Below are 56,754 nucleotides of genomic sequence, written 5' to 3'. Positions count from 1 at the left end.
CGAGCAGCCCGGGCGTGGCGAGTTCCCGCAGGGCGTCCCTGGTGCAGATGTCGACGACCTTGCCGTACTCCGGTTTCTCGGTGTAGTCCATGATCCCGGGACGCTCCCGGAACTGCCGCCGCACCTCGTGGACCACCGCGCCCGCCGACCGCGACACGGCGTTGATCGCCAGCCCCGAGAAGAGGAAGACGACCGCCGCGCCCGCGATGAGGCCGACCAGGTTGTTGGGCTGTGAGATGTCCATCATCAGGGTCATCGGCGCGCCCTCGCCGCTCAGTTTCTCACCCACGTCCGCGGCGCCGGTGGTGATGGCGTCGCGGTACGACCCGAACAGGGCCGCCGCCGCGAGGACGGCGGTGGCGATGGCGATGCCCTTGGTGATGGCCTTGGTCGTGTTGCCGACCGCGTCCAGGTCGGTGAGCACCTGGGCGCCGGCGCCCTCGACGTCGCCGGACATCTCGGCGATGCCCTGCGCGTTGTCGGAGACGGGCCCGAAGGTGTCCATGGCGACGATCACACCGACCGTGGTGAGCAGGCCGGTGCCGGCCAGCGCCACCGCGAACAGCGCGAGCATGATCGACGTACCGCCGAGCAGGAAGGCCCCGTAGACGCCGAGGCCGATCAACAGGGCGGTGTAGACGGCGGATTCGAGGCCGAGCGAGATACCGGCGAGGACGACGGTCGCGGGGCCCGTGAGCGAGGACTTGCCGATGTCCTTGACGGGGCGTCGGGTGGTCTCGGTGAAGTAGCCGGTGAGCTGCTGGATCAGGGCGGCGAGCACGATGCCGATCGCCACCGCGACGAGCGCGAGGATCCGCGGGTCGCCGTCCCGGCCGGCGATCGCCGCGTCGGTGACACCGTCCAGCTCGGAGTACTTCCCGGGCAGGTAGACGAAGACGGCCACCGCCACCAGCACCAGGGAGATCGCCGCGGAGATGAAGAAGCCCCGGTTGATCGCGCTCATGCCGCTGCGGTCGGACCGCCTGGGCGCCACCGCGAAGATGCCGATCATGGCCGTGATCACGCCGATCGCCGGTACCAGCAGCGGGAACGCCAGCCCGGAGTCCCCGAAGGCCACCTTGCCGAGGATCAGCGCGGCCACCAGGGTCACGGCGTACGACTCGAAGAGGTCGGCCGCCATGCCCGCGCAGTCGCCGACGTTGTCGCCCACGTTGTCGGCGATGGTCGCGGCATTGCGCGGATCGTCCTCCGGAATGCCCTTCTCGACCTTGCCGACCAGGTCGGCGCCGACGTCGGCGGCCTTGGTGAAGATGCCGCCGCCGACCCGCATGAACATCGCGATCAGTGCGGCACCGAGGCCGAAACCCTCCAGGACCTTCGGCGCGTCGGCGGCGTACACCAGCACCACGCAGCAGGCACCCAGCAGGCCGAGCCCCACCGTGAACATGCCGACCACGCCGCCCGTGCGGAATGCGATCTTCGTGGCTTTGTGCGAGACGAGGGTGAGATCCTTTTCGGGTTCGCCCGGAGCCGGTGTCGCTTCCCGCGCCGCCGCGGCGACGCGCACATTGCTGCGTACGGCGAGCCACATGCCGATATAGCCGGTGGCCGCCGAGAAAGCCGCGCCGATCAGGAAGAAGATCGACCGTCCGGCCCGCTGATTCCAGTCGTCGGCGGGCAGCAGCATGAGCAGGAAGAACACGACGACGGCGAATACGCCAAGCGTGCGAAGCTGCCTGGCCAGATAGGCGTTGGCGCCTTCCTGGACGGCCGCCGCGATCTCCTTCATGCTGTCGGTTCCCTCGCCCGCCGCGAGCACCTGGCGTACCAGGATGCCCGCGAGCACCAGCGCGGCCAGCGCGACGACCGCGATGACCGCGACCAGGACGCGGTTCGAATCGGTCAGCACGGCGGCTGCGACAGTCGAGGTGTCGCCCAACTGATGAGGGGTGGAAAGCTCCGCCATTCGTCCTCCTTGACGCTTGGGCTGAGCTCAAGATGTGGACGGGATTGTAGGTACCGGAACCTGATCAAAACAGTGCACGACAAAAGGAATTACCCTGTCAACCCAAAGGACCCAGAAGTAGTAATGGCCTTCCGGCATTAACGGCGATCACACGGTGTTCGCATTGTCGTGATCCATTTCTCGCGCGAATCCGCTCGTGAATTAATTCACCTGGCGCTCGCACGGCACCACTGTATGCGCGGACCGCGGACCTCGCCTTCCGCACATGACGAAGGGCCCTACGAGGTAGGGCCCTTCGGGTGACTCGCGTGTGACTTTCGTGGTCCGCCCGAGGCGTCGGACGACCGGGGTGGGTGTCAGACCGGCGGCAGCACCGCCGGCGCGGTCGGCCAGGTCATGCGGATCAGTCCGCCGCCCTCGCCGGCCGTGACCTCCACGTCGTCGACGAGTCCGCTGATGACAGCGAGACCCATCTCGTCCTCCTCGGCCTCCACGTCGTCGACGGCGCCCGGGTTTCCGGCCCCGGGTACCGCGTGCGGCGCCTCGTCGCCGACCTCGATGGAGAACTGCTTCTCCTCCTCGATCAGCGACACCTTGACCGGCGCCGTGATGCCGACGTGCTGATGCAGACCCACAGCCCGCGTGCAGGCCTCGCCGACGGCGAGCCTGACCTCGTCGAGGACGGCCTCGTCCACTCCGGCCCTGCGTGCCACCGCCGCCGCCACCAGACGGGCGGTGCGGACATGCTCGGGCAGCGCGCTGAAGCGGAGTTCGACGGTGGCCATGCATCCCCCTCGGAACTACGGGCGTGCTTTCGAGAGTCCGGGCCGCCGACAGCCCGGACCTCGCTTGTTCTTGTGGTCCCGGGCCCGAGAGCCCGGGACCGGTCGTCAGTCGGTGGCCGCCACCGCTTCCTCGACCGAGGTGTGAATGGGAAACACCTTGGTGAGGCCGGTGATACGGAAGATCTTGAGAATGCGCTCCTGGTTGCAGACCAGGCGCAGCGAGCCCTCATGGGCACGCACCCGCTTCAGTCCGCCGACCAGCACGCCGAGCCCGGTGGAGTCGAGGAAGTCCACGCCCTCCATGTCTACGACGAGGTGGAAACTCCCGTCGTTCACGAGCTCGACCAGCTGCTCTCGCAGCTTGGGCGCGGTGTATACGTCAATTTCGCCACCGACCTCGACGACCGTACGATCGCCGACGGTACGGGTCGACAGGGACAGGTCCACGGATCCTCCAGCACCTTGCTATCGAGCGGGTCGCCCTTCGGGACACCTCGGCTTGAAGCCCCCAGGACGGTTCGCCAGCCGCGATGGCATTCAATCACTTACCGGCAGGCGTGCACGACGCCTTGGTCCCATTGTCCGTCACGCCAGTGACAGACTCGGTGCCGATGGCCAAGAATCACCGATCCGATCGACCCCCGGCGGAGCCCGGCTCCCGGCCGGGTCCGGGCATGGTCCTGGACCGGCTCGCCGGGGGCCCGAACCGGGCTACGCGCATCACTCATACGGAGCACTTGCCCCCGCGTGCGGGCCGTCATGCCGTCTGGCCGGACCGGATTCGGCCGGAGGTCGTCGCGGCGGTGCGGGCCGCGGGCATCGAACACCCCTGGGCCCACCAGGCACGCGTGGCCGAGCACGCCCTGGACGGCGACTCGGTGGTCGTCGCCACCGGCACCGCGTCCGGCAAGTCCCTGGCCTACCTGGTGCCGGTGCTGTCGACACTGCTGGACGGCTCCGAGGCCCCCAACGGACGGGGCGCCACCGCCCTCTACCTGGCCCCGACCAAGGCGCTCGCCGCCGACCAGTGCCGATCCGTGAAGGAACTTTCACAACCCCTGGGCACATCAGTGCGGACCGCGGTGTATGACGGCGACACTCCGTTCGAGGAACGCGAGTGGATCCGCCAGTACGGCACCTACGTGCTGACCAACCCGGACATGCTGCACCGCGGCATCCTGCCGTCCCACCCCCGCTGGTCCTCCTTCCTGAAGTCGCTGAAGTACGTCGTCGTCGACGAGTGCCACACCTACCGCGGCGTCTTCGGCTCCCATGTCGCCCAGGTACTTCGAAGATTGCGCCGACTGTGTGCGCGCTACGGCGCGTCGCCCGTGTTCCTGCTCGCCTCCGCCACCTCCGCCGAGCCCTCGGTCGCGGCCGGCCGGCTCACCGGCCTGCCGGTGGTCGAGGTCGCCGACGACGCCTCACCGCGTGGTGAACTGGTGTTCGCCCTGTGGGAACCGCCGCTGACCGAGATGGAGGGCGAGAAGGGCGCGCCGGTCCGCCGCACGGCCACCGCCGAGGCCGCCGACCTGCTCACCGACCTCACCGTGCAGGGGATGCGCTCGATCACCTTCGTACGCTCCCGGCGCGGCGCCGAGCTGATCTCGGTGATCGCCAAGGAACGTCTGGCCGAGGTCGACCGCTCCCTGCCCCGGCGCGTGGCGGCGTACCGTGGCGGCTACCTCCCCGAGGAGCGCCGCGCCCTGGAACGCGCCCTGCACTCGGGTGAACTCCTCGGCCTCGCGGCGACGAACGCCCTCGAGCTCGGCCTCGACATCTCCGGCCTGGACGCCGTGGTGATCGCCGGCTACCCGGGCACCCGGGCATCACTGTGGCAGCAGGCGGGCCGGGCCGGGCGCTCCGGGCAGGGGGCCCTCGCGGTGCTGGTCGCCCGGGACGATCCGCTGGACACCTTCCTCGTCCACCACCCCGAGGCCCTGTTCGACCAACCGGTGGAATCGACGGTCCTCGACCCCGACAACCCCTACGTCCTCGCTCCCCACCTGTGCGCGGCGGCGGCCGAGCTGCCCCTGACCGAGGAGGACCTGCCCCTCTTCGGCCCGGCCTGCGAGGAGCTGCTCCCCCAGCTCGAGGAGGCCAGACTGCTGCGCCGCCGGACCCGCGCCTGGCACTGGACGCGCCGGGAACGGGCCGCCGACCTGACCGACATCCGTGGAGAGGGCGGACGGCCGGTCCAGGTCGTCGAGACCGGGACGGGCCGGCTGCTGGGCACGGTCGACGCCGGCGCCTCCCACACGACGGTCCACGAGGGCGCCGTGCACCTGCACCAGGGCCGCACGTACCTCGTCCGCTCCCTGGACCTGGAGGACTCCGTCGCGCTGGTCGAGCAGGCCACCCCGTCGTACTCCACGGTCGCCCGCGACACGACGGCCATCTCGGTCCTCGAGACCGACACCGAGGTCCCCTGGGGTGACGGACGCCTGTGCTACGGCTCCGTCGAGGTCACCAACCAAGTGGTCTCCTTCCTGCGCCGGCGGCTCATCACCGGTGAGGTCCTGGGCGAGACGAAACTCGACCTCCCTCCCCGGACACTGCGCACGCGCGCGGTGTGGTGGACGGTCACCGAGGACCAACTGGACGCGGCCCGGATCAACCCGGAGATCCTCGGCGGGGCCCTGCACGCCGCCGAGCACGCCTCGATCGGCATGCTGCCCCTGTTCGCGACGTGCGACCGCTGGGACATCGGCGGCGTGTCGGTCCCCCTGCACCCGGACACACTGCTGCCGACGGTTTTCGTGTACGACGGCCACCCGGGAGGCGCGGGCTTCGCAGAGCGCGCCTTCCACACCGCCGTCGACTGGCTCACGGCCACCCGGGAGGCCATCGCCTCCTGCGAGTGCGACGCCGGCTGCCCGTCCTGCATCCAGTCCCCCAAGTGCGGCAACGGCAACGAGCCACTGCACAAGCGGGGGGCCGTACGGCTGCTCACGGTGCTGTTGCGCGGGGCGGCGGGGGCGGGGGCGGACCGGGGCCCGGCGGTAGGTCCGTAGTCCGGGTCGGCGAGACCTGGTCCGGTGGTACGCCCGTGGCCGGGCCCGCTCTCGCCCGCGCCTCCGCAGCGAACGGCCCCCGGCCCGAGGCCGCCGTCACGTCCGAGACCTGGCCGGTGAGCACGCACCGCACCAGCCGCGTCCCCTGGGCCCGCGCGATCCGGTCCGCCCGGGCACACGCCGCCGTGCCGCCCCGTGCCCAGTGGTCCGCCGCCGCGAGCGCCGCCAGATCGGCACCACCCGCCGCACGATGCCGGGCCACGACGGCCTGCCCCAGGGCCAGCACGATGCCGAACACCACGCACAGAACGGCGATGGCACCGACACTCCACACCGTGGCGGACCCTTGGTCGGATCTGGGGCCGGGATCGGGATCGAGGCCGGGATCGAGGCCGGGATTGGGATCGGGGCCGGGATCGAGGCCGGGATTGGGATCGGGGCCGGGATCGAGGCCGGGATTGGGATCGGGGCCGGGACCAGGACCGAGACCAGGACCAAGACCGAGACCGAGACCAGGATCGGGATCGAGCCCGAGACCAGGATCGGGCCCGAGGCTCCGGTCGGTCACCGCCCCGGGCCGGACGCCGCCCCTCATGGCCCCACCCCCACCGTCTGCTCCACCGAAGCCACGGCCTCCTCCCGTACTTCGAAGGGCAACCCGTGCAACGCCGGTGGCTCGGCCACCACGATCACACGGACCCGGCCCTCCTCCCGGCTTACCGTGACCCGCGCCCCGCGCGGTGCCGCCTCTCTGGCGATCTCGACGACCGCGTCGGCCGGATCCTGCCGGGCCGCCGCCCGGGCGCCCGCCCGGGCGGCGTCCACGCACTGGATCTGAGCGGCCACCACGAGCAGCCCGCACACCAGCGCCATCGCGAACACCACCAGCACCGGCAGCACCACGGCCGCCTCCGCCGTCACGAACCCGCTGTCGGAGCCACTGCCGTTACGATCGCCTGGACGGCCGCCGGAGCCGCTGTCATGGTGGATGCCGGAGTCTCCGCGGACCCGATTCCCGGCTCCCCGCTCACATCCGCGCATCGAGCGCCTGCTTCACGATGCCCTGCAGTTCCGCGCTGACCGCGCCGCTCGTCACCACCTTGTAGAGGACCACGGCGAACGCCACCGCGGCGACGATCCCCATCGCGTATCCGAAGGGTGCCAACTCACCCACCCTTGGGAGTGGCCCCCGTGGTAGCAAAACCGCAGGTCAGCGCGCTCGCTTCACCCGCTCACTCGCTGTACGGCATGAACCCCACCACACCCCTGCGCGGCCTCAGCGTGCTTCGCCTCAGCGTCCTCACCGACGAGACGACTAGTCCGGAGCGACAGCGCGGCGCGAACGAGGATGCCGCCCGCGCACTCGGCATCGACCTTGCCGACCGTGAGGCCGTGGACCTCGGAGTCAGCGCGAGCAAGACAACCCCCTTTGAGCGTCCGGAACTTGGCTCATGGCTGGAGCGTCCGGACGACTGGGACGCCCTTGTGTGCTGGCGCTTTGATCGACTCGTGCGCAGCATGGCCGACGTATTCGCGCTGGCCGAATGGGCAAAGGCACATCGGAAAATGATCGTCTTTGCCGAGGGTCCGGGCGGCCGTCTCGTACTGGACTTCCGCAACCCGCTGGACCCGATCACGCACCTACTCGTGATGGTGTTCGCGTTCGCCGCTGAAATGGAAGCGCAAGCAATCCGCGAGCGGGTCAACGGCGCACAGGCTGCAATGCGCACGATGGAACTCCGCTGGCGTGGCGCGCGTCCGCCGTACGGCTACATGCCCAAAGAACTGGAAAGCGGCGGGTGGACCCTGGTCCAGGACCCGAAAGCAGTGAAGGTAATTGAGCGGATCATGCGTGATCTGTTCTCCGGTAAGACGGCTAGCGCTGTTTCAACCGACCTGAACACAGAAGGTGTCCCGAGTCCGCGCGATCACTGGAGCATCCGGCAGGGTCGGAAGACCGGCGGAAAGACGGGCGCGACCAAGGGCAAGAACGTGAGCCGCGAAAAGTTCTCATGGCGACCGGCCATGCTTTCTCGGCTCATGCGCTCCCACGCGCTGTTGGGCTGGAAGACGCACGACGGAAACCCGGTACGAGACAGCAACGGCGCACCGGTCATGTCCACCACTGAGCCGATCCTCACCCGCGAGGAATACGACGCTATCGGCGCGCTGTTGGACTCCCGGAAAACCAAGCAGACTCCGCGCAAGGACAGTAAGGCTCTGCTGTTGGGCATCATCTTTTGCACGTCGTGCGGCGGTCGCGTCTACGCCGACTTGCAAAAGGGCACGTACAAGTGTGGCTACTCGTCGCGCGGCCAGCAGTGCGAACGGCCGGTGAACGTCCGTATCGGCTGGGCAGAAAACCGCGTCGAAAGCAAGTTCCTTGCCGCTGTCGGTGGACTCCACGTGACCGAGGTGAAGGAAATCGCGGGATACGACCCGGCCCCCGAAATCGCCGCAACGCTGGCCGAATTCGAAGAACACCAAAAGCAGGAGGGACGGCAGCGGAGTAGCGCAGCGCGGGAGGCATGGCAGCGACGCGCGGACGGCCTTGACGCACGGCTGGCCGAATTGGAATCCCGCGAAAAGGTGGAACCGACGCGGGAAGTCGTGGTCACGAACCGCACCTACGCTGACGTTTGGGCCACCGCTGATGTGACCGCGCGGCGGGAAATGCTGACTGAAGCGGGAGCGCGGTTCATGGTCAATCGTCTTCAGCCGAAGAAGCCGGAGCACCGTTCGCGGTTCACGATCAGCGAGACGTTCCACGCGGACGCTGCCGACTTCCTGAATGCCGCAAAGGAGGATGCCGCATGAGCGCCGTACTGCGGGCCGAGGTAGACCGGCTGTCGGCCGAATTGGCCAACCTCACCCCCAAGGGACCTCGGGCCTACCGCTCTTGGCTGTTCCTCTCGACAGCGGAGCGGGCCGCCGAGGTGCGCGAGTCGGCCGAACGGAACCGCGTTGAACGGGAGTTGCGAGGGGCCGAGGACCGGCTAGCCGAGTACGAGCGCATGCGGGCACTACTGGCACCCGGCGCGTTCCTCACGTGGACGCGGGCACGGTACGGCTGTAAAGCCGCGTAAGCGTCGCTGAGAGCCTTTCAGGGGCCCGGTGGGGAAACTCCCGCCGGGCCCTTTTGCGTGCCGCAGGACAGCGCACAGAGCCTTTGCCGACCGGCCAGCGCCGAGGCACGAACCCCGGTTGCCGACAACGGGCCCAAGGGAGGGCACAGACGGCCGCCTGCGCTGCTCTCGAGGGCTCACTGGCCATGGGTGCCGGTCCTCCCCGGATAGGCCGTTAGGGAGCCTCCCGCAGAGCTGTAACCAATTAATCACTCACCGTAATAATCGGGATTCGCCGGCGGTTCTGATAACGGATTGGTAACGGCCTTGTCGGCAATGCCCGTTCCGCCGCCAATGCGGTTTACCAACTCGCTCTCTGTATCCCGAGGGCAGCGAGTGCGCTAACTCAATCGACGTCCACTGAGTTAACCGCGCTCGCTGTTCCTCCCATGGAGTCTTTACCGACTCACTCACTTCACAGTGAAGGCACCCGCCGAGGGTGCCTCTTCTTTGGCTCGAATTCCGATCGATCGGAGGAACCGACATGCATGACAAGTGCAAGTGCGGAATCCCGCTCAAGCCCTACTGCGGAACCGGCACGCGCCCCAAGTGGTGCAGCCGCTCATGCCGAGACCGCGATTACTACCAGCGGAAGACATACGGCATCACCCGCTAACCACACCTCAACGTTGAAGTGTGCTACCCGAGGAGAACCCGAAATGACCGAAGCAGAAAAGCAGCGCGCCCGAGTAGACGCACTAATCGTCTGGGTTGAGGAACGGTTGGAAACCCTCAACGACTACGGCCCCGGTGCGCTGCCGAATGACCAACTGATTTTCCCCGATCCGCACCGGACGGCCGACGCTCCCGAAAGCAAGCCACGCCGTAACCGCACCGACCGCAACACCGCCGCCGCCCTCGCATTCCTGGAGAATGACAAGTGACCACTTTCGATGACGCTTACTGGACCCGCCAGCGCGAGCTACTAGCCATTGACCCCGAGGTTCGGCACGTGAACTACGCGCGGTTCATTGCCGACCAGTGCGGCCATGAGCTACGCCACGTGCAGCACGTTGGTTGGTACCGCTGGAATGGCCGTATCTGGGAAGCAACCGGCGACGACGGCGCAGCCATGCAGGCCGTGACGGACGGCGCAAAGCAACTCATGCGGCGCGGGGTCGAGAACTCCGCCGATATGGGTTGGTGCTCCGCAGCGTCTAGCAAGATGCTTGTTAACTTCCAGCGGCGCGCAATGGTCGCCGAAATGGCCGTCCTCCCGCAGCTTCACGCGACCGTTGACGAACTCGACGCACAACGGCACCTAATGACATTCCGGAACGGCACCGTGGATCTCCGCACCGGGGAACTCCGCGCGCATGATCCGGCCGACATGCTGACGCAGTGCGCCAATGTCGATTACATGCCGGACGCCGAGTGCCCGCGCTGGCTGCGATTCGTTGAGGAAGTGTTCCCCGGCGACCCGGATATGCAGCGCTACTACCAGACGTTCCTAGGCATGGCGATTACCGGTGAAGTCCGCGAGCACGCGCTAGGCGTTTGGTACGGCGAGCACGGCCGGAACGGCAAGGGCACCACGATTCGCACCATGCAAAAGGTGTTCGGTCACGATGTGGTCCATGAGGTGCCGTTCACCATCTTTGAGAACGTGCGCGGGCAGGCAGTGCACACGGAGCAGATTGCAGCGCTGCGGGGAAAGCGGCTAGTCGTCGCGCAGGAAGGAAACCAGGGTGTGCCGATGAATACGGCACTACTCAAGAACCTATCCGGCGGGGACCGAATCAGCACGCGCCACCTGCACGGAAAGGTGTTCTCTTTCGACCCCACGTTTACCATCGTGCTGGCCACGAACTACCTACCGGAATTCGGTTCCGGCGGTGCTGCACTGTGGGCCCGGACAAAGGCAATGCTGTTCGGTGTCTCGTTTGCCGACCGGCGCGACCCGGACCTAGAGCCCACCATTCAGGGACCCGAGCGTGAGGGCGTGGCCGCATGGGTTGTCCGTGGCGCTGTGAGCTACTACAGCGACGGCCTACGCGACCCGCTGAGCGTCGTTGCAGCGACCGAGCACCACAAGGATGAGGTGGACCCGCTCAAGCCTCTTGTGGGCGAGGTGTTCGAGTACGACGACGACAGCGAGGTACGCCGTTCCGACTTTAACCGCGAGTTGAAGGAATGGCGCGAAGACAACGGCGATAAGTCGGCCAAGTATTCTCCGAGCAACGTCAAGAACCACCTAAAGACGAACGGCGTTACCGAGGTGCAGCGCAAGGGCAAGGGTTGGATGTACCAGGGAATTTACCTGCTGTCCGACGTACCCGCGCATGTCGCTAAGGCCGAGGCGAACGGCCCCGGTATTTTCGACCAGACGCACGGCTGACAGCGGGAAAGGCCGCTTTAGCGGGAGGGGGTAACAGAAAAGTTGTTACCTGTACCTAGCTCCTATATACGTATGGGAAGAAGGTACAGGTAACAAGAAATCTGTTACCCCCCTCACGCTTTCGCGGCATTCCCGCTGTCCCCCAGCCGGCTGGTATCGATCGGGTAACACAATGCCGGTCGGCATGCGTTATTCCGGGGAATCCCGCGTTTCCGCTTTACGAACTCTCTCTCTGTAACGTGAACGGTGGTAGTTCGGCGTTACCGGGGTCTGTGTCTCCTCATGTCGGCGCGTGGTCGGTTGTCTTCTCCAACAACCGGCCCGCCCGTCGGCATCACACTTCAACGTTGAGGTGTGACCCCCCGAACTCCACCCCTGCGGATGCAGCCGCAACCCCCCTTAATCTTCGGTGAGTTGAAGTCTCGCGCGCATAAAGCGGCGGACTCCTTACCGGTGGGCCCCCTCGCCCGCTGTGGTCTCTGCATAGACCCGGCGCGTGAGGGGGCCTTTTTTCGTACCCGAAAGGACACCCCATGACTGCCCCGATCATTTCCCTTATTGCGTTCACCGACAGCCTTGGTGCCGTAGAAAAGCGTCACCTGCCATCCGAGGTATTCGGGCACGTCTACCCGGTCCGGCCGGGATTCCAGCTGTACTTTTCGAATGAGACGTACCTAGACCCCGAGGACCGGCAGCTAGTGATTGACGCTGCCGACGACCTAATGGCAGCCATCACCATTGCGATGAATACGGCGGCCATTGCCGCTGATGAGGCGGCCGACCGTGGCTGAAGCGCACGACATGACGCAGGGCGGCCAGGGTTCGACCTCCCGCTTTAACACGGCGGGCAATCAGGACCCCACCGAATCCGCGTCACGCAACCTCGCTGCCCGTAGGCGAGAGCAGATCGCCGGAATGCTGACCCCCAGTCATAACGACATGATGGCCGAGCATTACGAGGAGCGCGCCGCACGCAAGGAAGCAGACCAGCGAGAGCTAGAGGCATACCGCGCCCAGCAAAAGGAAGATGCCGAATGGCGAAAGCGCGAGGAGTGGCGCGACCGCTGGATGGCGTCGGACGAAGCGCGGGACCTAACCGTCAGTCCATATTCCGACCCTGGCGAGGAACTAGACGCAGCGCGTAAGCGCCACGCCGATTTCATGCAGCGCGCCGAGGGTGACGAACTAGCCGCCCAAATCATCACCCGCGCATACCACTACTGAGGAAACCCAATGACCGAGATCAAGACCCCGGAAGACCTACTAACCCCGAACATCGAATTCATGATGCGCAACCAGCGTCATGGAGTTCTAGCGCCAAAGGTGGCCGAGGACCGTTGGCAGGCCGTACAGGCTGTTGTAAGCGAAATGGACCGGCTAACCGAGCTGTTCTATGAGCGCACCGAGGCGGCCGAGGACGCGCGCCTAGCAGCCGTTGCCGCACATGCCCGCGCTGCGAATTCCGGTAAGGCCGTCCCCGCTGGAATGGGTGCCAAGGTCCAGGACGCCAAGCTAGCCGTAGACGGCACCCTTACCGCATTCCGCGCCAACCTTCCGCGCCTGTCGGCCGCACGGCGTGCCTATGACGCGCTGTTCGATGACCGCAAGTTCATCACGGAATACCGCAAGGCTGTATCGGCTGAATTCCTCAAGCGGCGTGACGCTGCGGTGAAGGCATTCAAGGAACTAGATGCGCAGATTCCCGCGCTGGCCGAGCTATACACGCTGCTTGGCGATTTCACGCTAAACGGCCTGCTCGGTGATGTGGTCGCAGATATCGAGTTCAACGGCGAACCAGCGAGCGGGAACCTGTTCACCGAGAACCACGACAGTTGGGCCGCGCCAAAGCTGAGTGAGGCACTGAGCGCCGTTCGCCGGTACGTGCTCAGCGATGACCCGGTAAAGGGTGGCACGCTGCTAACGGAGGATCTAGGCACCATTACTGACGCCCTCCCCGAGCTAGCCGACCAGCGTTACGAGGAATGGCAGGACAATCTAGCGGCCGGTCGTATGGCAATGCGCAAGGCAAGCCCATACGGAAGTTACAGCCACTAGGGCGTTTGATTTGCGGGGTCGGTCCTCGGACAACCGGCCCCGCTCGCTGTCGAGAAAGGGCGTAGCCATATGGCATGGGAGACAAGCAACCGGCGCGAGCGGCTACCGGCCAATTGGGAGCGTCTACGTGCTCGCGCAATTCGACGCGCGGGGGGTCGCTGTGAGGGGGCCCTACTCGATACCGGCCAGCGCTGCGAGGCAAAGGGCACGGACGTTGACCACATCACCCCCGGCGATAACCACGACCTAAGCAATCTGCAATTGCTGTGCCGCTGGCATCACACACAGAAGACACAGCAAGAGGCAGCAGCAGCGCGAGCAATCAAGAGGGCGGCCGTTCCAAAGCAGGACCCCACCGGGACGCGATATGAACCCATGCCTGATCCCTGGTGACCCTCGATGCGCGCTGCGATTCACTCCGAATTCGCCTTGGATATCACGCTAGGTGAGGGGGCTTAGCGTCACGCTGAGTGGCTAAAGGGGTGGGGCCCCCCTCCCTTTAGGCCCCTTTCCGGATCGCTAGCGTATAGCAGCTCTCTCCCTGTACGGGTTACAGGGTCGCCGAACGCCTCCGCCGTTACAGCGTGTGATACCGCCTCGGCTCTCGCTGATCACAGAACGCATTCACCACACCTCAACGTTGAAGTGTGCCCACAAGCCACCGGCGATTAGCTCCCGCCGGTTAGGGGGTTGCCGCTCCCGAGGGTTTCTCTCCTTTCCCCTCGGTTGCAGCGGCACCCCCGCATTTCGAAAGGAACCCACAATGAGACTTCCCCTGTATGCACGAATTGCAGCGACGGGCGGCCGACCGGTTGTCCTGCTCGCTGCGCTGGCCATGTCCGCACCGGGCGAATACCGACTAGCCACGCTGGCCGGTTGGTCCCCGTACGTGGCCGTCCTTATGCCGCTGGTGCTGTCCGCCTATGCGGCCGTCGCTTCGGTCATGGCCGCTACGTGTCCGGACAGCCGGTCGGCAAAGGCCGGTGCCGGAATGGCGCTTGCACTCGCTCTGACAGCGCAGGTAATCGCGCACCTGATCATGTCCGGCTACGTGTCGGTTGGGCCGGTCCTGGTGGCCGCTGTGTCCGCTGTTCCGCCGCTTGTGGCCGGTCACCTAATGCACCTTGCAACGGTCGGTCGTAAGAGCGCTGAGCGGCCATCTGAGAGCGTCCCGGACAACGGGCCGACCGAGGGGCCGTGCGTGCCGCAGATGGCCGTACAGAGGCACGTAAGCGCGCCGGACAGTTGGCCACCCGCCGACCTATGGGCCGACTTTGAGGACAGCGCGCCGGACACGGCCGGACAGCCGGACACTCCGCCGAGTCCCGAGGTGATCCGTACCGCTGTGGCCACGCTGTCCGCCAATGGCCGCAAGGTAACCGGCCCCATGCTGGCCGACCATTTCGGCGTGTCCGACCGAACCGGCCGCCGCTATCTCGCAATGGCCGCTAACCGAATGGAGAACGTGAATGCCTGATTACCGCGCATGTCGCCGCCCCGGTTGTTCGCGGGGGTGTCCGGCGCAAAAGAACCGAGGACGTAAGCCGTACTGCAATGTGTTCTGCGCGCGCTGGCACCGGGCATTTCTTGCGTTCAACGAAAACGGAGCGGCCCCCGGACGGGACAGCGCAACGGATGCAGTGCTATTCGCTGGCTTGCTTTCGCTAGGGCTCGATGACAGAACCGCACCAGTGCTGTTCGAGTTGGCCGAAAGCTACGGGCGGGCAGCATGAACCGCGAATGTCAGCGGCCCGGCTGTAGCGGTGTCTGCTCTCCGGAGTGTGCAAGGTGGCATCAGGCATGCACGATTCTTGCCGGTGCGACGATTGATCAGAATGCGGCGCGAGTGCTGTTCCGCTGGCTACTGGTGGACCACCCGCAATGTTCGTCCAAGTAGAGAACAACCCCGCTCCTCGGCGCTGTCGAGAATGCGGCCGAATGCTCAGCGTGCGCCGTTTCCGTATCGACTATGACGACCCGGGATTCCGCGCTGCCCGCTGTCTCGATTGCGAGAACCCTGCCCCGTTCACGTTGCCAAGCATTTGGTAGGCCACACCTCAACGTTGAAGTGTGCTTGACCCCCGATGACCGTTCGCGGCCGTCGGGGGTTTCTTGCGTTTCGGGAGTGCCTTCGATTGAAAGGTGAGATTTTCGCCGGCTGCGGGCGCCTGGATTGCCCTTGGCCAGTGTTCCCAAGGGTTTTCGCCGCCATCGATTCTTAGGCCGCAGCGTCGAGAACGGCCCGCACCTCGGGTACGTCGGCGTACTCAGCGAGCCGTGCCAGCACCACCCGGACCCGTTCCGCTGTCCGCTCGCTGGCCACGTCCGCCGACAGCGAGATAACCCGTTCCGCCGTAGCTGCCGCTTCCTCGGGTTCGTTCGCGTCGGCGTAAGCCACGGCCAACCACGAGAGATATAGCGCTAGTTCGCGCGTGTGCGTCGCGTCGTATTTCCCGAGGACTTCCCGCAGCAGTGGCACAGCGCGGAGCGGTCGGCGTAGCTCGGTATAGACGCGCGACTCCATGACTTGCAATTCACCGGCATCTACCCAATACAGGTATGCCGGTTCCTCGGTTTCCTCGCTGTCTTCGCTGAGTGCTTGGCTTGCCTCCCCGAGGGCGCGCATTGCGTGTTGGGCATTCTCGGTTCCCCCCGCTTTCGTGGCAGCCCACGCCACCCGATCGAGGTACAGCGCGCGAGCCTTTGCCGGTGCGTCCGGTCCGGCCCCGTCGAGTGCGGCGCGAGCTAGGTCTAGGCCCTCCAACTGCCGTCCGGTGTTGGTGAGTTGATAGGCCAGCGAACCGGCGAGATTCCCGGCTAGCGTCCGGTCCTCTGCCTGCGTCGCCGCGCTGAGACCTAGCCGGTAGATGCGCTCAGCTTCCGCATGCTGGCCAGCGTCCGACGCGATCCATCCGGCGATCTGCGCCAACTCGCCTATCTGCACCAGGAGTTGACGGCCGGTCGTTTCGGTGTACGAGTGTTCACGGAAAATTCGAACAGCCTTGCGAAGCTCCCGCAGTGCGGGCCGCATGAGATCCCCACCGGCCAGCACGTCATCAGCGAGCCGCAAGCCGTGCACCCGCTGTTGCAAGTCGGCCACCTGGACCATGCCGACACGGCCCCCTGTACGGCCACTCAGCGGCGCTAGCGGGTCCTCGGCGGGCAGGAAGTCGGCCAGCGTGGGGAGCGGCGGTTCAGCGGGCACCTGTGGCGCTGTGAGGGCATCCACGGGGACGGCCAGCGCCGCAGCGAGGAACGGCAGCCATTCGCGCGGCGTGCGCTTCCCGGTTTCCCACCGGCTGACTTCCTGTCGGCCGACCGGATCACCGACCACACCGGCCGCCCGGCAAACCTCCCGCGCTAGCCGTGCCTGACTCCACCCGAGGCGGTCACGCTCGCGCCGGATGTTGGCCCCGATTCCGCTGCTCATGACTCCAGTCTGGCCGACAGTTGGCCTACACGTGGCCGCTAGTCAGAGATCCATTACGGCCGGACGCTGGACGCCGAATTGCCGACAGACGGAACGGCGGACCGATGGCCACTCAGGAGAGCACCGCGACAGTCACCACCCCCGAGCCGGTACCGGGGTGCGCGCACTGCGACAAGGTGGCGCAGGACCGAGACCGAGCAAAGGCGAACGGCGACGGAAGTGCGGTGAGTGACTGCAATGTGCGGTTGCGCCGACACCTCGGGGACACGCACGCGTGAAGCCACAGAAACGCCGTACGCGCGTTCTCCCGGACCCCGAGCTAGTCAGCCTCATAGACAGCGCGGGAAGTCCTTACGCGGACTCTCCAGACGGTTGGTGGACGGAACGCGGCGGCGCGCTGGATACCCGCTCGGGAGTGGTCTACTTCCCGCCGGGCAGTAATCCGCCGCCGTGCCCGTTCCCGTGTGACTCGTGCAAGCGCAAGGGGAGACAGTGAGGGACGTTGATAGGTGGTTGCGTGAACCCCGGCGCGGACCGGTGGACCCGGAACGGTGCATCGTGTGCGCGTCGCTGCGCGGGCAGGTGATCGCGGCCAATCGCACCAATGACGCAATGCTGGGATTGGTGACGCTGTCTGCCATGCGCACCCATCGGACTTTCGGTCATCAGGATTGGGTGAAAGAACCGGCCCGGTCCGCGTAATCCTCCGGCCCTTCCGTGACCGACGCCGACCAGCGCGGGAGGGACGGTTCCCCGGCCCCGTTCGTGTGCTTCCCCCGTGGCGCGCGAACGGGGCTTCTCCTGCGCCTAGTTGCTGGTCAGCGGTACTGTGGGGAAGTCATCACCCTTTGGATACTCGGAAGTGACCATCCCCGCGTCCCGCCGCGCCGTACGCACTGCTCCGCCCACCCAGGCACTCAGCCGCGCCCATACTGCCTTATCCGTCTTATCCGTCTTATCCGTCTTGTGCATCACAACCCCCGTAAGGTCCGTTCCCATTGCTCGCTTGCTCGTCCGTCTGTCACTCGGCGGTCACCCGCCCATGGGCTCGGCGCCCGCCCGCTCCGGTCCGTCAGCCACCTCCTCCGTCCCCCAACACCCCACCCGCGAGGCCGATCAGCACCGGCAACACGCCCACCGCGATGAACGCGGGCAGGAAGCACAGCCCCACCGGTGCGGTGACCATGACGGCCGCCCGGCGGGCCCGTGCCGTCGTGGTCCGGGCCCAGTCGGCACGGGCCTGAGCCGCGAGCCGGGCGACCGGACCGGCCGCGGGCAGGCCGGACACGTCGGCCCGTTCCAGCAGCCGCGCCAGCGGCCCGGCGCCCGGGATCGCGGCCAATGAGCGCCAGCAGCCGCCCGGTTCACCACCGAGCCGGACCTCCGCCGCGCCGCGCACCAACGCGTGCCCGACAGGGCCGCCGAGGGCGTCGCCCACCGCCTGGGCCGCGGCCACCGGCCCGGCGCCCGCCGCGATACAGGCCGCCAGCAGGTCGGCGGCCAGCGGCAGTTGGCGAGCGGCCTGGGCGGCCACGGCCTGCGCCGCCTCCGTACCGACGGCCGACCGTCGGGAGCGCCGGTGCCACAGCCCTGCCGCGCCCACCAGCCCCACCACGACGCCGGTAACACCCCCGACCAGGGCCCACCCCGCACCCACCGTGCCCACCAGCGGCAGCCATCCGCGGACGGCGGCCAGCACCTCGGCTCGCCGGGGAGCGGCACGCGCCGGTTCCGGGGCCAGCAGCCCGGTGAGCCGCCTGCGTACCGCCCGCTCCCGCCGCACGGCTCCGAACCCGCGCGCCAGCCATCCGGCGACCAGGACCGCCGCCACCACTGTCCACACCACGGCTCCCAGCCTGTGGACGACATCCCCGTTCACGACACCGCCTCCGCTCCCCGCACGATCCGCGACACCCACCACACGCCCACGCCCTCCAGCACCCCGCCGGCCAGCAGACAGCCCAGCCCGGCCCCGGTGTGCAGCAGCACGCGCAACGGGTCGGCGCCGAGGGCGCCACCGAGCAGAAGGCCCAGGACCGGCAGGCCGGCGAGCATCACCGCCGTGGCGCGAGCGCCCGCCAACTGGGCTCGCAGGTCGGAGCGCTGGTCCCGTTCGGCGCGTAGCGCGCCCTCCAGCCGGTCGAGCCCGGCCGCGAGTCCGGCGCCCTGGTCGACGGCGACCCGCCAGCACGCCGCGAGCCCTCGCAGCCCCTCGGCACCCGGTTGCCTTGCCGCCGCCGCTAGCGTCCCCGGGACGTCGCCGCCGAAGCGGGCCGCCGCCAGCACCGCCGCCTGCCCGTCACCGAGTCCTCCGGAGTCGTGAGCGGCGTACAGCAGCGCCTCGCCCGGCTGCCGCCCCGCCCGCACCTCCCCGGCGAGCGCGCCGCACAGCGCGATCACCGCGTCCTGCCCGCGCTCGCGGTTCCGCCGCGCACGGCCCGCCAGCCGCGTTCGCCGCAGCATGGGCACCCCGGCCGCTCCCGCGACGACCGGCAGCACCGAACCGCCCAGCACCGCCAGCACCAGCCCGGCCACCAACGACCACCACTCGGGCCTCAGCCGGCCACGGACGCGCCTCAGCCCGTCCGTCATCCGGCGCACCGTTGGCGGCCCCGTCCCGGCCGCCCCGCCGGCCAGCACCAGTCGCGCCCGCCGCGCCCCGGAGTGCCAGCCGCTCCCGGCCAGCCACGCCGCCGCCGACAGACACGCCAGGGCCACACCCGTCGACAGCCAACCCGTCCCCGTCACCTGTGCGCCTCCAGTCCACCGGCACGCGTTTCGAGCGCGTCACCGCGCAGCAGCTCCCGCAGACGCTCCCAGCCTCGCTCGGCCACGAAGGCCTCCGCGCCCCACCGCAGCGCCGGCACCGTCCGCACCAGCCCCGACGGGTCGCGCTCCAGTACGTGCACCTCGGCGATGCGGCGTCGTCCAGTTCTGTCCCGTACCAGGTGCAGGACCACGGAAAGGGCCGCCGCGAGCTGGCTGTGCAGAGCCGCCCGGTCGAGTCCCGCGGCCGTGCCGAGTGCCTCCAGCCGGGCCGGTACGTCGGCGGCGGCATTGGCGTGCACCGTCCCGCAGCCGCTGTGACCGGTGTTCAAGGCCGCCAGCAGGTGCACCACTTCGGCGCCGCGCACCTCGCCGACGACGAGCATGTCCGGTCGCATGCGCAGCGCCTGCCGCACCAGGTCCTCCAAAGTGACCAGGCCAGCTGCCTCCTGGTTGGCGGGTCTGGTCTCCAGGCGGACGACGTGCGGATGGTCCGGCCGCAGTTCCGCCGAGTCCTCGGCGAGCACGATGCGCTCGTCCGGTCCGACGAGTCCCAGCAGCGCGCTCAGCAGCGTCGTCTTACCGCTGCCGGTGCCGCCGCTGACGAGGAAGGACAGCCGTGCTCCCAGCAGCGCGCGCAGGACTCGGTCACCGCCGGGCGGCACGGTGCCCGCCGCCGCCAGTTCGTCGAGCGTGAACGCGCGGGGCCGGACCACCCGTAGCGACAGACAGGTGCAACCGACGGCGACCGGGGGCAGTACGGCGTGCAGCCGGGTGCCGTCGGGCAGCCGGGCGTCCACCCACGGCCGGGCGTCGTCGAGCCGGCGTCCGGCGACTGTGGCAAGGCGCTGCGCAAGCCGCCGTACGGCGCCGGCGTCCGGGAAGGTAACCGTCGTCAGTTCCAGGCCGCCGCCCCGGTCCACCCAGACCCGGTCCGGGGCGGACACCAGCACGTCGGTCACCGACGGGTCGGCGAGCAGCGGTTCCAGCGGCCCGCTGCCGACGAGCTCCGACCTCAGCTGCTCGGCGGCACCGAGGATCTCGGCGTCCCCGAGCACCCGCCCCTGCTCCCGCAGGGCCTGCGCCACTCGGGCGGGCGTCGGCTCGGCCCCGCTCTCGGCAAGCCGGCGCCGGACGCCGTCGAGCATGCCGGGGGCGGGCCCCGGGCCTCTCCGGGTGGCCTCTGCCCGAGGCCACCCGGACATCGGCCCCGTGGACGGCCCATGGGACGCACTCGCCGATGCGGAGATCCCCCCGGAGACCGGTCTCGGGAGGATTCCTGACGCAGGTTCCGAGGACCACCCGGAGCCCGCTCCCGAGCAATCCAGAAAGGGCGCTCCAGGAGACTCCGGGGAAGCCGCCCCCGGACACTCAGGGGAAGCCGCTCCCGAGGACATCCTGGAAGCCCAGCCCGGGACCACCCGCCCGGTCAGCTCTACGTTCGTCTCTACGTTCGTCCTGGTGGCCCGGCGGCCCGGCACCCCGATCGCGGTCCGCCCTCCAGGCATCCCGGGCATCCCGGGAGCCGCGCCCGGCGCCCGGTCATCGGCCGGACCCGGTACCCGCTCCTCGGCGGGGCCCGCTGTCGCCCCGGAGTCGGTCCCTCCGGACACCCGAGGGGCCGGCGCCACCGCGGACTCGCCGACAGCCGGCTCCGGCCACCTGCCTCCTGCTCCCCCGGCCGCCACACCACCAGCACGCGTGCCGTCACCCGCCCTCTCCGGGCTCACCGACGCCTTCACGCCACTCCTCCCGTCTCGACCAGCGCCCGCTCCCAGAACCCCCGGCAGAAGCGCGCCAGCGGCCCGCGTGCGGACGCACCCGGAGGACGCTTGCTCTCGGTGGCGCGCAGGAGCCCGGACTCGACGGGCACCTCACCGGCCAGGGGCAGTCCGAGCAGCCGGGCCACCTCCCGGTCGTCGAGACCGGAGGCGTACGGCCCGCGCACCGCGACGCGGAGGTCGCGCAGGACCATGCCGACGGCCGTGGCCACCCGGTCGGCCGCCGCGACGGCCCGCAGTTCGGCCGGTACGACGAGGAGCCCGACGTCGAGCTGGGCGAGCACCTCGGCGACTCCGTCGTCGATCCGGCGCGGCAGGTCGACGACGACCGTGCCGCCCCTGCGCCGCGCCGCCGCGAGCACCGCCCGTACGGCCTGGGGCGGCACCGTGACTCGGTCGCCCCGGTCCCAGCTGAGCACCCGCAGCGAGTGCAGCTCGGGCAGCGACTCCTCCAGGGCGCCACCGCCGACCCTCCCGCGCGAGGCCGCGAACGCGGGCCACCTCAGCCCCTCGGCCGTCTCGCCGCCGAGGAGGACGTCGAGGCCCCCGCCCAGCGGATCGGCGTCCACGAGGAGGCTGCGCAGCCCCTCTCTCGCGGAGGTGACAGCGAGTGCGCAGGCCAGGGTGGACGCTCCGGCGCCGCCCCGGCCGCCGATCACGCCGACGGTGAGAGCGGGTCGTCCGACGCCCTCGGCGACGTCGGCGATGCGGTCGACCAGCCACTGCTCGCCGTCGGGCAGCATCAGGACGTGGTCTGCGCCGATCTCGACGGCCCGCTGCCAGACCCCCGAGTCGTCCTGGTCTCGGCCCACGAGGACCACTCCTCGTCTCCGCGCGGCACCGCGCACGCGCCGTGCCGCGTCGTCGCCGACGAGGACCAGCGGTGCGGCCTCCCAGCTGCCCCGCTGTCCGGAGGAAGCGGGCGCCGCGGGCACCGAGTGGTGCACCTCCGGCGTGGCGCCGGCCGCCGCGCACAGGCGCAGCAGGTCGTCGAGGAGCTCGGTGTCCTCGGTGACGATCAATGGTCCGCTCTGCCGCCCTCCGGCGGCGGACGGTGGGTCGTGGGTGATGGTTCCGGTCATGACCTGTGTCCCCCTTCGTCGCGACTCCCGCGGTCGCGCCCGACATCTGTGATCTCGCACAGCCCTTGCGGCCCCGCGATTCCTCACCGTGTGGAGAACCGGCAACCGGTCCCCACACGAACGGCCGGCGTGAACGCCCGAGGTGAACCCGACTTGTACGTCGGCTTGGACTTCGGTCGATCCCGGCCGTACGCGCCCTGCAAACAGAACCGGCCGTAGAACTCGGCGCGGCCAGGACGCATGGGAATCACGATGCGGCGATCCGAGAAATCGTGTGGATCTTGGTCAAAAACTGTGGGCCACTCGATGGTTGTGAATATCGCCTTCACTCGAACCGGTGAGTCCCCGTCACCCCTTGCACCCTGCGGAAGGGCTCCCGCAGCGCAGCGTTTCAACTACTCTCCGCATTCAGTCATGCCCATGACAACGCTGCTCGGACGCCATCACGGCGAGCAGCCTGGAGCGGGATGAAAAGAGGAAAAACCCACCCGGACATGCGACGACCCCCGCCGGGGGGGAGAGCGGGGGTCGTCTTCCACGGCCGACTCGGGGGGGGAGGAGTCGGACCGGGTTAGCACGGTCGCGAACGATCCGTGACTTCCATGGTGTACCCGAGAGCCATCTCAGGCAAACCCACACGCCCCACCTTACGCCGAATGGGCTGCGCCTATGCTCGGGGTCGTGGAAAACCACTCCTTGCCCCACTCCATGCCCCGCGCGGCGGCCTTCTTTGACCTGGACAAGACGGTCATTGCGAAGTCGAGCACGCTCACCTTCAGCAAGTCGTTCTACCAAGGCGGGCTGATCAACCGCAGGGCTGTCTTGCGTACCGCATATGCCCAGTTCGTCTTCCTCGCGGGCGGGGCCGACCACGACCAGATGGAGCGGATGCGCGAGTACCTCTCCGCGCTCTGCCGCGGCTGGAACGTCCAACTGGTCAAGGAGCTCGTCGCCGAGACCCTGCACGACCTGATCGACCCGATCATCTACGACGAGGCCGCCTCCCTGATCGAGGAGCACCACACCGCCGGCCGCGACGTCGTGATCGTCTCCACGTCGGGCGCCGAGGTCGTCGAGCCGATCGGTGAACTCCTCGGCGCGGACCGGGTGGTGGCGACGCGCATGGTCGTCGGCGACGACGGCTGCTTCACGGGAGAGGTGGAGTACTACGCGTACGGTCCGACCAAGGCGGAGGCGATCCGGGAGCTGGCCGAGTCCGAGGGGTACGACCTGACCCGCTGCTACGCCTACAGCGACTCGGCGACCGACCTGCCGATGCTGGAGTCCGTCGGCCATCCCCACGCGGTGAACCCGGACCGGGCTCTACGCCGAGAGGCTCTCGCGCGCGAGTGGCCGATTCTCGATTTCCATCGCCCGGTACGGCTCAAGCAGCGGATCCGGGGCTTTTCCGTACCGCCCCGCCCGGCTCTCGTCGCCGCCGCCGCGGTGGGCGCGGCAGCGGCCACCGCGGGCCTCGTCTGGTACGCGAGCCGACGACGGTCCTCGGCGGCCTGACCGGCCCGGCATGACACAGCCCGACCCGGGTCGGCGGACCGGTCCACGGTGGCCTGCTCCAGCGGGCCCGTTCCACCTTTCACCCGCGTATGAGCGCGAAAGTAAAGAAGTGCGGCCCGCACTTCCACTTGCCCCGGGGCAGGAGTACAAAGGACTCAACGGCCCGCGAGACCAAGGACATCCGAAAGGATCACCTTAAAACCGCATTTGGCCCCACGGACCGCGCATGAACACAGGGCACCCACGCGACGTCGACCCGTCGATTACGGGCCAGCCGCACCAGGTGACGGGCGAAGCTCCCGACCTGATGGGCAACATATCGAGGACGCCTGGTAACCCGGTGGTCATGCCAGCGGCGGTACGAGCACTCGTACCGCCGCATTTCTGTCGCGCCTCTCATCTCGCTCGTGTCTTACGCCGCCCCGCGCTGGAGCGCCTCGCACACCGCCGTCGACTCGCGCGCGCCCAGCTCGACCGCCCTGCCGCAGTGCGCGATCCACGCGGCCATGCCCTCCGGGGTGCCGGAGGCGTAGCCGTCGAGCGCCGCCAGGTAGGACGCGCGCCCCAGTTCGGCATGGCCGACCTCGGCCGGGCAGACCGATTTCGGGTCCAGCCCGCTGTTGATCAGGACGATGCGCTCGGCCGCGCGCGCGACCAGACCGTTGTACGAGGTGAAGGGACGCAGCGCCAGCAGCTCACCGTGCACGACGGCGGCCGTCACCAGCGCCGGCGCGGTACCGCCCCCCATGACCAGCCCGGCCAGGCCGTCCAGACGGCCGTGTGCCTCCTCGGCGTTCGGCAGCGGCAGCTCGACGAGCGGCTCGTCCACCGGCTCGCCCTCCTGCCGGGGCCGTCCCACCTGATCCGCCTTGTCCGCGGCCGCCACCAGGTGCAGCCGGGCCAGCACCCGCAGCGGGGACTGCCGCCAGATGAACAGCAGCTGCCCCGCCTCGGCGGTCAGCCGCAGCGCCGCGCCCACCGCGCGCGCCTCGTCGTCGCCGCTGAAGTCGGTCCGCCTTCGCACCTCCTCCAGTGCCCAGTCCGCCCCGGACAGCGCTGCCGAACCCCGCGCGCCGCGCAGCGCGGCCTCGGAGGTGATCTCGTTACTGCGGCGCCGCATGATCCGGTGGCCGTAGACCCGGTCCACGGCCTTGCGTACGGACTCCACGGACTCGGCCACGCCGGGCAGTGCGCCCAGGGCCGCGAGCGGATCGGCGGTCGCGCCTGTCGTACTCATGGGTACGACCCTACGCATCCCGGCGCCACACCCCACGAATGAGTGGTCTTCTTCACGTACGCCCAGACCCTCGCACCACTCATGGCTATGTCGCGACTACCCTTGGTGAACATGAAAATTGCTTTCGTCGGGAAGGGCGGCAGCGGAAAGACCACCCTGTCCTCCCTGTTCATCCGCCATCTCGCCGCCACCGGTGCACCCGTCGTCGCGGTCGACGCCGACATCAACCAGCACCTGGGGGCCGCGCTGGGCCTCGACGAGGCGGAGGCGGCCGGGCTGCCCGCGATGGGCGAGCACCTCTCGCTGATCAAGGAACATCTGCGCGGCACCAACCCGCGCATCACCTCCACCCAGAAGATGATCAAGACGACTCCGCCCGGTGAGGGCTCGCGTCTGCTGCGGGTACGCGAGGACAACCCCGTCTACGACAGCTGCGCCCGGCCGGTGGAACTCGACGGCGGGGCCGTCCGTTTGATGGTGACCGGGCCCTTCACGGACGCCGATCTGGGAGTCGCCTGCTACCACTCCAAGACGGGAGCGGTGGAGCTGTGCCTGAACCACCTGGTCGACGGCCGTGACGAATACGTCGTGGTCGACATGACCGCGGGCTCGGACTCGTTCGCCTCCGGCATGTTCACCCGCTTCGACATCACGTTCCTCGTCGCCGAGCCGACCCGGAAGGGGGTCTCCGTCTACCGCCAGTACAAGGAGTACGCCCGCGACTTCGGCGTCACCCTGAAGGTCGTCGGCAACAAGGTGCAGGGACAGGATGATCTCGACTTCCTCCGCGAACAGGTCGGGGACGACCTGTTGGTGACCGTCGGGCACTCGGACTGGGTGCGCGCCATGGAGAAGGGCCGGCCGCCCCGGTTCGACCTCCTCGAGGACGCCAACCGCCGTGCGCTGGGCACCCTGCACACGGCCGCCGACGGGACGTACGAGCTGCGGGACTGGGAGCGCTACACGCGCCAGATGGTCCACTTCCACCTGAAGAACGCCCACAGCTGGGGCAATGAGCGCACCGGGGACGACCTGGCGGCGCAGGTCGACCCCGGGTTCGTCCTCGGCGAGGGCGTCGTCGCACCGGCGTGACGACAGCCTCGCCGCCGGCGCCACTTGCACCGCTGACGCCGCTCTGTCCCTTCCGGCGCATGGACTGCTGATGCCCTTTCTGCCCCTTCCGCCACGTGCATTGCTGACGCCGCTTCTGTCCCTTCCGCCACTGCCGCTGCTTCCGCCACTTCCGCCGGTCTCCCCGGACCGCCGGTCTCGCCGGTCCCCGCCGGGACGGGTGGCTACCGCTCGGCGGCCGGCGCTCCGGGCACGCCCTTCGGTGCCGGTGCCGGCTCGGCTGAGAGGAAGGACGCCCAGCCCTTCTTCGGGGCCTCACCGACGTCCAGCGTGCGCAGCTTCTTCAGGACCTTCGGGTCCTGGGCGTCCAGCCAGTCCGCGAGCTGCCGGAAGGAGACACAGCGCACCTCGTCCTTGGTGCACACCTCCTCGATGACCTCCTCGATGGCACGCATGTACGTGCCGCCGTTCCAGGACTCGAAGTGGTTGCCGATGATCAGGGGCGCGCGGTTGCCGTCGTAGGCCCGCTGGAAGCCCTGAAGCAGGCCGTCGCGCATCTGGTCGCCCCAGAACTCGTGCTTGGCGGGGTCGCCCTGGGTAGTGGTGCCGGACTGGTTGACCATGAAGTTGTAGTCCATGGTGAGCTGCTCGAAGGTGTGCCCGGGGAACGGCACGAGCTGCATCGACAGATCCCACAGCTCCTGCTTCTTCTTCGGCCAGACCTGGTTGTTCACACCGCTGCTGTCGTAGCGGAAGCCCATCTCACCGGCTGCCCGCGTGAAGTTCTCCTGGCCCTCCAGGCACGGGGTGCGGGCGCCGATCAGCTCCTTGTCGTAGTCGAAGGGGAGAGGGGCCGCGTTCCTCATCCCCGTGTTGGTCTTCCATGTCTTGACGAACTGCTTGGCCTGGCGGATCTCCTCCTTCCACTCCTCGACGGACCACTCCCCGACGCCGCCGCCGCTGCCGCAGAAGTGGCCGTTGAAGTGGGTGCCGATCTCGTTGCCCTCCAGCCACGCCAGCCGCAGCTGCTTGACGGTGTCGGCGATGCCCCGCTCGTCGTTGAAGCCGATGTCGGAGCGGCCCGGGGAGTGCTGTGGCGGCCGGTACAGATCCCGCTTCTCCTTCGGCAGCATGTACACGCCGCTGAGGAAGTAGGTCATCGTCGCGTCGTTCTCCTTGGCCACTTCACGGAAGTGGGAGAACAGTCTCTGGCTGTCCTCGCCCGCGCCGTCCCAGGAGAAGACCACGAACTGCGGGGGTTTCTGGCCGGGCTTGAGGCGTTCGGCCCGGGGCAGGTGCGGCTGGGCACCGGTGTACGCGGTGGAGCCGTCGCCGATCAGCCGGACCGCGTTCTTGGGCGCGGGCGCCGCTTTCCCCTTCTCCTTCTCCTTCTGCGGACCGTTCGTCCCTTCACCGGAACCGTTACCGCTGCCGATCGCGCAACCGGCGAGCGACGCGGCGCAGACCGCGGCGGCGATCGCGGTACGCGCGGCGATCCTGTGGGTGGCGGCCATGTTCCGCCCACCTTCTTCCTTCTCTCGGGCTCACGCCGACGAGGCGTTGTCGGGCGCTGAGCCGGGATGTGCCGTCAGCGCCGTCAAGGTGGCACGTATGCGAGAAGGAATTAGTACGACAAGCCGATGAAATACCCCATTCACTCGCTTGAGCGATTCATTGCTCCATTTGATCGAAAAGTCTATGCCTCCTCTTTACTCTGGATTACGATCCATTTACTGAGTGCGACCACCAGTCGCCCGGACATCCCGCTGCTGAACGCCGTGACCCACGGCCGCGAATCGTCCCCGCCCAGCGCGGGACCCCCCATGACCGCGACCGCGCAGCCCCGGAGGAGACGGGAAACATGTCAGCCTGCGTCCCTGCCCGCGCCGATTCGGCCCGAACCAAGCACGTCCATCCACCCCACAGCCCGCCGCCCGGCGGCCCTCGGCGCTTCCGTGTCGCGGGCGCCGATCTGTCGGCCTCGATCGCGGTCTTCCTGATCGCGCTGCCGCTGTCCCTCGGTATCGCCCTCGCCACCGGCGCTCCCCTCCAGGCCGGCCTGGTCGCGGCCGCGGTGGGCGGCATCGTCGTCGGATGGCTCGGCGGCTGTCCGCTCCAGGTCAGCGGCCCCGCCGCCGGCCTCACGGTGGTCACCGCCGACATCATCGTGCGCTACGGATGGCGTACGACCTGCGCCATCACCGTGCTCGCCGGGCTCGCCCAGCTGGGCCTCGGCTGTCTGCGCGTGGCACGCTCCGCGCTCGCCGTCAGCCCCGCCATCGTGCACGGCATGCTCGCCGGCATCGGCGTCACCATCGCCGTCGCCCAGTTGCACATCGTCCTCGGCGGCACTCCCCAGAGCTCCGTGCCCGACAATCTGCGCGCCCTGCCCGCCCAGCTGGCGAGCCCCAGACCGGCCGACCTCGCGGTGAGTGTGCTGACCCTGACCCTGCTGCTGCTCTGGCCGCGTGTCCCCGGCCGGACCGGGCAGCTTCTGGGCAAGGTCCCCGCCGCCCTGGTCGCCGTCGCCGGCGCGACCGTCGTCGCGGCCCTCGCCGGGCTCCGCCTGCCCAAGGTCGACCTGCCGTCCTGGAGCAGCCATGCCCTGGCCACGCTGCCCGACGGCCCCGTGCTCGGCCTCGTCGCCGCCGTCCTCACCACCACGCTGGTGTGCAGTGTGCAGTCCCTGCTCGGCGCGGTCGCCGTGGACAAGCTGGTCGCCGCCCGGCCCGGCCTGACCGGGCGCGTGAAACGCTCCAACCTCGACCGCGAGCTACTCGGGCAGGGCGCCGCCAACATCGTCTCCGGGTCGCTCGGCGGACTGCCCATCGCCGGTGTGGCCGTGCGCAGTTCCGCGAACGTGGGGGCGGGCGCCGTCAGCCGGAACTCCACGATGCTGCACGGCGTTCTCGTAGTGATCGCCGCACTGCTGATGGTCCCGGCCCTGGAGTTCATCCCCCTCGCCGCGCTCGCCTCCCTGGTCATGTTCGTCGGCATCAAGATGGTGTCCCTGAACCACATCCGCACAGTGACCCGCCACCGTGAGGTGCTGGTCTACGCGGTCACCACCTGCGGCGTGGTGTTTTTCGGTGTCCTGGAGGGCGTCGCGCTGGGCATCGCCGTGGCCGTCGGCGTCGCCCTGCACCGCCTGACCCGCACCCGGATCACGCACGAGGAGACGGAGGGAGTCCACCACGTACACGTGCGAGGCCAGTTGACGTTCCTCGCGGTGCCAAGGCTCAGTCGAGTCCTGCACCACGTCCCCCAGGGAGCGGACGCCGTAGTGGAGTTGGACGGGTCGTTCATGGACCACGCGGCGTACGAGACGCTGCAGGACTGGCTGAAGACGCACACCGCACAGGGGGGCTCCGTCGACATCACCGGCCGCCGGCCCGGCACCCGTATCTCCGAACCGGCCGACGTGGACGGCTGCCGCTGCCGCCCCTGGACACCCTGGCGCAACCACCAGTGCGAGCACCCGCGGCAGACGCCCCGGCCCGGCACCGGCCGACAGGACGGCGTCGGAGCGACCGCCGGCACGGCGATCGGCCACCCGAACAGCGCAGGCAGCCCAGGCAGCCCAAGCGACCTGAACGACCCCGCCGGCCCGAGCGGCCCGGGCGGTCACGTCAGACCTGGCAGGCGCACCCGGCCCGGTGGGTCAGGCTCACCCAGTGGGGCCAGCGGACGGGAACTGGCGCGTGGCATCAGCGCGTTCCAGCGAAACACCGCCCCGCTGGTGCGCGGCGAGCTGGCCCGGCTGGCACGTGAGGGGCAGCAGCCCTCCCAGCTGTTCCTGACCTGCGCCGACTCGCGGGTCGTCACGTCGATGATCACCTCCAGTGGCCCCGGAGACCTCTTCGTCGTGCGCAATGTCGGCAATCTCGTGCCGCTGCCCGGCGAGGAGAGCGGCGACGACTCGGTGGCCGCCGCGATCGAGTACGCGGTGGACATCCTCAAGGTGCGGTCCATCACCGTGTGCGGGCACTCGGGCTGCGGGGCCATGCAGGCCCTGCTCAGCGCGGAGCCCGGGGGTGCGCAGACCCCGCTCAAGCGGTGGCTGCGGCACGGGCTGCCGAGTCTGGAGCGCATGCCCGAGGACGAGGACGCCCGGCCTCTGCTGGCCGGACGCCGGCCCGCCGACGCGGCCGAGCAGCTCTGCCTGGCCAACGTGGTCCAGCAGCTGGAGCACCTGCGCGCCCACGACGCGGTGTCCCGGGCCCTTGGCGCGGGCGACCTGGAGCTGCACGGCATGTACTTCCACGTCGGCGAGGCCCAGGCGTACCTGCTCTCCGGGAGCACCGGGGACGGAGTGTTCGAGCTGGTCCTGGAGACCGGCCTGACCGCCTGACGGCCCGAGCGGACGAGGAGCCGAGGCGCGCGGAGTGTGAGCGGCGTTACGGACGCTGAACCCCGCGCCCTCGGCATCCGTGGGTACGGATGACCACTGGTCACGAAGACGGGCCACGGCGAGATAGGTCTAAACCAATTTCCCGTCGACCCTTGTCACCGGCCCCCCGGGTCTGATGAGGTGTGGCCTGGGACACAACGGACAACCCTGAGAATGGGAGATGTCGTGAGCAACGAATCCTTGGCCAACCTGCTCAAGGAAGAGCGCAGGTTCGCGCCCCCCGCCGACCTGGCCGCGAACGCCAACGTCACGGCGGAGGCGTACGAACAGGCCAAGGCCGACCGGCTCGGCTTCTGGGCCGAGCAGGCCCGCCGGCTGACCTGGGCCGAGGAGCCGACGGAGACCCTCGACTGGTCCAACCCGCCGTTCGCCAAGTGGTTCAAGGACGGCAAGCTCAACGTCGCCTACAACTGCGTGGACCGCCACGTGGAGGCCGGAAACGGCGACCGCGTCGCCATCCACTTCGAGGGCGAGTCCGGCGACAGCCGCGCCATCACCTACGCCCAGCTCAAGGACGAGGTCTCCAAGGCAGCCAACGCCCTGTTGGAACTGGGCGTGCGGAAGGGCGACCGGGTCGCCGTCTACATGCCGATGATCCCCGAGACGGCGATCGCGATGCTGGCCTGCGCCCGGATCGGCGCCGCCCACTCGGTCGTCTTCGGCGGCTTCTCCTCGGACGCCCTCGCGACCCGCATCCAGGACGCCGACGCCCGTGTCGTCATCACGGCCGACGGCGGCTCCCGGCGGGGCAAGCCGTCCGCGCTCAAGCCGGCCGTCGACGAGGCCGTCGAGCGCGCCGGCATCGTCGAGCACGTGCTCGTCGTCCGCCGCACCGGCCAGGACGTCGCCTGGGACGACTCCCGCGACAAGTGGTGGCACGAGACCGTCGACCGGCAGTCCGCCGAGCACACGCCGGAGGCGTTCGACGCGGAGCACCCGCTGTTCATCCTGTACACGTCCGGTACGACGGGTAAGCCCAAGGGCATCCTGCACACCTCCGGCGGTTACCTCACGCAGACGGCGTACACGCACTGGGCGGTCTTCGACCTCAAGCCGGAGACCGACGTCTTCTGGTGCACCGCCGACGTCGGCTGGGTCACCGGGCACTCCTACATCGTCTACGGTCCGCTCGCCAACGGCGCGACGCAGGTCATGTACGAGGGCACCCCGGACACCCCGCACCAGGGCCGGTTCTGGGAGATCGTGCAGAAGTACAAGGTCTCCATCCTCTACACCGCGCCCACCGCGATCCGGACGTTCATGAAGTGGGGCGACGACATCCCCGCGAAGTTCGACCTGTCCTCGCTGCGCGTCCTCGGCTCGGTCGGTGAGCCGATCAACCCCGAGGCGTGGATCTGGTACCGCAAGAACATCGGCGCCGACGCCACCCCCGTCGTCGACACCTGGTGGCAGACCGAGACCGGCGCCATGATGATCAGCCCGCTGCCCGGCGTCACAGAAGCCAAGCCGGGCTCCGCCCAGCGCGCGCTGCCCGGCATCTGTGCCACCGTCGTCGACGACGAGGCCAACGAGGTACCGAACGGCGGCGGTGGCTACCTGGTCCTCACCGAGCCGTGGCCGTCGATGCTGCGCACCATCTGGGGCGACGACCAGAGGTTCATCGACACCTACTGGTCGCGTTTCGAGGGCAAGTACTTCGCCGGTGACGGCGCCAAGAAGGACGACGACGGCGACATCTGGCTGCTGGGCCGCGTCGACGACGTGATGCTCGTCTCCGGGCACAACATCTCCACCACCGAGGTCGAGTCGGCGCTGGTCTCCCACCCGTCGGTGGCCGAGGCGGCCGTGGTCGGCGCCGCGGACGAGACGACCGGGCAGGCCATCGTGGCCTTCGTGATCCTGCGCGGCACGGCGGCGGAGACCGAGAGCCTGGTCGCCGACCTGCGGGCCCACGTCGGAACCGCCCTCGGCCCGATCGCCAAGCCCAAGCGGATCCTGCCGGTGGCCGAACTGCCGAAGACACGCTCCGGCAAGATCATGCGGCGCCTGCTGCGCGACGTGGCGGAGAACCGGCAGCTCGGTGACGTCACCACCCTGACCGACTCCACCGTCATGGACCTCATCCAGACGCAGCTCCCGGCCGCGTCCAGCGACGACTGAGCCCACGAGGACTGAGCCAAGAGGACTGATCCACGACGACTGAGCAACGTGGACTGATCCACGAGGACTGATCCGCCTGCTCCGAGGGCACCCGGCGAAGGATCCGCCGGGTGCCCTCTTTCGTGCGGAGTGCCCCTTACGCACCGTAGCGGAGATCACCCGGCACCCTCGACGCAGGTTAGGTAGGCTAAGAAACGCGTAAGAGACTCAACAAGATCCTCGAAGAACATCACCTCGAAGATCCTCATGGTGTGCCGGGAAGTCTGGTCGGCGAGTGTTCCGTGCTGCCCACCGACCGGAGGTTCTCCCCGTGACCGCGCCCCGCCCCCCTCGCAAAGCCTTCGGACGTCTGTCCCTCCCGGAGCGGAACTACGTCGCTGAGGCGCTGCGCACCGAGACGGTCGGCGGTGTTCTCCTGCTCGTCGCCGCGGTCGCCGCGCTCGTGTGGGCGAACATACCGGCGCTGAGCGACAGCTACGAGAGCGTCAGCCACTTCCACTTCGGCCCCGAGGCCCTCGGCCTGGACCTGTCGGTCGCGCACTGGGCCGCCGACGGCCTCCTCGCGATCTTCTTCTTCGTCGCGGGTATCGAGCTCAAGCGCGAGCTCGTCGCCGGTGACCTGAAGGATCCGAAGGCCGCCGCGCTCCCGGTGGTCGCGGCGCTGTGCGGCATGGTCGTGCCCGCGGTCGTCTACACGGTCACCGCCACTGCCGGCGGCGGTTCCCTGTCCGGCTGGGCCGTGCCCACCGCCACCGACATCGCCTTCGCGCTCGCCGTACTCGCCGTCATCGGCACGTCCCTGCCGAGCGCCCTGCGCGCCTTCCTGCTGACACTCGCCGTCGTGGACGACCTGTTCGCCATCCTGATCATCGCGGTCTTCTTCACCGAGTCGATCAACTTCGCCGCGCTCGGCGGCGCGCTCGTCGGTCTCGTCGTCTTCTGGCTGCTGCTCCGCAAGGGCGTCCGCGGCTGGTACCTGTACGTACCGCTCGGCCTCGCGATCTGGGCGCTGATGTACAACAGCGGCGTCCACGCCACCATCGCCGGCGTCGCGATGGGCCTGATGCTGCGCTGCCACACCCGCGAGGGCGAGAGCCACTCCCCCGGTGAGCACATCGAGCACCTCGTACGCCCCCTGTCGGCGGGTCTGGCAGTGCCGCTGTTCGCCCTGTTCAGCGCGGGCGTCGCACTGTCGGGCGACGCGCTCGCCGACGTGTTCACCAAGCCGGAGACCCTCGGCGTCGTACTCGGTCTCGTCGTCGGCAAGACGCTGGGCATCTTCGGCGGCACCTGGCTGACGGCACGCTTCACGAAGGCCTCGCTCAGCGACGAGCTCCAGTGGGCCGACGTGTTCGCGGTGGCGACCCTGGCCGGCATCGGGTTCACCGTCTCGCTGCTCATCGGCGAGCTGGCCTTCGAGGGCGACGAGGCGATGACGGGCCAGGTCAAGGCCGCCGTCCTCACCGGCTCGCTCATCGCGGCCGCCCTGGCGACGGTGCTGCTGAAGGTACGGAACGTCAAGTACCGCAAGATGATCGAGGACGAGGAGCGCGACGACGACCTCAGCGGCGTCCCGGACGTCTACGAGCAGGACGACCCCGCGTACCACCTGCGCGTGGCCGCGATCTACGAGAAGAAGGCCGCCGAGCACCGCCGGATCGCCGACGAGATGGAGTCGGCGCGGCTTGCCGAAGTGCCGGGCGGGGCAGGCGATGAGGGCGACGGTCCGGCATGATCTGACGAGACGGTACAAAAGACGGACCGTACGCGCTCGGGCCGCGGCAGTCAGGCAGCGCCCGGCAGCCACGGAACCGTACGCAGATCAGCCAGGAGAAGAGGGAGACCGCGATGAGCGCACCCGACGGCAGCCCGGTCGGCACCGAACGCAGCATCGGCCAGCTGTTCGCCTCGGCGACCACCGAATTGTCGGCGCTCGTGCACGACGAGATCGCGCTGGCCAAGGCGCAGCTGAGGCAGGACGTCAAGCGCGGTGCGACGAGCGGCGGGGCGTTCTCGATGGCGGGGGCGGTACTCCTGTTCTCGCTGCCGATGCTGAGCTTCGCGCTGGCCTACGCCATCCGGACCTGGAGCGACTGGAACATGGCGGTCTGCTTCCTGCTGTCCTTCGCGGCGAACGTCCTCCTCGCGGCCCTCCTCGCGCTGATCGGCATCGTCTTCGCGAAGAAGGCCAAGAAGGGCCGCGGCCCGCAGAAGGTCGCCGCCTCGGTGAAGCAGTCGGCAGGCGTACTGCACAACGCCAAGCCGCACCCGCGGCCGGAGCTGCCCTCGGACCGGTCCCCCGAAGCCATCGAGGCTGTGGCACGCTCGTCCTCATGACGGACCCCGCCAGCCCCATGGGGCAGCCCCCCTCGGCGCAGCACCCCACCTCGGTCGTACGGCTCGGCATCCCGGGCGGGCCCGAGGTGACCCACCGGGACGTCGCCGCCAATGGCGCCCGCTTCCACATCGCCGAGCTGGGTGACGGACCGCTGGTACTGCTGCTGCACGGCTTCCCCCAGTTCTGGTGGACCTGGCGGCACCAACTGGTGGCCCTCGCGGACGCCGGTTTCCGCGCGGTCGCCATGGACCTGCGGGGCGTCGGCGGCAGCGACCGCACCCCGCGCGGTTACGACCCCGCCGGCCTCGCCCTCGACATCACCGGCGTAATCCGCTCCCTCGGCGAGCCGGACGCCGCGCTGGTCGGCCACGACCTGGGCGGCTACCTGGCCTGGACGGCCGCCGCGATGCGGCCCAAGCTCGTACGGCGGCTCGCGGTCTCGTCGATGCCGCACCCCCGGCGCTGGCGCTCGGCCATGCTCGGTGACGTCCGCCAGACCCGGGCGGGATCCTACGTCTGGGGCTTCCAGCGCCCCTGGATCCCCGAGCGTCAACTGACCGCGGACGACGGCGCGCTGGTCGGCCGGCTGATGCACGAATGGGCGGGACCGCGCCCCCTCGACGACGAGGCCGTGGACGCCTACCGCCGGGCCATGTGCATCCCCTCCACGGCGCACTGCTCGGTCGAGCCGTACCGCTGGATGGTGCGTTCCCTCGCCCGCCCCGACGGCATCCAGTTCTACCGCCGCATGAAGCGGCCGGTGCGCGTGCCGACCCTGCATCTGCACGGTTCGCTGGACCCGGTGATGCGGACACGGAGCGCGGCGGGGTCGGGGCAGTACGTCGAAGCCCCGTACCGTTGGCGGCTGTTCGACGGCCTCGGGCACTTCCCGCACGAGGAGGACCCGGTCGCTTTCTCGACCGAGCTGATCAACTGGCTGAAGGATCCCGAGCCCGATCGGTGACCGGACGGTGACCTGACGAACGCGCCCGGTATCCGGATCAGAACGCTTGTCCTACGAACGGCCACTTGCCCGACGCATAGGCCAATTGGGCGCCGGGATAACGGTTACCGACCTTGGGGCGGGGGCACACGTCCGGGTATGGGCTGGACGCACGACTACAGTGACGTAGCACGCGACGGCCGCTCCACGAGCGGCGTAAGCACCCACCGACGAGGAGGCACCCCGCAACTGGCGGGTGCGGACCCACGGGTGGGCATCCCGCACATCCTGCGCCGCCGGGCCCGCTGGGTATCCGTGCGCCTGCGCCATCCACGCGGCTGAGCGCCGCGCAGGCGACCACGACTCGCGGGCGCAACGGGCGCAACGGGCGCTGTACGACCGGCGCACGCGCCTCAGCAGCCGGGCACCGCGCGGACGATGGCGATGACGACCGCGATCGCGCGGCCCCCGGCTCCGAGGGCCCCTCCTAGAGCGCGCAGCTGTCGCTGTCCACCTGCTGGTTGGCGGTGCGGCCCTTCGCGATGTCCTCGCGGATCTCGTCCGCGGTGAGCGCGTAGCCGGTCTCGGCGTCGTCGAGGGACTTGGCGAACACCACGCCGTAGACCTCGCCCGCGGGAGTGAGCAGCGGGCCGCCGGAGTTGCCCTGACGGACCGTCGCGTACAGCGAGTAGACGTCGCGGTGGACGGTGTCGCGGTGGTAGATGTCCGGTCCGTTGGCCGTGATGCGCCCGCGTACGCGCGCGGCGCGGACGTCGTACGCCCCGTTCTCCGGGAAGCCCGCGACGATCGCCCCGTCGTGGCGGCTCGCGTCCTCCTCGGCGAACCGCAGCGCGGGCGCCTCCAGTTCCGGCACGTCCAGTACGGCGATGTCACGCCGCCAGTCGTAGAGGACGACCGTCGCGTCGTACAGCCTGCCCTCGCCGCCTATCTGCACGGTGGGCTCGTCGACGCCGCCCACGACATGGGCGTTGGTCATGACGCGGCGGTCGTCGAAGACGAAGCCGGTGCCCTCCAGGACCTTGTCGCAGTCGGTGGCGGTGCCCATCACCTTGACGATGGAACGCTTGGCACGGGCCGCGACCGGGCTGCCGGCCAGCGCCGGGTCGGGCGCCTGGACCACCGGGATCTGCTCGCTGGAGAAGGGGCTGAAGACCTGCGGGAAGCCGTTCTTCGCGAGGATGGAGGAGAAGTTCGTGAACCATGTGTCGGCCCCTGCGGGCAGCGCCCGGGAGACGCCCTGCAGAACCGTGGAACCGCGGACCTCCTTGCCGAGGGTCGGCAGCGTGGTGCCGGCCAGCGCCGCGCCGATCAGCCAGGCGACCAGGAGCATCGCCACGACGTTGACCAGCGCGCCACCGGTGGCGTCCAGGGCACGGGCCGGGGACCAGGTGATGTACCGGCGGAGCTTGCTGCCGAGGTGGGTGGTCAGGGCCTGGCCCACGGAGGCGCAGACGATGACGACGACGACCGCGACGACGGCGGCGGTCGTACTCACCTCCGCGTTGTCCGTCAGGACGTCCCAGACGACCGGCAGCAGATAGACGGCGACGAGGCCGCCACCGAGGAAACCCGTCACCGACAGGATGCCGACGACGAAGCCCTGGCGGTACCCGACGATCGCGAACCAGACGGCGGCCAGCAGCAACAGGATGTCCAGCACGTTCACTGATTCAGGCCCCGCCCTGTCGTCCTACGCTCACACCGGTCACCCTGTCATGACCGCCAGTCCAGCGGGACCTGCTTATCCCTGTCCCAGGGCCGCTCCCAGCCCGCGAAGTGCAGCAACCGGTCGATGATGCCGGCGGTGAAGCCCCAGACAAGCGCCGATTCGACCAGGAACGCCGGTCCTCGGTGACCCCTGGGGTGGACGGCGGTCACTCTGTTGGCGGGGTCCGTGAGATCGGCCACGGGGACGGTGAAGACGCGCGCGGTCTCGTTCGGGTCGACGACGCCCACTGGGGTGGGCTCGCGCCACCAGGCCAGTACCGGGGTGACGACGAAGCCGCTGACCGGGATGTAGAGCTTGGGCAGAACGCCGAAGAGCTGCACGCCGGCCGGGTCGAGCCCGGTCTCCTCCTCCGCCTCGCGCAGAGCGGCCCGCAGCGGCCCGTCGCCCTGCGGATCGCCGTCCTCCGGATCGAGGGCGCCGCCCGGGAAGGCCGGCTGACCGGCGTGTGAGCGCAGGGTGCCGGCCCGCTCCATGAGCAGCAGTTCGGGTCCGCTCCCTGCCTCGTCGGCGCCGTCACCGTTGGCGTTGGTCTTGCCGTCGCCGAACAGGATCAGTACGGCGGACTGGCGCCCCGCGCCGTCCTCCGGGGGCAGGAAGCGGCTCAGCTGTCCGGGCCGCACCGTCTCGACGGCCCGCACCACCGGGTCCAGCCAGCCGGGCAGGCCCTCCTTGCTGAGGATCCCGCCCCGCGTGTGCCCCTGTGTGTCGCTCGCCCGTGTCATCGCCACCCCCGTTCTGCCGATTCCAACGCCCGACGCCGCCGAGATCGTTCCGTCACCCGGCCCCCAGCGGAGGCGCCGGGGTCCCGCCCGCGTCCAGATACGCCTGCGGCGGATTCAGACGCTGGCCGGGGAACCCGCCCTTCTCGTACTTCAGCAGCTTCTTCGCCTTCTCCGGGTCCGTCTCGCCCTCGCCGTACGCCGGGCAGAGCGGGGCGACGGGACAGGCGCCGCAGGCCGGCTTGCGGGCGTGGCAGATCCGGCGGCCGTGCCAGATCACGTGGTGGGAGAGGTCCGTCCAGTCGCTCTTGGGGAAGAGCGCGCCGACGGCGGCCTCGATCTTGTCCGGGTCGGTCTCGTCGGTCCACTGCCACCGGCGCACCAGGCGCTGGAAGTGCGTGTCCACGGTGATGCCTGGCCGGCCGAACGCGTTGCCGAGGACGACGAAGGCGGTCTTGCGGCCGACGCCGGGCAGTTTGACGAGGTCTTCGAGACGCCCGGGGACCTCACCGCCGAAATCCTCCGCCAGGGCCTTGGACAGCCCTATGACCGACTTGGTCTTGGCCCGGAAGAAGCCGGTCGGTCGCAGGATCTCCTCGACCTCCTCGGGGTTGGCGGCGGCCAGGTCCTCGGGGGTGGGGTACTTGGCGAAGAGGGCGGGCGTCGTCTGGTTGACGCGCAGGTCGGTGGTCTGGGCGGACAGCACCGTGGCCACGACCAGCTGGAAGGGGTTCTCGAAGTCCAGCTCCGGGTGCGCGTACGGATAGATCTCGGCGAGCTCGCGGTTGATACGGCGGGCGCGGCGGACCAGCGCGGTGCGCGACTCGGCGCGCGGCGTCTTCGGGGCGACGGTCTTCGCCGGGGCGACGCCCTTGACGGCGGCCGCGGCCTTCTTGGGAGCGACGGCGGGCTTCTTGGCGGGCGCCTGCTTCTTGACGGGCGCCGCCCCCTTCCTGGCCGATGCCTGCTTCTTCGCGGGCGCCGTCTTCTTCACAGATGCCGGAGCGTTCTCGGCGTTCTTCTTCACGGCACCCTTCTCCGCAGTCACCCTCTTGGCAGGCGCCGCCCTCTTTGTCGCTTTCGCCGATTTCCTACCGCCATCGGGGCCCTGTTCGCCCACAGCGGAATCGCGACGTACACCCACCCGCGCAGCCCCCTCGGCCTGTGCTCTCACCGGCGATTTGGACACCCGGCCAGCCTACGGCCCGACACCGACATCTGCCCCGGACCTCGAAGATCGGCGTCCAATTGGACCCCTGCCGCGTACCCCAGGACACCAGTGCGGCATCCTTGTGACAGATCACACTGTTTGGACTGTCCGGCAAAATGGGCACCACGGACCCCTGGTACACCGGGGGAACAAGATCCTCTGAGCCGGTCGACAAGGAGAGAACTCGTGGACGACGTTCTGCGGCGCAACCCGCTCTTCGCGGCGCTCGACGACGAGCAATCCGCGGAGCTTCGTGCCTCCATGAGTGAGGTGACCCTCGCCCGCGGCGACACACTGTTCCACGAGGGGGACCCCGGAGACCGCCTCTATGTGGTCACCGAAGGCAAGGTCAAGCTTCACCGCACGTCCCCGGACGGGCGCGAGAACATGCTGGCCGTCGTCGGCCCCAGCGAGCTGATCGGCGAGCTGTCGCTCTTCGACCCGGGCCCGCGCACGGCCACCGGCACCGCGCTGACCGAGGTCAAGCTGCTCGCCCTCGGCCACGGCGATCTCCAGCCCTGGCTGAACGTCCGCCCGGAGGTCGCCACCGCGCTCCTGCGCGCGGTCGCCCGCCGCCTGCGGAAGACCAACGACGCCATGTCCGACCTCGTCTTCTCGGACGTCCCCGGCCGTGTCGCCCGCGCCCTGCTGGACCTGTCCCGCCGTTTCGGCGTGCAGTCCGAGGAGGGCATCCACGTCGTGCACGACCTGACGCAGGAGGAGCTGGCCCAGCTGGTCGGCGCGTCCCGCGAGACGGTCAACAAGGCACTGGCGGACTTCGCCCAGCGCGGCTGGCTCCGCCTGGAGGCCCGCGCGGTGATCCTGCTGGACGTGGAGCGGCTGGCCAAGCGCTCCCGCTGACATCCCGGGCCGGGCAGTCCCGGCCGGGCAATCGGGCAGACCTGGTCGGGCGCCCCGGCCGGGCAGAACTGGCCGGGGCGAACTGGCCGGAGCAGAAGTGGCCGAAGCGGAAGTGGCCGGACCGAACCGATCGGGCGCCCCGGCCAGGCAGTCCTAGTCGGGCAGCTGGATGAGGCCGTGCTCGCCCAGGTACTCCAGCTGTGCCCGCACCGACAGTTCCGCCGCCGGCCACAGTGAGCGGTCGACGTCCGCGTACACGCGGGCGACGACCTCGCCCGGCGTCCGGTAACCGTCCTCCACGGCCGTCTCGACCTGGGCGAGGCGATGGGCCCGGTGGGCGAGGTAGTACTCCACGACGCCCTGGGCGTCCTCCAGGACGGGACCGTGGCCCGGGAGCACCGTGCGCACCCCGTCGTCCGCCGTGAGCGACCTGAGCCTGCGCAGGGAGTCCAGGTAGTCGCCGAGACGGCCGTCGGGGTGGGCCACCACCGTCGTACCGCGGCCCAGGACCGTGTCACCCGTCAGGACCGCCTGGTCCGCCGGGAGATGGAAGCACAGGGAGTCGGCCGTGTGCCCGGGGGTCGGTACGACCCTCAGCTCCAGTCCGCCGACCCCGATCACGTCACCGGCGGCCAGCCCCTCGTCGCCCAGCCGCAGCGCCGGGTCAAGGGCCCGTACGTTCGTACGCGTCAGCTCGGCGAAGCGCGCGGCGCCCTCCGCGTGGTCCGGGTGACCGTGCGTCAGCAGAGTGAGGGCGACGCGCTTGCCCGCCCGCTCGGCCGTGTCGACGACGTTCCGCAGGTGTGCGTCGTCCAGCGGGCCCGGGTCGACCACGACGGCCAGGTCGGAGTCCGGCTCGGCGAGGATCCAGGTGTTCGTCCCGTCCAGGGTCATCGCGGAGGCGTTGGGCGCGAGGACGTTCACCGCGCGCGCGGTGGCCGGGCCCGACAGGACGCCGCCGCGCGGCTGTCCGGGCAGTGCTGCTGCGTCCGTCATGCGGGGGCTCCCCCGGTCGGGTCGGAGGGGGTCGTCGGCGCCTGCGCCGTGCTGGTCGGCACGTGCCGGGTGAACTCGTCGTGTCCCGGCCAGGAGAGCACGATCTCGCCGCCCACCAGCCGCGCCCGGGCCAGCACCGGCGTCATGTCGCGGCCCGGAGCCGACGCGAGCGCCTCGGCCGCCGTACCGCACGCCGCGAGGCCGCGCAGGGTCGCGATCGTCGGCGGCATCATCAGCAGCTCGCCCCTGTCGTACCCGGCCGCCGCCTCCGCGGGGGTGATCCACACCGCGCGGTCGGCCTCCGTGGAGGCGTTGCGGGTGCGCTGCCCCTTTGGGAGGGCGGCCACGAAGAACCACGTGTCGTAGCGCCGGGACTCGAACTCCGGGGTGATCCAGCGGGCCCAGGCGCCCAGCAGGTCGGAGCGCAGTACGAGGCCCCGGCGGTCCAGGAACTCCGCGAAGGACAGCTCACGCTCGACCAGGGCGGCCCGGTCCGCCTCCCAGTCCGCGCCCGTCGTGTCACCGACCACCGAGTCGCCGGTCGGCCCGGCGAGCAGGACGCCCGCCTCCTCGTACGTCTCGCGTACGGCCGCGCAGACGATCGCCTGGGCGCCCGCCTCGTCGACGCCGAGCCGATCCGCCCACCACGCGCGCGCGGGGCCCGCCCAGCCGATGTCACGGTCGTCGTCGCGCGGGTCGACACCGCCACCCGGATAGGCGTACGCGCCCCCGGCGAACGCCATGGAGGCACGGCGGCGCAGCATGTGGACGGCGGGGCCCGGCCCGCCGGCCCCGGCGCCACCATGGGTGCCGTCACCGGTGCCGCTTCCGGTGTCCTTGAGGAGCATGACGGTGGCGGCACGCTTCGGGGTGACCGGGGTGAGGGTCCCGGCCGTCAGCGCGCGGATGCGATCCGGCCACTCCCGGGGGTACCACTGACCATTCGCGTGACCACCCACCTGATCATTCGCCCGACCGTTCGCCATGGCCGGAGGCTATCCGGTGACGGGCGGATGTTCGAGTGGCCCCCGGGCCGGACGAGGTCAGGCGGGGGCCGTCCCGGAGAGGCCGCCCGCAGGGCCGTACGGGCCCCGTACAGGGCCTGTGACGGCGGTCAGCCGGGGAGTGCGGCCAGCCACTCGGTGAGCAGCCGGTTCGTCTCCTCGGGGCGCTCCTGCTGGAGCCAGTGGCCGCAGCCGTCGAGGAGGTGCGAGGCGGTCAGGCCGGGCAGGGTGGCCGGATACGCCTCGATCGCGTCGGACAGCCAGGTGGCGGAGGCGTCCCGGTTTCCACCGAGGAACAGCGAGGGCTGGGTGATGGGGGCGCCCTGGTGAGAGGCCAGGTCGGCCCAGTCGCGGTCCATGTTGCGGTAGCGGTTGAGGGCGCCGGTCAGGCCGGTGCGCTCGAACTCCCCGGCGTAGACGTCCAGCTCCTCCTCGGTCAGCCAGGACGGCAACGGGCCGTCCGGGAACCGGTCGCGCATCCTGCCGCCGGGGGCGACGAAGTGCGGGTCGGGCGCGTCCGGGGCCGGCATCGTGTCGCCGGACAGGGCGGCGTAGAGGCCCGCGAGCCAACCGCGCACGTCGGGCTCGATCTCGGCCTCGGCCCGGCCGGGCTCCTGGAAGTAGGAGACGTAGAACTCCTGGCCCGCGAACGGGCCGGCCGGGTCGCTCATGCCGGCGAACACGTCGCTGGGCTTCGGCCCGCCCGGCGGGGTGTACGGCACGCTCAGCAGGCCGACCGCGCGGAAGACGTCGGGCCGCAGCAGCGCGGAGTGCGCGGCGATGTTCGCGCCCCAGTCGTGGCCGACGATCACCGCGGACCGCTCACCCAGGGCCGCCACCACGGCGACGCTGTCGGCCACCAGGTCGAGCATCCGGTACGCCTCCACCGCGTCGGGCCGGGAGGAGCGCCCGTAGCCGCGTACGTCGACGGCGACGGCGCGGAAGCCCGCGGCGGCCAGCGCGGGGAGCTGGTGGCGCCAGGAGTACCAGGACTCGGGGAAGCCGTGGACGAGCAGGACCAGCGGTCCGCTGCCCTGCTCCACCAGGTGGATCCGGCCGGCCGGTGAGGGCACCAGTCGGTGGACGGGCCGCTGCTCGGTCGTCCACCGCTCGGTCGTCCGTTGTTCGGTCAGGGGCTGCTGGGTCATGGCTCCTCCTGGGGCACGCGGTCGGTCCGGCGCCCGGACGGACCGGGACCGGGACCGGCGACAACGACCGCTTCCCGCCCCGTACGAGGCGCCGAACCCGATCCTGCGGGGGCAAGGCCGCGAGGGCGAGGTTTGTTGCCGGCCCGGCAACGCCCGCCCCGCACCGTCCCTACGCCTGGACGAGCTCCACCTGGACCTCGACCTCCACCGGCGCGTCCAGCGGCAGTACCGCCACGCCGACCGCGCTGCGGGCGTGGACGCCCTTGTCGCCGAGCACCTCGCCGAGCAGCTCGCTGGCGCCGTTGATCACGGCCGGCTGGCCGGTGAAGTCGGACGCGGACGCGACGAAGCCGACGACCTTCACCACGCGCGCGATGCGGTCGAGGTCACCGGCGACGGACTTCACGGCGGCCAGGGCGTTCAGCGCGCAGGTGCGCGCCAGTTCCCTGGCCTCGTCCGGCGTGACCTCGGCGCCCACCTTGCCGGTCACCGGAAGCTTCCCGTCCAGCATCGGCAGCTGGCCGGAGGTGTACACGTACGGGCCGGACCGCACGGCCGGCTGGTACGCGGCCAGCGGCGGAACCACCTCGGGCAGCGTCAGGCCGAGCTCGGCCAGTTTCGCCTCCACGGCGCTCACGCCTGCTTCTCCCGCTTCAGGTAGGCCACGAGCTGCTCGGGGTTGTTCGGCCCGGGTACGACCTGGACGAGCTCCCAGCCGTCCTCGCCCCAGGTGTCCAGAATCTGCTTCGTGGCATGGACGAGCAGCGGCACGGTTGCGTATTCCCACTTGGTCATGTGGCCGACTCTAGCCGTTGCCCGGGACGCCTCGGCGGGCCGACCGCGGCGAGGTTGTCCACAGCCCCGGGCGTACTCGGCGCGCGGACTGGTTACGCTCGAATACGTGAGCAGGCTCCAGGTCGTCAGCGGCAAGGGCGGAACCGGCAAGACCACGGTGGCCGCGGCCCTCGCGCTGGCCCTGGCCACCGAGGGGAAGCGCGCGCTTCTCGTCGAGGTCGAGGGTCGCCAGGGCATCGCGCAGCTCTTCGAAACCGAAGCGCTGCCTTATGAGGAGCGGAAGATCGCCGTCGCTCCCGGGGGCGGGGAGGTGTACGCCCTGGCCATCGACCCCGAACTGGCCCTTCTGGACTACCTCCAGATGTTCTACAAGCTGGGCAGCGCCGGACGGGCCCTGAAGAAGCTCGGCGCGATCGACTTCGCGACCACCATCGCGCCCGGCGTCAGGGACGTCCTGCTGACCGGCAAGGCGTGCGAGGCGGTGCGGCGCAAGGACAAGAGCGGGCGGTTCACCTACGACTACGTCGTCATGGACGCCCCGCCGACCGGGCGGATCACGCGCTTCCTCAATGTCAACGACGAGGTGGCCGGTCTCGCGAAGGTCGGCCCGATACACAATCAGGCACAGGCCGTGATGCGGGTGCTGAAGTCGCGGGAGACCGCCGTGCACCTGGTGACGCTCCTGGAGGAGATGCCGGTCCAGGAGACCGCGGACGGCATCGCCGAGCTGCGGGCGGCGCGGCTCCCGGTGGGGCGGGTCATGGTCAACATGGTCCGGCCCGAGGTACTGGACGCGGCCGGCCTGGAACTCGTACGGAGCACACCGCGTACGGCACTCGCCCGTTCCCTTTCCGGGGCCGGGCTCGGCGGGGCGCGGCGGGGCGGGCACGCCGAGCGGCTGGTGGACCCGCTGCTCGCGCAGGCCGAGGAGTACGCCGAGCGGTACGCGCTGGAGCAGGAGCAGCGGGCCGCTCTGACCGGTCTGGGCCTGCCGCTGCACGAACTCCCGCTGCTCGCCGAGGGCATGGACCTGGCGGGCCTGTACGAACTGGCCACCGAGCTGCGGAAGCAGGGGATCGCATGAGTCCGGACCCGGCCGCCCGGCACCAGGAGGGCGCGCGCCGCCTCTCCCACACGCGCGTGCTGGACGTCGATCCGCTGCTGGAGGATCCGAAGACCCGCATCGTGGTGTGCTGCGGATCGGGCGGCGTCGGCAAGACGACCACCGCGGCGGCCCTGGGTCTGCGCGCTGCCGAGCGCGGCCGCAAGGTGGTCGTTCTCACCATCGACCCGGCCCGGCGGCTGGCCCAGTCCATGGGCATCGACTCGCTCGACAACACCCCGCGCCGGGTGAAGGGCGTCGACGACGCGGCAGGCGGTGAGCTGCACGCCATGATGCTCGACATGAAGCGCACCTTCGACGAGATCGTCGAGGCGCACGCGGATCCCGAGCGGGCGGCGGCGATCCTGGGCAACCCCTTCTACCAGTCGCTCTCGGCGGGCTTCGCGGGCACGCAGGAGTACATGGCGATGGAGAAGCTGGGGCAGCTGAGGGCCCGGGACGAGTGGGACCTCATCGTCGTCGACACGCCGCCGTCCCGCTCGGCGCTGGACTTCCTGGACGCCCCCAAGCGCCTCGGCTCCTTCCTGGACGGCAAGCTGATCCGCGTCCTGCTGGCCCCGGCGAAGGTGGGCGGCCGGGCCGGCATGAAGTTCCTGAACGTCGGCATGTCGATGATGACGGGCGTACTGGGGAAGGTGCTGGGCGGGCAGTTCCTGAAGGACGTGCAGACCTTCGTGGCCGCAATGGACTCGATGTTCGGCGGGTTCCGTACGCGCGCGGACGCGACGTACAAGCTGCTCCAGGCGCCCGGGACGGCGTTCCTGGTGGTCGCGGCCCCGGAGCGGGACGCACTGCGCGAGGCCGCCTACTTCGTGGAGCGGCTGGCCGCCGAGGACATGCCGCTGGCCGGTCTGGTGCTCAACCGGGTCCACGGCAGCGGCGCCGACGGGCTGTCGGCCGAGCGGGCGCTCGCCGCCGCGGAAAATCTTGAGGATCCCCGCATTGTGGATCAGGACGGCGGGAAAGCTGGAGTTCGTAACTCTCCCAACACGTACGGCAGTTCAGACTCTTCCGAGTCCGCCGCCGAGCCCAGGACCGACCCCGACCGCGAACCCGAGTCCGACACCTCTCCCGAGGCTCCCGACATACCGGAGCGATCCGTCGACCAGCTCACCGCGGGCCTGCTGAGGCTGCACGCGGACCGGATGCACATGCTCGCCCGCGAGCAGCGCACGCGGGACCGCTTCACCGCGCGCCATCCCGAGGTGGCGGTCACCGAAGTGGCCGCATTGCCCGGCGACGTGCACGACCTCGCGGGGCTGCGGGAAATCGGCGTCCGTCTCGCGACGGACCGGCCGGAGCTGCCCGAGACGGAGGCCTGATCCAGCCGAGACGTCCGTACCGAGGCATCCGTACCGTTGCGCCCAGCCACGGCGCCCGTACTGGGGCGTCCGTCCCGTGGCACCCCTATTGGGGCGTCCGTCCCGTGGCGTCCGTACTACGGCGTCCGTACTGCGGCGACCCGGCCACGGCGCCCATACCGAGGCGCCCATACTGTGTCGTCCGCATCGGGGCGTCCGAGCCAAGGCGCCCGAACCGATGCCCCTGAACCGAGGCCCCTGAGAACGGGACCGTCCGAGCCCGAGCGTCCGGGGGAGCCCCGGCCGGCTCAGCCCACAGCCGCCACGTAGCTCTCGTAGAGCTCTTCGTCGTCGAGGGGCACGATGCCGACCCCCCGCTCGTACTCCGTCCGCGCCGTCTCCAGCAGGTGGCGCCAGGAGGTCACGGTGGGCCGCCGGCGCAGCAGTGCGCGGCGTTCCCGCTCCGTCATGCCTCCCCACACGCCGAACTCGACGCGGTTGTCGAGCGCGTCGGCCAGGCACTCGGTACGCACCGGACATCCGGTGCACACCGCCTTGGCCCTGTTCTGCGCTGCTCCCTGAACGAACAATTCGTCCGGATCGGTAGTGCGGCAGGCGGCCTGCGCACTCCAGTCGGTTACCCAGCCCATACCGGCGCCGTCCTCTCCCGAATCGAGGCTCCCCCACGGCGGCAGCGGCATATTCACCGCCGCCAGTTGAGGACGTTACGGAAGGTGGGCACAGCGCAACACCCCCTTCGGGCCCAATCTTGAATGGCCCGAACGGACTATGGGTAAGCGGCAGATCACCCGGGGGAGTGAGCTGGCGACATGCGTGATTATCCCGGCATTCGGGTCATGTCTGCTGCGCCACAACGGACACCAGTTGACACACAAGGCGGATTCGGACACGCATCCCACACGCCGCGGCACGCGCCCGTACACACCAACGCGCCCCCAGCGGGGCCCCTCAGAAAAAAGTCGAGCGGATCCGGAACGATTCGGGGTCACCGGACGTATTGATACGTAGCCGCGCTGCTGTGACAGTTGAGTGCAGCTTAGGCCAAGGCATATACGCGTGTCCGGCGAATGAGAACGTAGGCTGCCTCCATGCCAAAGAAGCGCTCGGGCGGTGGTCTGTCGCCAACTCAGCAGGCCGCCAAGTTCCTCGGTGTCAGTGTCCTCGCCGGAGCAGTGCTGGCCGGCATCGCGTTGCCCGCCGTAGGCGCGCTGGGTCTGGCGGCCAAGGGGTCGGTGGAGAGCTTCGACGCGCTCCCGGCCAACCTGAAGACTCCCCCGCTGAGCCAGCGCACCTCCATCCTCGACGCCGACGGCGGCACCATCGCCACCGTGTACTCGCGCGACCGCACGGTGGTCGACCTGAAGGACATCTCGCCGTACCTGCAGAAGGCGATCGTCGCGATCGAGGACTCGCGCTTCTACGAGCACGGCGCGGTCGACCTGAAGGGCGTCCTGCGCGCGCTCAACAAGAACGCGCGCAGCGGCGAGGTCTCCGAGGGCGCGTCCACGCTCACCCAGCAGTACGTCAAGAACGTCTTCGTGGAGGAGGCGGGCGACGACCCGACGAAGGTCGCCCAGGCCACCCAGCAGACCATCGGCCGCAAGATCCGCGAGCTGAAGCTCGCGATCCAGGTCGAGGAGGAGCTGGGCAAGAAGAAGATCCTCGAGAACTACCTGAACATCACCTTCTTCGGTCAGCAGGCCTACGGCGTCGAGGCGGCCGCCCAGCGTTACTTCTCCAAGTCCGCCAAGGACCTCAACATCCAGGAGTCCGCCCTCCTGGCCGGCATCGTCCAGTCGCCCAGCCGGTACGACCCGGTCAACGACGAGGCGGAGGCCACCAAGCGGCGCAACACCGTGCTGCAGCGCATGGCCCAGGTCGGCGACATCTCCCGGGCGGAGGCCGACAAGGCCCAGAAGGCACCGCTCGGGCTGAAGGTCAGCCGGCCCAAGAACGGCTGCATCACGGCCGTGAAGAACTCGAGCTTCTTCTGCGACTACGTACGCGAGGTGTTCCTCAGCGACCCGGTCTTCGGCAAGACCCGCGAGGCCCGGTCCAAGATCTGGAACCAGGGTGGCCTGACCATCCGCACGACTCTCGACCCGCAGGCCCAGGAGTCGGTGCAGGCCTCCCTGAAGAACCACGTCTACCAGTCGGACTCGGTGTCCGCGGCGACCACGCTGGTCGAGCCGGGCACCGGCAAGATCGTCGCCATGGGCCAGACGAAGCCGTACGGCTACGGCAAGAACGAGACGGAGATCAACTACTCGGTCGACGCGGCCCACGGCGGCTCCAACTTCGGCTTCCCGACGGGTTCGACCTTCAAGCCCTTCCTCGCCGCCGCGGCGCTGGAGGAGGGCGTGCCGGCGACGAAGGAGTACTCGTCGCCGTACGACATGGACTACCCGAGCCCCGTCCAGACCTGCGGCAAGCCCTGGATCAACGACAACAACTACCGCGTCGAGAACGAGAACGAGACGGAGGTCGGCCCGTACCGTCTGAAGGACGCGATGGCCCTGTCGGTCAACACGTACTTCGTGCAGATGCTCTCCGACATCGGCCTGTGCCCGGTGGCCAACATGGCGGACAAGCTGCACGTCCTGCAGGGCAACGGCGACAAGCTGCCGCAGAACCCCTCGGCCCTCGCCCTCGGTTCGGTCGGTCTGTCCCCCCTGACGATGGCGAGCGCGTACGCGACCTTCGCCTCGCGCGGCATGTACTGCACGCCGGTCGCGATCGAGTCGATCACCCAGAAGGTCGGCAACAAGCAGCAGACGCTCGAGGTGCCGAAGTCGACGTGCTCGCGGGCCATGAGCGAGAAGACCGCGGACACCGTGAACACTCTGCTGCGCGGCGTGGTCGACTCCGGTACCGGTAAGGAGGCCGGCCTGACCGACCGCGACAACGCCGGTAAGACGGGTACGACCGACGAGCGCAAGAACGCCTGGTTCGTCGGCTACACGCCGAACCTGTCGGGCTCCGTCTGGGTCGGCAGCGCCTCCCAGCAGGTCGAGATGAAGAACATCTCGATCGGCGGCGTCACCCACGCGCTCGTCTTCGGTGGCGCGGTTCCGGGCCCCATCTGGAAGGAAGCCATGACCGGCGCCCTGGCGGGCAAGGACTCTCCGTCCTTCAACCTCGTCGACATCCCGGAAGGCGACAAGGACAAGGACAAGGACAAGGGCCGGGGCGACGACGAGGGCGACCGGGACGACGGCGGCAACGGTGACGAGGACAACGGCGACGCCGGTGCCGTCGGCGGACTGATCGGCGACGGAAACAACGGCGGTGGCGGCAACGGAGGAACCGAGCCCAACCCGGACTTCACCATCCCGGAGGGCTTCATCCAGGGCCCGGGCAACGGTCCCGGGGGACGCCGCTGACCCGACACCCTGTTCCGGCCGGACCCGGCGGGGACAGTCGCTGACCCTTCACCGCGTCCCGGCCGGACCCGGCCGGGACAGCGCGCGAACGACGGACGGTCCCTTCCCCGACATGGGGGAAGGGACCGTCCGCCCGTTGTCCGAGCCCGATACCCGGGTCAGCCCGCCAGCAGCCTCTTCACCGCGGCCGCCACCCGGCCGCCCTCCGCCTGCCCGGCCACCTTCGGGTTCACGATCTTCATCACGGCACCCATGGCACGCGGCCCCTCGGCACCGGCGGCCCGGGCCTCCTCCACCGCCTGGGCGACGATCGCGTCCAGCTCGTCGTCGGACAGCTGCTGGGGCAGGTAGGCCGCGAGCACGACACCTTCCGCCTTCTCCCGCTCGGCCTGCTCCGGACGGCCGCCCTGCGCGAAGGCCTCCGCCGCCTCACGGCGCTTCTTCGCCTCGCGGGTGATCACCTTCTGCACCTCGTCGTCGGAGAGCTCCCGCTTCTCCTTCCCCGCGACCTCTTCCTTGGTGATCGCGGAAAGCGTCAGCCGGAGCGTGGAGGAGCGGAGCTCGTCACGCTCCTTGATCGCGGCGTTGAGGTCGTCGTGCAGCTTCGACTTGAGCGTGGTCATGGGGCTGATTGTCGCAGGTGCGGGAGGAAGAACGCCTGCCGATTTACACGCCCCCTGGCGTGGCCCCCGCCGATCCCCCGTCGGCCCCCGCGAGTCCGCCGTGAGTCCGCCGTGAGTCCCCCGTGCGGTCGGCTCCCGCCACCGCTTCTGACACGATGGACTTATGCGCGCGCGATACGGAGTACCCCTGGGAATCACGGCGGTTGGCGCCGCCGGTCTGGTCTACGCGGCGGGCTTCGAGGCCCGCTCGTTCCGCCTCCGACGGGTGACGATCCCCGTTCTGCCCTCCGGTATGCGCCCGCTGCGCGTGCTGCAGGTCTCCGACATCCACATGGTCGGCGGCCAGCGCAAGAAGCAGCGCTGGCTGCGCTCGCTGGCCGGGCTGCGCCCCGACTTCGTGATCAACACCGGCGACAACCTGTCCGACCCGGAGGGCGTCCCGGAGGTACTGGACTCCCTGGGGCCCCTGATGGAGTTCCCGGGCGCCTACGTCTTCGGCTCCAACGACTACTACGGCCCGAAGCTGCGCAACCCCGCCCGTTACCTGATCGAGAAGGCCCAGGGCCGCCACGGCCTGAACGGCAACACGCCGGCCGAGGGCGCTGTCCACAACCCGTGGGAGGAGCTGCGCGACGGCTTCGACGCGGCCGGCTGGCAGAACCTCACGAACACACGCGGCACTCTCAAGGTCGAGGGTGTGTCCGTCGAGCTGACGGGACTGGACGACCCGCACATCAAGCGGGACCGGTACGCGGAGGTGGCGGGCGGCCCGTCGGGCACGGCGGACTTCTCGATGGGCGTGGTCCACGCGCCGTACCTGCGCGTCCTCGACTCCTACACGGCGGACGGCTACCCCCTGGTCCTCGCCGGCCACACGCACGGCGGCCAGCTGTGCATCCCCTTCTACGGCGCCCTGGTCACCAACTGCGACCTGGACACGGAGCGCGTGAAGGGCCTGTCCACGCACACGGCCGAGGGCCGTACGGCCTACCTCCACGTGTCGGCGGGCTGCGGTACGAACAGGTACACGCCGGTACGTTTCGCCTGCCCGCCGGAGGCGACGCTGCTGACGCTGGTGGGACGGGAGCGCTGACCGGCGAGAGCACGGAATCGACGGACGGGCAGGGCCCACCCCGGACCGGGACCGGGGGCCGGGACCGAGGGTCGTGACCGGGGCCGGGGTAACCCACACGGCGCACCCATATCGCCCGCGATGTCCGGTCTGCCTAGCGTGAGGCCATGACAGCCCCGATACCCAGGGACATCCCGGACCTCCCCGCAGTCCCGGGTCCGCCCAGACTGCTGCCCTCCCCCGTCCCGGCGACGGCCGTCCTGCCTCCCGTACGCCGCCCGCTCGCCGCCGGATTCCGCGCCCTGACCGCACTGCTGGCGCTGACGGGCGTGACCGTCGAACTCCTCCTCGGAGGCCCGCCCACCAGAACCCTGAGCCACTTCACCACCCAGAGCAGCATCCTGCTGGCGCTGGTCCTGCTCGCCTCCGCCCGCCGCGCCTGGTCCGCCCGCCGCCCCCTGCCGGGCGCCCTCACGGGAGCGGCCCTCCTCTACGTCGCCGCCGCCGGCCTCGTCCACCACCTGCTCCTGGCCAACGCGGCGAGCCCCTTCGCCCTGGCGGAGGGCACCGGTACGGGCACGGGCTGGCACTCGGTCGCGGCCCACCTCCTGAACACGGCCGTCCCTGTCGCCGCGGCCCTGGACTGGCTCCTGCTCACCACCCCCGGCCGCCTGCACCTGCGCCAGGCCACCGCATGGCTCCTCTACCCCCTGGCCTACCTGGCCCTCTCCCTGGCCCGCGGCGAGCTCCTCCTCCCCGGCACCCAGGACCGCTACCTCTACCCCTTCCTCGACGTCGACCAGCATGGTTACAAGGGCGTCCTCGGCAACTCCCTCCTCCTCGGCCTCTCCCTCTACGCCCTCGGCGCCCTCCTCGTGGCCCTGGACCACATCCGCCCGAACCCGCTCCGCCGCCGCTGGTAAACCGGATTTCACCTCCGGCCGCCGGTGGGCTAAAGTAAACGACGTCGCCGCGACGAGCAGCGACAATCGGGGTGTGGCGCAGCTTGGTAGCGCGCTTCGTTCGGGACGAAGAGGTCGTGGGTTCAAATCCCGCCACCCCGACAGTGAAGTACCAGGTCAGGGGCCTGATTCGAGAGATCGAATCAGGCCCCTGACTGGCTTTGTAGATCGTTTGGGAGAAACCTGGGAGACGATCTTGGTCGGGGTCTCCCAGGCGGGTGCACGGTGGGGAGTGGGTGGCGCGGCCGTGAAGTCCGGCCCTCCTGTGCGTTCGTGAATCGCCACCGCTCATCGACCGGATACGTACCTCGTACTCAGGACGGCAAGACGACATGGTTCGCACCCCGTTAGGATCACGCCCATGGCCGCTCGACTCACCGCGAACAGCTCAGACCACGCCTTCCGGTCCCGAGCACTCGCACGGCGGATCCGATCGCTGCGCGAGGAGCGCGGATGGTCCGTGGAGCTTCTCGCCAAGGAGGCGGGAGTCGGCACGAGCACGCTGAGGCGGCTGGAGAGCGAGGGAGCAATCCAGCCGAGTTTCTTCACGGTGGGCGACATCGCGGAAGCGCTGAATGTGCCGTTGGAGGAGCTCTTCCGGCAGGCGAAGCCGGCGCCGGGGCTCTGGTCCGCTGGGTACGAGGGGCGCGACATCGATTCGTTCGTCTCATCCCTGCTGGACTGCGACATCCAGGTGGTGGCCGACGTCCGCCTCACCCCGATCAGCCGCAAGCCCGGCTTCAGCAAGACCCGCCTGGGGCAGGCGCTCGCCGGGGCCGGCATCGAGTACACCCACCTGCGCGCGCTGGGGAACCCCAAGGAGAACCGAGCCCCGTTCTGGGACGGCCGCGTCAGCGTGGGACGAGCCCGGTTCCGCAGCGTGCTGCGGTCGGACGAGGCTCAGACGGATCTCGATCGCCTGGCTGAGCACGCCACACAGTCCCGTGTCGCTGTGCTGTGCTTCGAGAAGGACGAGGAGCGTTGCCACCGCAAGGTCGTCCTGGACACGGTCCGCAAGCGGGCCTCTGTGGACGTGCGCCCGCTGGCCTGATCCGGGCGATCCCTCGTGTCGCCGGTCTTGACCGGCGAGGGCTGCTGTCTTCCCATCTGAACCGGGGCGATTCAGTGGAAGGGGGGACAGCATGGCCGACGACCGGCAGCGTGCCAGGATCATGATCACGGTCAAGACGTATCCGGAACTGTCGTCGAAGTATCGGGAGACGAGCTGTGTGGCCGGGATCCGGCTGGACCAGGGACGCCCGCAACATGTGCGGCTCTTCCCGATCCCGTTCCGGCTGCTGGAGCAGGGCGCGCAGTTCGCGAAGTATTCGATCGTCGAGGTCAACGTCCGCCCGCACCACAGGGACAGGCGTCCCGAGAGCCTGCGACCCGATCTCGACACGCTGGAGGTCATCGAGCAGGTTCCGACTTCTGACGGCTGGAAGCAGCGGTACTCGTACGTCGAGCCGCTCGTCGCACAGTCGCTCTGCGCCATCAAGCGCGACCAGGAGACCAACGGGACCTCGCTCGGCATCTTCCGGCCGGCGGAGATCACCGACTTCCGGCTGACGGAGGCGGAGCCCTGGCCCGCCGGGAAGGCCGCCCTCGCGGACCAGCTGGACCTGTTCGACCAGGACCTGCGGCGCTTAGAGTGGGTGCCGCTCGAGTTCCGCTATCGCTTCCGCTGCGCGGACGACGCCTGCACGGGGCACGACATGGGGTTAAAGGATTGGGAGGCCGGCGAGTCCTACCGGAGGTTCCGGCGCACCTACGGCGAGCAGGCTGTCCTGGACAAGCTGCGCGAGCGGTGGTTCGAGCGCATGGTCACCCCTGATCGGGCGGTCCACTGCTTCGTCGGCAACATCGCGGCGCATCCACGCACGTTCATGCTGCTGGGGCTCTTCTACCCCCAGCGGAACGTCGTCGACTTCGTCCAGGACGACCTGTTCTCCGTCTAGACGGTGCGGGCGTCAGGCAGCTGTGAGGAGGCGGTCCAGCACGCGCACCGGCGAGCGAGGACACATAGCCCGGCGGGCGGCCAGGGCCGCTTCCCACTGCTCGGTCAGGCCGGCAAGGCGGCGGCGACGCATCCCCGGGGTCACGTGTGCGTAGCGGGCCGAGACGGAGCCGTCGAGGTAGCCCATGCGCTCGTCCATGAGGACCTTCTCCGTGCCGAGGTCCTCCATGACGGTGCGGTGGGAGTGACGCAGGCCGTGCGGGGTGAGGCCCTTGGCGACGGGGAGCCAGCAGGCGTCGGCCCGCTGACTCGCGCCACGACCACGGGCGGGGACGCCCGGCCAGGGCTCGCCCAGGAGTGGGACGGGACGCGGCTCCTGGGGAGCCTTCTTCGGGTACCAGCCGGTGGCAGCCGGCTGGAAGGGCCAGGTGGCGAAGCCATTGCGGCGCCAGTGGGCGGCCTCTTGGGAGGGGGCCGCGTTGCGTACGAAGCCGAGCTCGGCGACGGCGAGTTCGACGCGGACGCGCGTCTCCTCCCGTACGCGCTCGGGGTGGTTGAGCACGTTGGAGACGGTGCCGGTGGAGACTCCGGCGCGGCGGGCGACGTCGACAAGCTTCGCGCCGCCGTGTCCAGCGGTACGGGCGGCGCCCTGGCCTCGGAAGACGTAGATCTTGCCGTGGCAGGGGCACGGGGTCGGCTTCGTACGGGCGATGTGGTCGGCGACGAGGGCGGACAGCCAGTCCGTGGCGTCGATGGTGCGGTAGCTGTCGTCCTTCGGCGGCACGCGCACCAGCTCGCCGGAGTCGAGTTCGTACAGCTGCCACTCGACGCGGACGACTCCGGGACGGGCGAACTCCGTCTCCAAGCCGACGATCTCGCCCCACCGCATGCCGGTGTACGTCTTGAGGATCACCGCCACGAACTCGTCGTCCCGGCCGGAGAGCAAGGCCGCCCGCTCGGCGAGCAGCAGAGCACCGAGCGGGTCGGTGATGACCTTCTCGGGGCCGCGGTCGCGGGAGCGACCTGCGCGCTTGCCACGCCCGCGCCGCCGGGCGGCTGGGTTGGACGTGATCAGGCCCTCGTCGATCGCGTCCTCGAGGATGAGGTGCAGGGTGGAGCGCCAGGTCTTCACGCTGGAGGCCGCGTACACGGCCTTCTCCGCCTTCTCCCAGCGCTCCACGTCGGAGCGGAGGATGCCAGAGAGGGACTTGCCCGCGAAGGTGGGGAGGAGGTGCTCCTCGATGTGGCGCCGGTAGTTCTGCATGGTGGACGCGGCGAGGTCCTGGTCTGCGTACCAGCGGCTGGCGTACTCGCCGAAGGTCTCCTGGCCGGCTGCGGGGTCCCGCCACTCTCCGCGGCGGACGGCGACCTCCTCGGCGTCGGCTGCCTGCTTGGCCTCCCGCTTGGTGGCGAATTTGACCACGTCGCCCGTCGGGTCGGAGACGGTTCCGTACTTTCCGTCGGCGAGCTTGTAGCGGCCCCGCCAGTAGGTGGCGCGCTTCTCCGCGTACCCCAAGTGTTCCCTCCCTTCTCTCGCTGGGGCTGTCTAGGCGGTGATGTCGTACTGGGACTGGGTCTTGAGCAGCCGACGCGGTGGCCGTGCGGTGAACACGGGTCCAGACGAGGCGGCGCCGGGCTCGCGGGCAACGGGCACGGGGACGGGTAGGGAGGCCGGCGGCACCGGGCGCTGCCGGGGACGTGAAGGAATTTCCTCGTGCAGCCGCACGATTTCCCCGACGTGTTCCGCGGTGAAGCGATAGGCACCGCCCACGTACGTGAAGGGAATGAGTCGGCGCCTAGCCTCGCGCTTTCATGAAGCGGGCTGTCCGGCAGGTGGTCAGGAAAGCAGAAAGTGCCTCTGACCAGCAAGAATGAGGATTGTCGAGGTCC

General features: G+C 69.6%; 49 protein-coding genes, 1 tRNA gene and 1 pseudogene (1 of these 51 only partly in view). 27 read left to right on the top strand and 24 right to left on the bottom strand.

Annotation, left to right across the window (positions count from 1 at the left end; translation table 11 throughout):
• From ACH4NX_RS33770 to bldG, 3 genes are all read right to left on the bottom strand, one after another.
• Window positions 1–1,927, bottom strand: partial view of a sodium-translocating pyrophosphatase gene (locus ACH4NX_RS33770; protein WP_398129833.1) — the 5' portion only. Its footprint begins 479 nt before the window's first position; the window shows 1,927 of its 2,406 coding nt (coding positions 1–1,927); its start codon is at window positions 1,925–1,927; its stop codon lies off the left edge, out of view.
• A gap of 356 nt (window positions 1,928–2,283) precedes the next feature.
• Window positions 2,284–2,712 carry an ATP-binding protein gene (locus ACH4NX_RS33765; RefSeq protein WP_351386919.1) on the bottom strand — a complete coding sequence of 143 codons (429 nt, stop codon included), beginning with the start codon at window positions 2,710–2,712 and terminating at the stop codon, window positions 2,284–2,286.
• A 105-nt stretch (window positions 2,713–2,817) separates the two neighbouring features.
• Window positions 2,818–3,159, bottom strand: coding sequence for an anti-sigma factor antagonist BldG (gene bldG / locus ACH4NX_RS33760; protein WP_003975386.1), 342 nt, complete (start codon window positions 3,157–3,159; stop codon window positions 2,818–2,820).
• Window positions 3,160–3,242: 83 nt separating this feature from the next.
• Here bldG and ACH4NX_RS33755 point away from each other — a divergent pair, with 83 nt between their 5' ends.
• The gene (locus ACH4NX_RS33755) at window positions 3,243–5,726 is read left to right on the top strand and encodes a DEAD/DEAH box helicase (RefSeq protein ID WP_398129834.1); all 2,484 of its coding nucleotides are present in this window, start codon (window positions 3,243–3,245) and stop codon (window positions 5,724–5,726) included.
• Here the strand turns inward: ACH4NX_RS33755 and ACH4NX_RS33750 are convergent.
• From ACH4NX_RS33750 to ACH4NX_RS33740, 3 genes and pseudogenes are all read right to left on the bottom strand, one after another.
• Window positions 5,662–6,060, bottom strand: a complete 399-nt coding sequence (locus ACH4NX_RS33750; RefSeq protein ID WP_351386923.1) for an Rv3654c family TadE-like protein — start codon at window positions 6,058–6,060, stop codon at window positions 5,662–5,664. The two genes, ACH4NX_RS33755 and ACH4NX_RS33750, sit on opposite strands and share 65 nt — an antisense overlap.
• A 257-nt stretch (window positions 6,061–6,317) precedes the next feature.
• A complete protein-coding gene (locus ACH4NX_RS33745) occupies window positions 6,318–6,647 on the bottom strand; it encodes a TadE family type IV pilus minor pilin (protein WP_398129835.1) in 330 nt (109 codons plus the stop codon).
• Between the two features lie 106 nt (window positions 6,648–6,753).
• Window positions 6,754–6,876: pseudogene (locus ACH4NX_RS33740) on the bottom strand (DUF4244 domain-containing protein); the annotation flags it as partial.
• A gap of 41 nt (window positions 6,877–6,917) precedes the next feature.
• Between ACH4NX_RS33740 and ACH4NX_RS33735 the strand changes: the two are divergent.
• From ACH4NX_RS33735 to ACH4NX_RS33695, 9 genes are all read left to right on the top strand, one after another.
• Window positions 6,918–8,543, top strand: coding sequence for a recombinase family protein (locus tag ACH4NX_RS33735; RefSeq protein WP_398153378.1), 1,626 nt, complete (start codon window positions 6,918–6,920; stop codon window positions 8,541–8,543).
• On the top strand, window positions 8,540–8,812 hold the full coding sequence (locus ACH4NX_RS33730; RefSeq protein ID WP_398129837.1) for a hypothetical protein: 273 nt from the start codon (window positions 8,540–8,542) through the stop codon (window positions 8,810–8,812). The genes ACH4NX_RS33735 and ACH4NX_RS33730 overlap by 4 nt, the downstream gene beginning before the upstream one ends.
• A 698-nt stretch (window positions 8,813–9,510) precedes the next feature.
• Window positions 9,511–9,735 (top strand): hypothetical protein, encoded by a 225-nt coding sequence (locus tag ACH4NX_RS33725; RefSeq protein WP_398129838.1) that lies wholly within the window; start codon window positions 9,511–9,513, stop codon window positions 9,733–9,735.
• Entirely contained in the window at window positions 9,732–11,189 is a 1,458-nt protein-coding gene (locus tag ACH4NX_RS33720; RefSeq protein WP_398129839.1) for a phage/plasmid primase, P4 family, read from the top strand. The genes ACH4NX_RS33725 and ACH4NX_RS33720 overlap by 4 nt, the downstream gene beginning before the upstream one ends.
• Window positions 11,190–11,722: 533 nt before the next feature.
• Complete coding sequence (locus tag ACH4NX_RS33715) at window positions 11,723–11,980, top strand: hypothetical protein (RefSeq protein WP_398129840.1); 258 nt, start codon at window positions 11,723–11,725, stop codon at window positions 11,978–11,980.
• Window positions 11,973–12,413 carry a hypothetical protein gene (locus tag ACH4NX_RS33710; protein ID WP_398129841.1) on the top strand — a complete coding sequence of 147 codons (441 nt, stop codon included), beginning with the start codon at window positions 11,973–11,975 and terminating at the stop codon, window positions 12,411–12,413. The genes ACH4NX_RS33715 and ACH4NX_RS33710 overlap by 8 nt, the downstream gene beginning before the upstream one ends.
• A 9-nt stretch (window positions 12,414–12,422) precedes the next feature.
• Window positions 12,423–13,244 (top strand): hypothetical protein, encoded by an 822-nt coding sequence (locus ACH4NX_RS33705; RefSeq protein WP_398129842.1) that lies wholly within the window; start codon window positions 12,423–12,425, stop codon window positions 13,242–13,244.
• Window positions 13,245–13,313: 69 nt separating this feature from the next.
• A complete protein-coding gene (locus ACH4NX_RS33700; protein WP_398129843.1) occupies window positions 13,314–13,637 on the top strand; it encodes an HNH endonuclease signature motif containing protein in 324 nt (107 codons plus the stop codon).
• A 370-nt stretch (window positions 13,638–14,007) separates the two neighbouring features.
• Window positions 14,008–14,721 (top strand): hypothetical protein, encoded by a 714-nt coding sequence (locus ACH4NX_RS33695; protein ID WP_398129844.1) that lies wholly within the window; start codon window positions 14,008–14,010, stop codon window positions 14,719–14,721.
• A 741-nt stretch (window positions 14,722–15,462) separates the two neighbouring features.
• Here ACH4NX_RS33695 and ACH4NX_RS33690 read toward each other — a convergent pair.
• From ACH4NX_RS33690 to ssd, 5 genes are all read right to left on the bottom strand, one after another.
• Entirely contained in the window at window positions 15,463–16,674 is a 1,212-nt protein-coding gene (locus tag ACH4NX_RS33690; RefSeq protein ID WP_398129845.1) for a helix-turn-helix transcriptional regulator, read from the bottom strand.
• Between the two features lie 1,072 nt (window positions 16,675–17,746).
• Window positions 17,747–18,553, bottom strand: a complete 807-nt coding sequence (locus ACH4NX_RS33685; protein ID WP_398129846.1) for a type II secretion system F family protein — start codon at window positions 18,551–18,553, stop codon at window positions 17,747–17,749.
• Window positions 18,550–19,422: a type II secretion system F family protein gene (locus ACH4NX_RS33680; RefSeq protein ID WP_398129847.1), complete on the bottom strand. Its 873-nt coding sequence runs from the start codon at window positions 19,420–19,422 to the stop codon at window positions 18,550–18,552. The genes ACH4NX_RS33685 and ACH4NX_RS33680 overlap by 4 nt, the downstream gene beginning before the upstream one ends.
• Complete coding sequence (locus tag ACH4NX_RS33675) at window positions 19,419–20,645, bottom strand: TadA family conjugal transfer-associated ATPase (RefSeq protein WP_398129848.1); 1,227 nt, start codon at window positions 20,643–20,645, stop codon at window positions 19,419–19,421. The genes ACH4NX_RS33680 and ACH4NX_RS33675 overlap by 4 nt, the downstream gene beginning before the upstream one ends.
• A gap of 533 nt (window positions 20,646–21,178) precedes the next feature.
• Entirely contained in the window at window positions 21,179–22,303 is a 1,125-nt protein-coding gene (ssd, locus tag ACH4NX_RS33670) for a septum site-determining protein Ssd (RefSeq protein WP_398129849.1), read from the bottom strand.
• Between the two features lie 669 nt (window positions 22,304–22,972).
• Between ssd and ACH4NX_RS33665 the strand changes: the two genes are divergently transcribed.
• Window positions 22,973–23,818, top strand: a complete 846-nt coding sequence (locus ACH4NX_RS33665; protein WP_351386941.1) for an HAD-IB family hydrolase — start codon at window positions 22,973–22,975, stop codon at window positions 23,816–23,818.
• A 412-nt stretch (window positions 23,819–24,230) separates the two neighbouring features.
• Here ACH4NX_RS33665 and ACH4NX_RS33660 read toward each other — a convergent pair whose 3' ends face one another.
• Entirely contained in the window at window positions 24,231–25,055 is an 825-nt protein-coding gene (locus ACH4NX_RS33660) for an oxidoreductase (protein ID WP_398129850.1), read from the bottom strand.
• Window positions 25,056–25,166: 111 nt separating this feature from the next.
• Between ACH4NX_RS33660 and ACH4NX_RS33655 the strand changes: the two genes are divergently transcribed.
• Complete coding sequence (locus tag ACH4NX_RS33655) at window positions 25,167–26,147, top strand: ATP-binding protein (protein WP_398129851.1); 981 nt, start codon at window positions 25,167–25,169, stop codon at window positions 26,145–26,147.
• Between the two features lie 203 nt (window positions 26,148–26,350).
• Here ACH4NX_RS33655 and ACH4NX_RS33650 read toward each other — a convergent pair whose 3' ends face one another.
• Entirely contained in the window at window positions 26,351–27,640 is a 1,290-nt protein-coding gene (locus ACH4NX_RS33650) for a hypothetical protein (RefSeq protein ID WP_351386947.1), read from the bottom strand.
• 347 nt (window positions 27,641–27,987) lie between these two features.
• Between ACH4NX_RS33650 and ACH4NX_RS33645 the strand changes: the two genes are divergently transcribed.
• The 6 genes from ACH4NX_RS33645 to ACH4NX_RS33620 all read left to right on the top strand — a co-directional run bounded on the left by ACH4NX_RS33645 (window position 27,988) and on the right by ACH4NX_RS33620 (window position 36,281).
• Window positions 27,988–30,477: a SulP family inorganic anion transporter gene (locus ACH4NX_RS33645; RefSeq protein WP_398129852.1), complete on the top strand. Its 2,490-nt coding sequence runs from the start codon at window positions 27,988–27,990 to the stop codon at window positions 30,475–30,477.
• A gap of 225 nt (window positions 30,478–30,702) precedes the next feature.
• On the top strand, window positions 30,703–32,658 hold the full coding sequence (gene acs / locus ACH4NX_RS33640; RefSeq protein ID WP_398129853.1) for an acetate--CoA ligase: 1,956 nt from the start codon (window positions 30,703–30,705) through the stop codon (window positions 32,656–32,658).
• A 310-nt stretch (window positions 32,659–32,968) separates the two neighbouring features.
• Window positions 32,969–34,393, top strand: a complete 1,425-nt coding sequence (nhaA, locus tag ACH4NX_RS33635) for a Na+/H+ antiporter NhaA (RefSeq protein ID WP_351386954.1) — start codon at window positions 32,969–32,971, stop codon at window positions 34,391–34,393.
• Between the two features lie 113 nt (window positions 34,394–34,506).
• Window positions 34,507–34,995 (top strand): phage holin family protein, encoded by a 489-nt coding sequence (locus ACH4NX_RS33630; RefSeq protein ID WP_351386956.1) that lies wholly within the window; start codon window positions 34,507–34,509, stop codon window positions 34,993–34,995.
• Window positions 34,992–35,960 (top strand): alpha/beta fold hydrolase, encoded by a 969-nt coding sequence (locus ACH4NX_RS33625; protein ID WP_398129854.1) that lies wholly within the window; start codon window positions 34,992–34,994, stop codon window positions 35,958–35,960. The genes ACH4NX_RS33630 and ACH4NX_RS33625 overlap by 4 nt, the downstream gene beginning before the upstream one ends.
• Before the next feature lie 138 nt (window positions 35,961–36,098).
• Window positions 36,099–36,281: a hypothetical protein gene (locus ACH4NX_RS33620; protein ID WP_351386962.1), complete on the top strand. Its 183-nt coding sequence runs from the start codon at window positions 36,099–36,101 to the stop codon at window positions 36,279–36,281.
• A gap of 145 nt (window positions 36,282–36,426) precedes the next feature.
• Here ACH4NX_RS33620 and ACH4NX_RS33615 read toward each other — a convergent pair whose 3' ends face one another.
• The 3 genes from ACH4NX_RS33615 to nth are packed head-to-tail and all read right to left on the bottom strand — an operon-like array spanning window position 36,427 to window position 39,456.
• A complete protein-coding gene (locus ACH4NX_RS33615; RefSeq protein WP_351386963.1) occupies window positions 36,427–37,626 on the bottom strand; it encodes a MarP family serine protease in 1,200 nt (399 codons plus the stop codon).
• Between the two features lie 47 nt (window positions 37,627–37,673).
• Window positions 37,674–38,411 (bottom strand): CoA pyrophosphatase, encoded by a 738-nt coding sequence (locus ACH4NX_RS33610; RefSeq protein WP_351386965.1) that lies wholly within the window; start codon window positions 38,409–38,411, stop codon window positions 37,674–37,676.
• A gap of 52 nt (window positions 38,412–38,463) precedes the next feature.
• The gene (nth, locus tag ACH4NX_RS33605) at window positions 38,464–39,456 is read right to left on the bottom strand and encodes an endonuclease III (RefSeq protein WP_351386967.1); all 993 of its coding nucleotides are present in this window, start codon (window positions 39,454–39,456) and stop codon (window positions 38,464–38,466) included.
• A 348-nt stretch (window positions 39,457–39,804) separates the two neighbouring features.
• On the opposite strand from nth, the gene ACH4NX_RS33600 reads away from it, so the two are divergent.
• A complete protein-coding gene (locus tag ACH4NX_RS33600) occupies window positions 39,805–40,479 on the top strand; it encodes a Crp/Fnr family transcriptional regulator (RefSeq protein WP_003975365.1) in 675 nt (224 codons plus the stop codon).
• A gap of 153 nt (window positions 40,480–40,632) precedes the next feature.
• Here the strand turns inward: ACH4NX_RS33600 and ACH4NX_RS33595 are convergent, their stop codons facing one another.
• From ACH4NX_RS33595 to ACH4NX_RS33575, 5 genes are all read right to left on the bottom strand, one after another.
• The gene (locus ACH4NX_RS33595) at window positions 40,633–41,475 is read right to left on the bottom strand and encodes an MBL fold metallo-hydrolase (RefSeq protein ID WP_398129855.1); all 843 of its coding nucleotides are present in this window, start codon (window positions 41,473–41,475) and stop codon (window positions 40,633–40,635) included.
• Entirely contained in the window at window positions 41,472–42,461 is a 990-nt protein-coding gene (locus ACH4NX_RS33590) for an NUDIX hydrolase (protein ID WP_398129856.1), read from the bottom strand. The genes ACH4NX_RS33595 and ACH4NX_RS33590 overlap by 4 nt, the downstream gene beginning before the upstream one ends.
• 128 nt (window positions 42,462–42,589) lie before the next feature.
• Window positions 42,590–43,627 (bottom strand): alpha/beta fold hydrolase, encoded by a 1,038-nt coding sequence (locus ACH4NX_RS33585; protein WP_398129857.1) that lies wholly within the window; start codon window positions 43,625–43,627, stop codon window positions 42,590–42,592.
• Window positions 43,628–43,796: 169 nt separating this feature from the next.
• Window positions 43,797–44,264: a RidA family protein gene (locus ACH4NX_RS33580; RefSeq protein ID WP_351386977.1), complete on the bottom strand. Its 468-nt coding sequence runs from the start codon at window positions 44,262–44,264 to the stop codon at window positions 43,797–43,799.
• Window positions 44,261–44,422, bottom strand: coding sequence for a DUF4177 domain-containing protein (locus tag ACH4NX_RS33575; RefSeq protein WP_003975360.1), 162 nt, complete (start codon window positions 44,420–44,422; stop codon window positions 44,261–44,263). Before ACH4NX_RS33575 ends, ACH4NX_RS33580 begins: the two co-directional genes overlap by 4 nt.
• A 106-nt stretch (window positions 44,423–44,528) precedes the next feature.
• On the opposite strand from ACH4NX_RS33575, the gene ACH4NX_RS33570 reads away from it, so the two are divergent.
• Window positions 44,529–45,506, top strand: a complete 978-nt coding sequence (locus ACH4NX_RS33570) for an ArsA-related P-loop ATPase (RefSeq protein ID WP_351386979.1) — start codon at window positions 44,529–44,531, stop codon at window positions 45,504–45,506.
• Window positions 45,503–46,867, top strand: a complete 1,365-nt coding sequence (locus tag ACH4NX_RS33565; protein WP_398129858.1) for an ArsA family ATPase — start codon at window positions 45,503–45,505, stop codon at window positions 46,865–46,867. The genes ACH4NX_RS33570 and ACH4NX_RS33565 overlap by 4 nt, the downstream gene beginning before the upstream one ends.
• Before the next feature lie 287 nt (window positions 46,868–47,154).
• Here ACH4NX_RS33565 and wblA read toward each other — a convergent pair whose 3' ends face one another.
• The gene (gene wblA, locus ACH4NX_RS33560) at window positions 47,155–47,496 is read right to left on the bottom strand and encodes a transcriptional regulator WblA (protein WP_398129859.1); all 342 of its coding nucleotides are present in this window, start codon (window positions 47,494–47,496) and stop codon (window positions 47,155–47,157) included.
• A 459-nt stretch (window positions 47,497–47,955) separates the two neighbouring features.
• On the opposite strand from wblA, the gene ACH4NX_RS33555 reads away from it, so the two are divergent.
• The gene (locus tag ACH4NX_RS33555) at window positions 47,956–50,250 is read left to right on the top strand and encodes a transglycosylase domain-containing protein (RefSeq protein ID WP_351386987.1); all 2,295 of its coding nucleotides are present in this window, start codon (window positions 47,956–47,958) and stop codon (window positions 50,248–50,250) included.
• Window positions 50,251–50,408: 158 nt separating this feature from the next.
• Here ACH4NX_RS33555 and ACH4NX_RS33550 read toward each other — a convergent pair whose 3' ends face one another.
• Window positions 50,409–50,873, bottom strand: coding sequence for a GatB/YqeY domain-containing protein (locus ACH4NX_RS33550; protein ID WP_351386989.1), 465 nt, complete (start codon window positions 50,871–50,873; stop codon window positions 50,409–50,411).
• Window positions 50,874–51,036: 163 nt separating this feature from the next.
• Here ACH4NX_RS33550 and ACH4NX_RS33545 point away from each other — a divergent pair, with 163 nt between their 5' ends.
• The 5 genes from ACH4NX_RS33545 to ACH4NX_RS33525 all read left to right on the top strand — a co-directional run bounded on the left by ACH4NX_RS33545 (window position 51,037) and on the right by ACH4NX_RS33525 (window position 54,865).
• Entirely contained in the window at window positions 51,037–51,966 is a 930-nt protein-coding gene (locus tag ACH4NX_RS33545) for a metallophosphoesterase (protein WP_398129860.1), read from the top strand.
• 146 nt (window positions 51,967–52,112) lie between these two features.
• A complete protein-coding gene (locus ACH4NX_RS33540) occupies window positions 52,113–52,868 on the top strand; it encodes a Pr6Pr family membrane protein (protein ID WP_351386994.1) in 756 nt (251 codons plus the stop codon).
• Window positions 52,869–52,935: 67 nt separating this feature from the next.
• A tRNA-Pro gene (locus ACH4NX_RS33535) sits at window positions 52,936–53,009 on the top strand.
• Between the two features lie 259 nt (window positions 53,010–53,268).
• Window positions 53,269–53,958: a DUF488 family protein gene (locus ACH4NX_RS33530; protein ID WP_398129861.1), complete on the top strand. Its 690-nt coding sequence runs from the start codon at window positions 53,269–53,271 to the stop codon at window positions 53,956–53,958.
• 91 nt (window positions 53,959–54,049) lie between these two features.
• Window positions 54,050–54,865 (top strand): hypothetical protein, encoded by an 816-nt coding sequence (locus tag ACH4NX_RS33525; protein WP_398129862.1) that lies wholly within the window; start codon window positions 54,050–54,052, stop codon window positions 54,863–54,865.
• A gap of 12 nt (window positions 54,866–54,877) precedes the next feature.
• Here ACH4NX_RS33525 and ACH4NX_RS33520 read toward each other — a convergent pair whose 3' ends face one another.
• Complete coding sequence (locus tag ACH4NX_RS33520; protein WP_398129863.1) at window positions 54,878–56,380, bottom strand: LacI family DNA-binding transcriptional regulator; 1,503 nt, start codon at window positions 56,378–56,380, stop codon at window positions 54,878–54,880.
• Between the last annotated feature and the right edge of the window lie 374 nt (window positions 56,381–56,754).

This window comes from Streptomyces sp. NPDC017225 (assembly GCF_044331465.1).
Classification (GTDB): Bacteria; Actinomycetota; Actinomycetes; order Streptomycetales; family Streptomycetaceae; genus Streptomyces.
The sequence above is the reverse complement of the archived record's forward strand: the minus strand, read 5'-3'. Positions and strand labels throughout refer to the sequence as shown.

What these genes read in the sequence shown, in the direction of transcription:
- ACH4NX_RS33665 (WP_351386941.1), top strand. Translation starts at nt 22,973, where the DNA reads ATGCTCGGGGTCGTGGAAAACCACTCCTTGCCCCACTCCATGCCCCGC.
- ACH4NX_RS33565 (WP_398129858.1), top strand. Translation starts at nt 45,503, where the DNA reads ATGAGTCCGGACCCGGCCGCCCGGCACCAGGAGGGCGCGCGCCGCCTC.
- ACH4NX_RS33755 (WP_398129834.1), top strand. Translation starts at nt 3,243, where the DNA reads ATGGCATTCAATCACTTACCGGCAGGCGTGCACGACGCCTTGGTCCCA.
- ACH4NX_RS33530 (WP_398129861.1), top strand. Translation starts at nt 53,269, where the DNA reads ATGGCCGCTCGACTCACCGCGAACAGCTCAGACCACGCCTTCCGGTCC.
- ACH4NX_RS33765 (WP_351386919.1), bottom strand. Translation starts at nt 2,712, where the DNA reads ATGGCCACCGTCGAACTCCGCTTCAGCGCGCTGCCCGAGCATGTCCGC.
- ACH4NX_RS33655 (WP_398129851.1), top strand. Translation starts at nt 25,167, where the DNA reads ATGAAAATTGCTTTCGTCGGGAAGGGCGGCAGCGGAAAGACCACCCTG.
- ACH4NX_RS33725 (WP_398129838.1), top strand. Translation starts at nt 9,511, where the DNA reads ATGACCGAAGCAGAAAAGCAGCGCGCCCGAGTAGACGCACTAATCGTC.
- ACH4NX_RS33550 (WP_351386989.1), bottom strand. Translation starts at nt 50,873, where the DNA reads ATGACCACGCTCAAGTCGAAGCTGCACGACGACCTCAACGCCGCGATC.
- ACH4NX_RS33690 (WP_398129845.1), bottom strand. Translation starts at nt 16,674, where the DNA reads ATGAGCAGCGGAATCGGGGCCAACATCCGGCGCGAGCGTGACCGCCTC.
- ACH4NX_RS33590 (WP_398129856.1), bottom strand. Translation starts at nt 42,461, where the DNA reads ATGGCGAACGGTCGGGCGAATGATCAGGTGGGTGGTCACGCGAATGGT.
- ACH4NX_RS33700 (WP_398129843.1), top strand. Translation starts at nt 13,314, where the DNA reads ATGGCATGGGAGACAAGCAACCGGCGCGAGCGGCTACCGGCCAATTGG.
- ACH4NX_RS33575 (WP_003975360.1), bottom strand. Translation starts at nt 44,422, where the DNA reads ATGACCAAGTGGGAATACGCAACCGTGCCGCTGCTCGTCCATGCCACG.
- ACH4NX_RS33645 (WP_398129852.1), top strand. Translation starts at nt 27,988, where the DNA reads ATGTCAGCCTGCGTCCCTGCCCGCGCCGATTCGGCCCGAACCAAGCAC.
- ACH4NX_RS33595 (WP_398129855.1), bottom strand. Translation starts at nt 41,475, where the DNA reads ATGACGGACGCAGCAGCACTGCCCGGACAGCCGCGCGGCGGCGTCCTG.
- ACH4NX_RS33610 (WP_351386965.1), bottom strand. Translation starts at nt 38,411, where the DNA reads ATGACACGGGCGAGCGACACACAGGGGCACACGCGGGGCGGGATCCTC.
- ACH4NX_RS33695 (WP_398129844.1), top strand. Translation starts at nt 14,008, where the DNA reads ATGAGACTTCCCCTGTATGCACGAATTGCAGCGACGGGCGGCCGACCG.
- ACH4NX_RS33620 (WP_351386962.1), top strand. Translation starts at nt 36,099, where the DNA reads ATGGGCTGGACGCACGACTACAGTGACGTAGCACGCGACGGCCGCTCC.
- ACH4NX_RS33715 (WP_398129840.1), top strand. Translation starts at nt 11,723, where the DNA reads ATGACTGCCCCGATCATTTCCCTTATTGCGTTCACCGACAGCCTTGGT.
- ACH4NX_RS33705 (WP_398129842.1), top strand. Translation starts at nt 12,423, where the DNA reads ATGACCGAGATCAAGACCCCGGAAGACCTACTAACCCCGAACATCGAA.
- ACH4NX_RS33630 (WP_351386956.1), top strand. Translation starts at nt 34,507, where the DNA reads ATGAGCGCACCCGACGGCAGCCCGGTCGGCACCGAACGCAGCATCGGC.
- wblA (WP_398129859.1), bottom strand. Translation starts at nt 47,496, where the DNA reads ATGGGCTGGGTAACCGACTGGAGTGCGCAGGCCGCCTGCCGCACTACC.
- ssd (WP_398129849.1), bottom strand. Translation starts at nt 22,303, where the DNA reads ATGACCGGAACCATCACCCACGACCCACCGTCCGCCGCCGGAGGGCGG.
- ACH4NX_RS33730 (WP_398129837.1), top strand. Translation starts at nt 8,540, where the DNA reads ATGAGCGCCGTACTGCGGGCCGAGGTAGACCGGCTGTCGGCCGAATTG.
- ACH4NX_RS33650 (WP_351386947.1), bottom strand. Translation starts at nt 27,640, where the DNA reads ATGGCCGCCACCCACAGGATCGCCGCGCGTACCGCGATCGCCGCCGCG.
- ACH4NX_RS33585 (WP_398129857.1), bottom strand. Translation starts at nt 43,627, where the DNA reads ATGACCCAGCAGCCCCTGACCGAACAACGGACGACCGAGCGGTGGACG.
- ACH4NX_RS33555 (WP_351386987.1), top strand. Translation starts at nt 47,956, where the DNA reads ATGCCAAAGAAGCGCTCGGGCGGTGGTCTGTCGCCAACTCAGCAGGCC.
- ACH4NX_RS33625 (WP_398129854.1), top strand. Translation starts at nt 34,992, where the DNA reads ATGACGGACCCCGCCAGCCCCATGGGGCAGCCCCCCTCGGCGCAGCAC.
- ACH4NX_RS33540 (WP_351386994.1), top strand. Translation starts at nt 52,113, where the DNA reads ATGACAGCCCCGATACCCAGGGACATCCCGGACCTCCCCGCAGTCCCG.
- ACH4NX_RS33525 (WP_398129862.1), top strand. Translation starts at nt 54,050, where the DNA reads ATGGCCGACGACCGGCAGCGTGCCAGGATCATGATCACGGTCAAGACG.
- ACH4NX_RS33660 (WP_398129850.1), bottom strand. Translation starts at nt 25,055, where the DNA reads ATGAGTACGACAGGCGCGACCGCCGATCCGCTCGCGGCCCTGGGCGCA.
- ACH4NX_RS33675 (WP_398129848.1), bottom strand. Translation starts at nt 20,645, where the DNA reads ATGTCCGGGTGGCCTCGGGCAGAGGCCACCCGGAGAGGCCCGGGGCCC.
- ACH4NX_RS33545 (WP_398129860.1), top strand. Translation starts at nt 51,037, where the DNA reads ATGCGCGCGCGATACGGAGTACCCCTGGGAATCACGGCGGTTGGCGCC.